The sequence below is a fragment of the Burkholderia ambifaria AMMD genome (assembly GCF_000203915.1).
Classification (GTDB): domain Bacteria; phylum Pseudomonadota; class Gammaproteobacteria; order Burkholderiales; family Burkholderiaceae; genus Burkholderia; species Burkholderia ambifaria.
This window is the reverse complement of the sequence record NC_008390.1, coordinates 970,468-1,026,726: the sequence shown is the minus strand read 5'-3', so window position 1 is coordinate 1,026,726 and position 56,259 is coordinate 970,468. Positions and strand designations below refer to the sequence as shown.

The 56,259-nt window shown below is 65.3% G+C and carries 55 protein-coding genes and 1 other RNA gene (2 of these 56 cut by a window edge); 23 read left to right on the top strand and 33 right to left on the bottom strand.

Annotated elements, in window-relative coordinates:
* Positions 1-909 carry the 5' portion of a histone deacetylase family protein gene (locus tag BAMB_RS04755; protein ID WP_006750743.1) on the bottom strand. Its footprint begins 15 nt before the window's first position, so 909 of the gene's 924 nt are visible here — the first part of the coding sequence; its start codon is at positions 907-909; its stop codon lies off the left edge, out of view.
* 43 nt (positions 910-952) lie between these two features.
* Here BAMB_RS04755 and mltB point away from each other — a divergent pair, with 43 nt between their 5' ends.
* Entirely contained in the window at positions 953-2,299 is a 1,347-nt protein-coding gene (mltB, locus tag BAMB_RS04750) for a lytic murein transglycosylase B (RefSeq protein WP_011656286.1), read from the top strand.
* A 76-nt stretch (positions 2,300-2,375) separates the two neighbouring features.
* Here the strand turns inward: mltB and cysM are convergent, their stop codons facing one another.
* The 16 genes from cysM to gyrA form a co-directional block, all read right to left on the bottom strand.
* Positions 2,376-3,278: a cysteine synthase CysM gene (gene cysM / locus BAMB_RS04745; RefSeq protein WP_011656285.1), complete on the bottom strand. Its 903-nt coding sequence runs from the start codon at positions 3,276-3,278 to the stop codon at positions 2,376-2,378.
* Positions 3,279-3,463: 185 nt separating this feature from the next.
* Positions 3,464-3,808 carry a ComEA family DNA-binding protein gene (locus BAMB_RS04740; RefSeq protein ID WP_011656284.1) on the bottom strand — a complete coding sequence of 115 codons (345 nt, stop codon included), beginning with the start codon at positions 3,806-3,808 and terminating at the stop codon, positions 3,464-3,466.
* A 73-nt stretch (positions 3,809-3,881) separates the two neighbouring features.
* On the bottom strand, positions 3,882-4,874 hold the full coding sequence (rfaD, locus tag BAMB_RS04735) for an ADP-glyceromanno-heptose 6-epimerase (protein ID WP_011656283.1): 993 nt from the start codon (positions 4,872-4,874) through the stop codon (positions 3,882-3,884).
* Between the two features lie 55 nt (positions 4,875-4,929).
* A complete protein-coding gene (gene rfaE1 / locus BAMB_RS04730) occupies positions 4,930-5,880 on the bottom strand; it encodes a D-glycero-beta-D-manno-heptose-7-phosphate kinase (RefSeq protein ID WP_011656282.1) in 951 nt (316 codons plus the stop codon).
* Between the two features lie 7 nt (positions 5,881-5,887).
* A complete protein-coding gene (locus BAMB_RS04725) occupies positions 5,888-7,288 on the bottom strand; it encodes a UDP-glucose dehydrogenase family protein (protein ID WP_011656281.1) in 1,401 nt (466 codons plus the stop codon).
* Between the two features lie 90 nt (positions 7,289-7,378).
* Positions 7,379-8,551, bottom strand: coding sequence for a lipopolysaccharide assembly protein LapB (lapB, locus tag BAMB_RS04720; protein WP_011656280.1), 1,173 nt, complete (start codon positions 8,549-8,551; stop codon positions 7,379-7,381).
* A gap of 53 nt (positions 8,552-8,604) precedes the next feature.
* Entirely contained in the window at positions 8,605-8,898 is a 294-nt protein-coding gene (locus tag BAMB_RS04715) for a lipopolysaccharide assembly protein LapA domain-containing protein (RefSeq protein ID WP_006750751.1), read from the bottom strand.
* A 210-nt stretch (positions 8,899-9,108) separates the two neighbouring features.
* Positions 9,109-9,432 (bottom strand): integration host factor subunit beta, encoded by a 324-nt coding sequence (locus BAMB_RS04710; RefSeq protein WP_006750752.1) that lies wholly within the window; start codon positions 9,430-9,432, stop codon positions 9,109-9,111.
* A 22-nt stretch (positions 9,433-9,454) separates the two neighbouring features.
* The gene (gene rpsA, locus BAMB_RS04705) at positions 9,455-11,167 is read right to left on the bottom strand and encodes a 30S ribosomal protein S1 (protein WP_034176254.1); all 1,713 of its coding nucleotides are present in this window, start codon (positions 11,165-11,167) and stop codon (positions 9,455-9,457) included.
* A gap of 142 nt (positions 11,168-11,309) precedes the next feature.
* Complete coding sequence (gene cmk / locus BAMB_RS04700) at positions 11,310-11,996, bottom strand: (d)CMP kinase (RefSeq protein ID WP_006750754.1); 687 nt, start codon at positions 11,994-11,996, stop codon at positions 11,310-11,312.
* 13 nt (positions 11,997-12,009) lie between these two features.
* A complete protein-coding gene (aroA, locus tag BAMB_RS04695) occupies positions 12,010-13,314 on the bottom strand; it encodes a 3-phosphoshikimate 1-carboxyvinyltransferase (RefSeq protein ID WP_011656279.1) in 1,305 nt (434 codons plus the stop codon).
* A 13-nt stretch (positions 13,315-13,327) separates the two neighbouring features.
* Positions 13,328-14,254 (bottom strand): prephenate dehydrogenase, encoded by a 927-nt coding sequence (locus tag BAMB_RS04690; RefSeq protein ID WP_041491119.1) that lies wholly within the window; start codon positions 14,252-14,254, stop codon positions 13,328-13,330.
* Between the two features lie 186 nt (positions 14,255-14,440).
* Positions 14,441-15,523, bottom strand: coding sequence for a prephenate dehydratase (pheA, locus tag BAMB_RS04685; protein WP_011656277.1), 1,083 nt, complete (start codon positions 15,521-15,523; stop codon positions 14,441-14,443).
* Between the two features lie 34 nt (positions 15,524-15,557).
* Positions 15,558-16,640, bottom strand: coding sequence for a 3-phosphoserine/phosphohydroxythreonine transaminase (gene serC / locus BAMB_RS04680; RefSeq protein ID WP_011656276.1), 1,083 nt, complete (start codon positions 16,638-16,640; stop codon positions 15,558-15,560).
* 161 nt (positions 16,641-16,801) lie between these two features.
* On the bottom strand, positions 16,802-17,401 hold the full coding sequence (locus BAMB_RS04675; RefSeq protein ID WP_006750759.1) for a DUF2059 domain-containing protein: 600 nt from the start codon (positions 17,399-17,401) through the stop codon (positions 16,802-16,804).
* 83 nt (positions 17,402-17,484) lie between these two features.
* Positions 17,485-20,088, bottom strand: coding sequence for a DNA gyrase subunit A (gyrA, locus tag BAMB_RS04670; RefSeq protein WP_011656274.1), 2,604 nt, complete (start codon positions 20,086-20,088; stop codon positions 17,485-17,487).
* 537 nt (positions 20,089-20,625) lie between these two features.
* Between gyrA and ompA the strand changes: the two genes are divergently transcribed.
* The 8 genes from ompA to BAMB_RS04635 all read left to right on the top strand — a co-directional run bounded on the left by ompA (position 20,626) and on the right by BAMB_RS04635 (position 26,720).
* Positions 20,626-21,294, top strand: coding sequence for an outer membrane protein OmpA (gene ompA / locus BAMB_RS04665; RefSeq protein WP_006750761.1), 669 nt, complete (start codon positions 20,626-20,628; stop codon positions 21,292-21,294).
* A 154-nt stretch (positions 21,295-21,448) separates the two neighbouring features.
* The gene (ubiG, locus tag BAMB_RS04660; RefSeq protein WP_011656273.1) at positions 21,449-22,147 is read left to right on the top strand and encodes a bifunctional 2-polyprenyl-6-hydroxyphenol methylase/3-demethylubiquinol 3-O-methyltransferase UbiG; all 699 of its coding nucleotides are present in this window, start codon (positions 21,449-21,451) and stop codon (positions 22,145-22,147) included.
* A 13-nt stretch (positions 22,148-22,160) separates the two neighbouring features.
* Complete coding sequence (gene gph, locus BAMB_RS04655; protein ID WP_011656272.1) at positions 22,161-22,877, top strand: phosphoglycolate phosphatase; 717 nt, start codon at positions 22,161-22,163, stop codon at positions 22,875-22,877.
* A 17-nt stretch (positions 22,878-22,894) separates the two neighbouring features.
* Positions 22,895-23,264: a transfer-messenger RNA gene (gene ssrA / locus BAMB_RS33130) on the top strand.
* Positions 23,265-23,427: 163 nt separating this feature from the next.
* Positions 23,428-24,669 carry a tyrosine-type recombinase/integrase gene (locus tag BAMB_RS04650; RefSeq protein WP_011656271.1) on the top strand — a complete coding sequence of 414 codons (1,242 nt, stop codon included), beginning with the start codon at positions 23,428-23,430 and terminating at the stop codon, positions 24,667-24,669.
* Positions 24,670-24,822: 153 nt separating this feature from the next.
* Positions 24,823-25,947, top strand: coding sequence for an STAS domain-containing protein (locus BAMB_RS33035; RefSeq protein ID WP_127456361.1), 1,125 nt, complete (start codon positions 24,823-24,825; stop codon positions 25,945-25,947).
* On the top strand, positions 25,940-26,263 hold the full coding sequence (locus BAMB_RS04640) for an STAS-like domain-containing protein (RefSeq protein WP_085963122.1): 324 nt from the start codon (positions 25,940-25,942) through the stop codon (positions 26,261-26,263). Before BAMB_RS33035 ends, BAMB_RS04640 begins: the two co-directional genes overlap by 8 nt.
* Positions 26,250-26,720, top strand: coding sequence for a hypothetical protein (locus BAMB_RS04635; RefSeq protein WP_127456363.1), 471 nt, complete (start codon positions 26,250-26,252; stop codon positions 26,718-26,720). Before BAMB_RS04640 ends, BAMB_RS04635 begins: the two co-directional genes overlap by 14 nt.
* A gap of 134 nt (positions 26,721-26,854) precedes the next feature.
* On the opposite strand, the gene BAMB_RS33395 is transcribed toward BAMB_RS04635, so the two are convergent.
* Genes BAMB_RS33395 through BAMB_RS35805 form a run of 3 tightly spaced genes read right to left on the bottom strand, consistent with a single transcriptional unit; the run spans position 26,855 to position 27,971 of the window.
* A complete protein-coding gene (locus tag BAMB_RS33395) occupies positions 26,855-27,064 on the bottom strand; it encodes a helix-turn-helix transcriptional regulator (RefSeq protein ID WP_082089579.1) in 210 nt (69 codons plus the stop codon).
* Complete coding sequence (locus BAMB_RS35810) at positions 27,057-27,557, bottom strand: integrase domain-containing protein (RefSeq protein ID WP_011656267.1); 501 nt, start codon at positions 27,555-27,557, stop codon at positions 27,057-27,059. Before BAMB_RS35810 ends, BAMB_RS33395 begins: the two co-directional genes overlap by 8 nt.
* 57 nt (positions 27,558-27,614) lie before the next feature.
* Positions 27,615-27,971: a phage integrase N-terminal domain-containing protein gene (locus BAMB_RS35805; protein ID WP_227739451.1), complete on the bottom strand. Its 357-nt coding sequence runs from the start codon at positions 27,969-27,971 to the stop codon at positions 27,615-27,617.
* 957 nt (positions 27,972-28,928) lie between these two features.
* On the opposite strand from BAMB_RS35805, the gene BAMB_RS04625 reads away from it, so the two are divergent.
* Positions 28,929-30,269, top strand: coding sequence for a phospholipase D family protein (locus tag BAMB_RS04625; protein ID WP_011656266.1), 1,341 nt, complete (start codon positions 28,929-28,931; stop codon positions 30,267-30,269).
* Positions 30,270-30,410: 141 nt separating this feature from the next.
* Positions 30,411-30,674 (top strand): hypothetical protein, encoded by a 264-nt coding sequence (locus BAMB_RS35165; protein ID WP_127456365.1) that lies wholly within the window; start codon positions 30,411-30,413, stop codon positions 30,672-30,674.
* Positions 30,675-30,939: 265 nt separating this feature from the next.
* Here BAMB_RS35165 and BAMB_RS35160 read toward each other — a convergent pair whose 3' ends face one another.
* The 6 genes from BAMB_RS35160 to BAMB_RS33390 are packed head-to-tail and all read right to left on the bottom strand — an operon-like array spanning position 30,940 to position 33,337.
* On the bottom strand, positions 30,940-31,200 hold the full coding sequence (locus BAMB_RS35160; protein WP_011656265.1) for a hypothetical protein: 261 nt from the start codon (positions 31,198-31,200) through the stop codon (positions 30,940-30,942).
* Positions 31,201-31,207: 7 nt separating this feature from the next.
* Positions 31,208-31,462, bottom strand: a complete 255-nt coding sequence (locus BAMB_RS04615; RefSeq protein ID WP_041491116.1) for a hypothetical protein — start codon at positions 31,460-31,462, stop codon at positions 31,208-31,210.
* Positions 31,455-31,745: a hypothetical protein gene (locus tag BAMB_RS04610; RefSeq protein ID WP_011656264.1), complete on the bottom strand. Its 291-nt coding sequence runs from the start codon at positions 31,743-31,745 to the stop codon at positions 31,455-31,457. The genes BAMB_RS04615 and BAMB_RS04610 overlap by 8 nt, the downstream gene beginning before the upstream one ends.
* 2 nt (positions 31,746-31,747) lie before the next feature.
* Positions 31,748-32,041 carry a hypothetical protein gene (locus tag BAMB_RS04605; protein ID WP_011656263.1) on the bottom strand — a complete coding sequence of 98 codons (294 nt, stop codon included), beginning with the start codon at positions 32,039-32,041 and terminating at the stop codon, positions 31,748-31,750.
* A 41-nt stretch (positions 32,042-32,082) separates the two neighbouring features.
* Positions 32,083-32,658, bottom strand: coding sequence for a hypothetical protein (locus BAMB_RS04600; RefSeq protein WP_041491115.1), 576 nt, complete (start codon positions 32,656-32,658; stop codon positions 32,083-32,085).
* Positions 32,615-33,337, bottom strand: a complete 723-nt coding sequence (locus BAMB_RS33390; protein ID WP_227739452.1) for a hypothetical protein — start codon at positions 33,335-33,337, stop codon at positions 32,615-32,617. The genes BAMB_RS04600 and BAMB_RS33390 overlap by 44 nt, the downstream gene beginning before the upstream one ends.
* Positions 33,338-33,853: 516 nt before the next feature.
* On the opposite strand from BAMB_RS33390, the gene BAMB_RS04590 reads away from it, so the two are divergent.
* Positions 33,854-34,894 (top strand): hypothetical protein, encoded by a 1,041-nt coding sequence (locus tag BAMB_RS04590; RefSeq protein ID WP_127456367.1) that lies wholly within the window; start codon positions 33,854-33,856, stop codon positions 34,892-34,894.
* A 419-nt stretch (positions 34,895-35,313) separates the two neighbouring features.
* Here BAMB_RS04590 and BAMB_RS04585 read toward each other — a convergent pair whose 3' ends face one another.
* The 3 genes from BAMB_RS04585 to BAMB_RS04575 form a co-directional block, all read right to left on the bottom strand.
* The gene (locus BAMB_RS04585) at positions 35,314-35,667 is read right to left on the bottom strand and encodes a DUF4148 domain-containing protein (protein ID WP_011656259.1); all 354 of its coding nucleotides are present in this window, start codon (positions 35,665-35,667) and stop codon (positions 35,314-35,316) included.
* 325 nt (positions 35,668-35,992) lie between these two features.
* Positions 35,993-36,262 carry a hypothetical protein gene (locus tag BAMB_RS04580; protein ID WP_011656258.1) on the bottom strand — a complete coding sequence of 90 codons (270 nt, stop codon included), beginning with the start codon at positions 36,260-36,262 and terminating at the stop codon, positions 35,993-35,995.
* 100 nt (positions 36,263-36,362) lie between these two features.
* Entirely contained in the window at positions 36,363-37,469 is a 1,107-nt protein-coding gene (locus BAMB_RS04575; protein WP_011656257.1) for a substrate-binding domain-containing protein, read from the bottom strand.
* Positions 37,470-37,600: 131 nt separating this feature from the next.
* Between BAMB_RS04575 and BAMB_RS04570 the strand changes: the two genes are divergently transcribed.
* Genes BAMB_RS04570 through BAMB_RS04555 form a run of 4 tightly spaced genes read left to right on the top strand, consistent with a single transcriptional unit; the run spans position 37,601 to position 42,903 of the window.
* Positions 37,601-38,101, top strand: coding sequence for an NAD(P)H-dependent oxidoreductase subunit E (locus tag BAMB_RS04570; RefSeq protein WP_011656256.1), 501 nt, complete (start codon positions 37,601-37,603; stop codon positions 38,099-38,101).
* Complete coding sequence (locus tag BAMB_RS04565) at positions 38,098-39,675, top strand: formate dehydrogenase beta subunit (RefSeq protein WP_011656255.1); 1,578 nt, start codon at positions 38,098-38,100, stop codon at positions 39,673-39,675. The genes BAMB_RS04570 and BAMB_RS04565 overlap by 4 nt, the downstream gene beginning before the upstream one ends.
* Before the next feature lie 17 nt (positions 39,676-39,692).
* The gene (gene fdhF / locus BAMB_RS04560; protein ID WP_011656254.1) at positions 39,693-42,644 is read left to right on the top strand and encodes a formate dehydrogenase subunit alpha; all 2,952 of its coding nucleotides are present in this window, start codon (positions 39,693-39,695) and stop codon (positions 42,642-42,644) included.
* 7 nt (positions 42,645-42,651) lie between these two features.
* Positions 42,652-42,903, top strand: a complete 252-nt coding sequence (locus BAMB_RS04555; protein ID WP_006750770.1) for a formate dehydrogenase subunit delta — start codon at positions 42,652-42,654, stop codon at positions 42,901-42,903.
* Between the two features lie 8 nt (positions 42,904-42,911).
* Here BAMB_RS04555 and BAMB_RS04550 read toward each other — a convergent pair whose 3' ends face one another.
* Entirely contained in the window at positions 42,912-44,564 is a 1,653-nt protein-coding gene (locus tag BAMB_RS04550; RefSeq protein WP_011656253.1) for an FAD-dependent monooxygenase, read from the bottom strand.
* 130 nt (positions 44,565-44,694) lie between these two features.
* On the opposite strand from BAMB_RS04550, the gene BAMB_RS04545 reads away from it, so the two are divergent.
* Positions 44,695-46,533 carry a tetratricopeptide repeat protein gene (locus BAMB_RS04545; RefSeq protein WP_408580314.1) on the top strand — a complete coding sequence of 613 codons (1,839 nt, stop codon included), beginning with the start codon at positions 44,695-44,697 and terminating at the stop codon, positions 46,531-46,533.
* A 74-nt stretch (positions 46,534-46,607) separates the two neighbouring features.
* Here the strand turns inward: BAMB_RS04545 and tcuC are convergent, their stop codons facing one another.
* Positions 46,608-47,903, bottom strand: coding sequence for an MFS transporter (tcuC, locus tag BAMB_RS04540; protein ID WP_011656251.1), 1,296 nt, complete (start codon positions 47,901-47,903; stop codon positions 46,608-46,610).
* Between the two features lie 219 nt (positions 47,904-48,122).
* Here tcuC and BAMB_RS04535 point away from each other — a divergent pair, with 219 nt between their 5' ends.
* Entirely contained in the window at positions 48,123-49,106 is a 984-nt protein-coding gene (locus BAMB_RS04535) for a hypothetical protein (protein WP_011656250.1), read from the top strand.
* 77 nt (positions 49,107-49,183) lie between these two features.
* Here BAMB_RS04535 and BAMB_RS04530 read toward each other — a convergent pair whose 3' ends face one another.
* The gene (locus BAMB_RS04530; protein ID WP_011656249.1) at positions 49,184-49,834 is read right to left on the bottom strand and encodes a DUF2968 domain-containing protein; all 651 of its coding nucleotides are present in this window, start codon (positions 49,832-49,834) and stop codon (positions 49,184-49,186) included.
* A gap of 164 nt (positions 49,835-49,998) precedes the next feature.
* On the bottom strand, positions 49,999-51,231 hold the full coding sequence (locus BAMB_RS04525) for a gamma-glutamyl-gamma-aminobutyrate hydrolase family protein (RefSeq protein WP_041491112.1): 1,233 nt from the start codon (positions 51,229-51,231) through the stop codon (positions 49,999-50,001).
* A 269-nt stretch (positions 51,232-51,500) separates the two neighbouring features.
* Here BAMB_RS04525 and BAMB_RS04520 point away from each other — a divergent pair, with 269 nt between their 5' ends.
* The 5 genes from BAMB_RS04520 to BAMB_RS04500 all read left to right on the top strand — a co-directional run.
* A complete protein-coding gene (locus tag BAMB_RS04520) occupies positions 51,501-52,181 on the top strand; it encodes a GntR family transcriptional regulator (protein WP_041491111.1) in 681 nt (226 codons plus the stop codon).
* Positions 52,182-52,188: 7 nt separating this feature from the next.
* Complete coding sequence (locus tag BAMB_RS04515) at positions 52,189-53,565, top strand: amidase (protein ID WP_011656246.1); 1,377 nt, start codon at positions 52,189-52,191, stop codon at positions 53,563-53,565.
* Between the two features lie 143 nt (positions 53,566-53,708).
* Positions 53,709-54,221, top strand: coding sequence for a disulfide bond formation protein B (locus BAMB_RS04510; protein WP_011656245.1), 513 nt, complete (start codon positions 53,709-53,711; stop codon positions 54,219-54,221).
* A 634-nt stretch (positions 54,222-54,855) separates the two neighbouring features.
* Positions 54,856-55,860, top strand: a complete 1,005-nt coding sequence (xdhC, locus tag BAMB_RS04505; protein WP_011656244.1) for a xanthine dehydrogenase accessory protein XdhC — start codon at positions 54,856-54,858, stop codon at positions 55,858-55,860.
* 18 nt (positions 55,861-55,878) lie between these two features.
* Positions 55,879-56,259 carry the beginning of an adenosine deaminase gene (locus BAMB_RS04500; protein WP_011656243.1) on the top strand. It continues 645 nt past the right edge of the window, so the window shows 381 of its 1,026 coding nt (coding positions 1-381); the start codon lies at positions 55,879-55,881; the stop codon falls past the right edge of the window.

The window sequence follows — 56,259 nt, the reverse complement described above, 5'->3', positions numbered from 1 at the left end:
CACGCGCAGGTGCGCGACGACGCTGCGGCCGAGCGCGGACAGGTTGTAGCCGCCCTCGAGACAGCTCACGATGCGGCCCTGCGCATGCCGGCGCGCGACGTCGACGACCTGCGCGGTCAGCCATTCGAAATCAGCCTCGACGAGGCCGAGGTTGCCGATGTCGTCCTCGCGATGCGCATCGAAACCGGCCGACACGAACAGCATCTGCGGCTTGAACGCGTCGAGACGCGGCAACCAGAACATGTCGACCGCTTCGCGGATCGCCATCCCGTTGCTGCGTGCCGGCATCGGCAGGTTGACCATGTTCGGCGCCTGATGATCGGCGCCCGAGAACGGGTACAGCGGATGCTGGAAGAAGCTGCACATCAGCACGCGCTCGTCGTTCGCGAACGCGGCTTCGGTGCCGTTGCCGTGGTGCACGTCGAAATCGATGATCGCGACGCGCTCGATGCCGTGAACGTCGAGCGCATGCCGCGCGGCGATCGCCACGTTGTTGAAGAAGCAGAAGCCCATCGCACGCGCGGGTTCCGCGTGATGGCCGGGCGGCCGCACGCTGCAGAACGCATTCGCGTAGCGGCCTTCGATCACCGCGTCGGTCGCCGCGATCGCAGCGCCAGCCGCGCGCAGCGCGGCGCGCCACGTGTCGCGGTTCATCAGCGTGTCGGGATCGATCTCGACGTAGCCGTCGACGGGCGTCATGCTGCGGATGTAGTCGATATGAGCCTGCGTATGCACGCGGCCCAGCGCCACCTCGCTCGCGAACGGGGCGGTTTCGTGCACGATCAGGTCGTCGATGCGGCTCGCGATCAGCTGATCCTGGATCGCCGACAGTCGGGCCGGGCATTCCGGATGCCATTCCCCCATCTCGTGCAACATGCAATCGGGGTGCGTATAGAAGGCGGTTGCCATAAGCTGTCATCCGCGACGCAAGGTGCGCCACGAGTCTCCATCAATGATGTCCATCGTCTGCCGCGAATTCGCCGCTAACTTACCACAACGGTGCGCTGCATCGCCCCGGCACGCAGGGTGCGTCGGGTATACTGCGCCGAACCCCATCGCCCTGTCAGCCCGCTTCGACATGAATTCCAGCAAGCCTGCCGCCCTTCTCTCCGCACTGTCGCGCGTTCGCGTTCCGCTCGTTGCCGCTGCCGTCGCCGCTACGCTGGCCGCCGCACCCGCCGTCGCGCAGACGCAGCCTGCGAAGTCCTCCGGCACGCGCGTCGCGCAGGATCAACCGCCGCAGCAGCCGTCGCAAGGCCAGACCTTCGAAGAGGAAATCGTTCCTCAGCGTTACGCGAACAACGCGAAGGTCGACGCGTTCATCGACGAGATGGTGAGCCGCAACGGCTTCGATTCCGCGAGCCTGCATGCGCTGTTCTCGCGCATCAGCTACTCGGCCACCGCCGTGAAGCTCGTGAAGCCGGCGCCGACGCCTTCGGTGAAGAACTGGAGCGTCTATCGTTCGCGCTTCATCGAGCCGATCCGCATCAACGCGGGCGTGAAATTCTGGAAGGCGAACCAGGCGACGCTGCAGCGCGCGTCACGGGAATTCGGCGTGCCGCCCGAAGTGATCGTCGGCATCATCGGTGTCGAAACGATCTATGGCCGCTACATGGGCAACTTCCGCGTGCTCGATACGCTGACGACGCTCACGTTCGACTATCCGGACACGCCGAATCGCGACAGCCGCCAGGCAACGTTCCGCAAGAACCTCGAGGACTTCCTGGTCTGGACGCGCGACAACCAGCTCGACCCGACCACCGTGCTCGGCTCGTACACGGGCGCGATCGGCATCCCGCAGTTCCTGCCGAGCAGCATCCGCCAGTATGCGGTCGACTACGACGGCGGCCACGTCGATCTGCGCAGCAGTCCTGCCGACGCGATCGGCAGCGTCGCGAACTACCTGAAGCAGCATGGCTGGGAGACCGATCGCCCGGTGGTCTGGCGCATCACGCCCGACACGGGCAGCCTCGGCATCGCGCAGGCAGCGGCGGACGGTCAGCCCGAGCCGCACTGGGCGCTGTCGCAACTGCTGCGCGCCGGCCTGACCCTCAACGAGCCGACGGTCAACATCACCACCGAAGGCGGCACGCCGGTCACCGTGGTCGATCTGCCGTCGCCGGGACGCGCGACCGAATACATGCTCGGCCTGAAGAATTTCTACGTGCTGACGCGCTACAACCGCAGCTTCTTCTACGCGCTCACCGTGTACCAGCTCGGCGAAGCCGTGAAGGCGCAGATGGAAGCGAACGGCGCGCTGCCGCTGCCTGCCGCGGATACGGAGACGCCGGCGCAGTAAGCCCGGCCCGCGCAAAGAAAAAACGCCGCTCATGCGGCGTTTTTTTATCGTTCGACGCAGCGGACGCCGATCGGGCTCAGGCAGGAAACACGCCGGTCGACAGATAGCGGTCGCCGCGGTCGCAGACGATGAACACGATCGTCGCGTTCTCGACCTGGCGAGCGATGCGCATCGCGACTTCGCATGCGCCGCCCGACGAAATGCCGGCAAAGATGCCTTCGACGGCCGCGAGCCGGCGCGCCATCGTCTCCGACGCGGCCTGGCTCACGCTCTCGACGCGATCGACGCGGCTGCGATCGAAGATCGTCGGCATGTAGGCTTCCGGCCATTTGCGAATGCCCGGAATGCGCGACCCTTCTTCCGGCTGCGCGCCGACGATCTCGATCGCCGGATTCTGTTCCTTCAGATAGCGCGACGTGCCCATGATCGTGCCCGTCGTGCCCATCGCCGATACGAAGTGCGTGATGCGCCCTTCGGTGTCGCGCCAGATCTCCGGGCCCGTTCCTTCGTAGTGCGCGACCGGATTGTCGGGGTTCCCGAACTGATCGAGGATCACGCCCTTGCCTTCGCGCTGCATTTGCTCCGCGAGGTCGCGCGCCAGTTCCATCCCGCCCTTTACCGGCGTCAGGATGATTTCGGCGCCGTAAGCGGCCATGCTCTGGCGACGCTCGACCGACAGATCCTCGGGCATGACCAGCACCATCTTGTAGCCACGGATTGCCGCGGCCATCGCGAGCGCGATGCCGGTGTTGCCGCTCGTCGCCTCGATCAGCGTATCGCCCGGCTTGATGCGACCGCGCGCCTCGGCCTTGCTGATCATCGACAGCGCCGGGCGATCCTTCACGGACCCTGCCGGATTGTTGCCTTCCAGCTTGGCGAGCACCACGTTGTTGCGTGCGCGAATCTCGTCGTCCGGCAGGCGGACCAGTTGCACGAGCGGCGTGTTGCCGATCGTGTCTTCGATAGTTTTGTAAGCCATGGAGATACCGTGAGTGCGAGGCAGATCAATCAATCGATTGTAAACCAGCGCGGGGGCGCGCGCCGGCAACCCCATCGCGACGATGGAATAGGTCTGCCGCATGCGGCATGACGCAAAAAACCCGCGGCATGCCGCGGGAAGCCGTCGCAAGACGGCGACTGAAGGAGCCTTTCGTCCGGTGTGTGTTACTTCTGCGCGGTGCGGGCGGGCGCCGCGGCAGGTTTCGCCGCAGCGGGCTTGCCGGCGGCCGGGGCCGTCGCGACCGAAGCGGCCGCGCCGATCGTCAATCCTTCCTGCTGCAGGCGCTCGACCGTATGGCCGCCCATGCCTTTCACGCGCGACGCAAGATCTTCTGCATTCCTGAACGGGCCGTGCGCGCCACGCTCGTCGAGAATCGCCTTTGCCCGCGCGGGACCGATGCCCTTGATGCCGACCAGTGCATCTTCATTCGCGGTGTTGACGTCGACGGCCGCCCATGCCGACGCGATCGCGCCGAGCATCGCGGCCGCGGCAAACCATTTTTTGATCATGTGCTGGATCTCCGATGAAAACGATCGGCGGCTGCCGACCGTGAGACCCAGTCTAGCGACGCAGCGCGTGCGTTTAAACCTGGCCGGACAGCCAACGCACGTAGCGGTCGACACCTTCCTGCACCGTCAGGAACGGCGCATCGTAGCCGGCACTGCGCAGCTTCGTCTGGTCGGCCTGCGTGAAGCACTGGTACTTGCCGCGCAGCGCGTCGGGGAACGCCACGTATTCGATCAGCCCTTGCTCGACCTGCTGCGCGAGCGTCAGCGGCGGCAGGTTGTCGAGCGCGCGCAACGTGTTCACGACCGTCGATGCGATGTCGTTGAACGGCTGCGCACGGCCGGTGCCGAGGTTGAAGATGCCCGACTTCTCCGGATGATCGAAGAAGAACAGGTTCACTTTCGCGACGTCCTCGACCGACACGAAATCGCGCGTCTGCTCGCCCGGCGCATAACCGTTGTACTCGCCGAACAGCTTGACCTTGCCTTCCGCGCGGAACTGGTTGAAGTTGTGGAACGCGACCGATGCCATGCGGCCCTTGTGCGTCTCGCGCGGGCCGTACACGTTGAAGTAGCGAAACCCGGCGATCTGGCTCTTCGCGCTCGGCAGCACGCGGCGGATCACCTGGTCGAACAGGAACTTCGAATAGCCGTAGACGTTCAGCGGCGCCTCGACCTCGCGCTCCTCGACGAACCGCGTCGAGCCGCCGTAGATCGCGGCCGACGACGCGTACAGGAACTGCGCGCCCTGCGCGAGGCACGCATCGAGCACCGCGCGGCTGTAGCGGAAGTTGTTGTCCATCATGTAGCGGCCGTCGGTTTCCATCGTGTCCGAACAGGCGCCTTCGTGGAACACCGCGCGTACCTTGCCGAAATCGCCGCGCGTGAAGCGTTCGACGAATTCCGTCTTGTCGAGATAGTCGTCGATCTCGCAATCGACGAGGTTGCGGAACTTGTCCGCGCGCGTCAGATTGTCGACCGCGATGATGCGCGACTCGCCGCGCTCGTTGAGCGCCTTGACGATGTTCGCGCCGATAAAACCGGCTGCGCCGGTGACGATGACGGTCATGATCGTTCTGCCTGAAAAATTGCGAGACATCCGCGCGGCGCGCCGCCGAATGCACTCAGTGAAACAGTTCGTCGTAGTCTACCGTGGCCGTACCGAGCTTGCCGACCACGATGCCCGCCGCACGGTTCGCGAGCACGACGGCATCGACGAGCGGCACGCCGGCGCCGAGCATCGTCGCGACCGTCGCGATCACGGTATCGCCCGCGCCGGACACGTCATACACCTCGCGCGCAAGCGCCGGGGCATGCAGTTCGCCGTTTGCGGAAAAAAGCGTCATCCCCTCTTCGGAACGCGTGAGCAGCAGCGCGTCGAGATCGAGATCCGCACGCAGCCTGGCGACACGCGCGCGCAGGTCGTCTTCCGATTGCCACTGACCGACGACTTCGCGCAACTCGGCGCGGTTCGGCGTGATCAGCGACGCGCCGCGATAGCGCGCCCAGTCGCCGCCCTTCGGATCGACGAGCACCGGCTTGCCGGCCGCACGGGCCTTGTCGATCATCGTCGTCACGTGCGTCAGGCCGCCTTTCGCGTAATCCGACATCAGCACGACGTCGTGCTGCGGCAGCAGTACATCGAAACGCGCGAGCCCCGCGAGCAACACCTCGTGCTTCGGCATCGCCTCGAAGTCGACCCGCAACAACTGCTGCTGACGCGCGAGCACGCGCAGCTTGATCGTCGTCGGCAGCGACGCATCGCGCTCAAGATGAGGCGTCACGCCGCTGCTGTCGAGCAACTCGACAATCCGCTCGCCCGGTTCGTCACAGCCGACCACGCACAGCAGCCCGGCCTGACCGCCGAGCGTCACGGCGTTGCGCGCGACGTTGGCCGCGCCGCCGAGGCGCTCCTCCTGACGCTGCACATGCACGACGGGCACCGGCGCTTCCGGCGAAATGCGGTCGACGTTGCCGAACCAGTAGCGGTCGAGCATCACGTCCCCGACGACGAGCACGCGCGAACCCGCGAGCTGCGCACGCGGTACCGGCACCACTTCTCGAAGGGTAGTCATCGTGCGTTCATCCACGGGAGGCAGACTGGGGAGCGACATGCGGACGCCCGATCGCATGGTAGTCGATGCCGAGTTCGGCCATCGCGTCCGGCTCGTACAGGTTGCGCCCGTCGAAGATCACCGGCGCCTTCAGCTCGGCCTTCAGGCGCGTGAAATCCGGGCTCCTGAATTCCTTCCACTCGGTGACGATCACGAGCGCATCCGCGGCGATCACGGCTGCGTCCTGGGTATCGACGAAATGGAGGCGCGCAAGCGCGTCGGAAGCCTCGCCAAGATCGAGCGCGAACACGCGGCGCGCTTCGTCGATCGCGACCGGATCGTACGCGCGCACGGTCGCGCCACGATCGAGCAGCGCGGCGATCAGCCGGCGGCTCGGCGCCTCGCGCATGTCGTCGGTATTCGGCTTGAACGCGAGGCCCCAGACCGCGAATTCGCGACCGGTCAGGTCCGCGCCGAAGCGCTGTTCGATCTTGCCGATCAGCACATCCTTCTGCGCGGAGTTGGCGGCTTCGACGGCCTCCAGGATGCGCAGCGGCTGGCCGTTTTCGCCCGCGGTGCGGATCAGCGCCTGCACGTCCTTCGGGAAGCATGAGCCGCCGTAACCGACGCCCGCGTACAGGAAGTGATAGCCGATGCGCGGATCGGAGCCGATCCCGCGGCGCACGGCTTCGATGTCGGCGCCGACCTTGTCGGCGAGATTCGACATCTCGTTCATGAACGAGATGCGCGTCGCGAGCATCGCATTCGCCGCATACTTGGCGAATTCCGCCGAACGCACGTCCATGTAGATCGTGCGCTCGTGGTTGCGGTTGAACGGCGCATACAGCTTCTTCATCTTCTCGCGCGCCACCGTGCCCGTCTCGTCGTCGTCGACGCCGATGATGATTCGGTCCGGGCGCATGAAGTCCTCGACTGCCGCGCCTTCCTTCAGGAATTCCGGATTCGATACGACCGAGAACCGGTGCGCGACGCTGCCCGCGAGCCCGCGCGCGCCGAGCGCCTCGTCGACCACGGCATGCACGCGCTGCGCGGTGCCGACCGGCACCGTCGACTTGTCGACGATCACCTTGAAACTCGTCATGTGACGGCCGATGTTGCGCGCGGCCTCGAGCACGTATTGCAGGTCGGCCGACCCGTCCTCGTCGGGCGGCGTGCCGACCGCGATGAACTGGATCTCGCCGTGCGCGACGCTCGCCGCGATGTCGGTCGAGAAGCGCAGACGTCCTGCCGCGCGGTTGCGCGCAATGATGTCCAGCAGGCCCGGTTCGTGAATCGGCATCCCGCCGTTGTTCAGGATGTCGATCTTGCGCTGATCGACATCCAGGCAGAAGACGTCGTGGCCGATCTCGGCGAGACAGGAGCCCGTGACAAGACCGACATAGCCGGCGCCGATGATGGTGATTTTCATAGATGTTCCGGTACGTCCCGGTAATTGACTAACTTGGCCGCCGGGCCGGACCCGGCGGCAACCGCAGCGCGTCGGCGCCGCACGCCGGGATCAGCCCGGCATCGCAGGTTCGACGCGGCGCGGCGCATAGGTTTCCCAGCCGCTGCATCCGGGGCACTGCCAGTAGAAAAGCCGTGCCCGGAAACCGCAATTCTGGCACGTATAGCGTGGCAGATTTTTGGTGCGCTGCTTGATCAGCGCGCGCATCATTTCAAGTTCCTTACGGCGCGGCTCGTCGGCGGCCGCGATCTGCGCGTCGAGCAGGTGCAGCATGCCGGACAGGTTGGGCGACTTCTCCATCTGCGTGCGTGCGAGCGTATGCGCGGCCTCCTGGCCGCGCAACCCGGCGATGTGCTGATACGCGATTTCGAGCAGGTCGTTCGACGGATAACGCTCGACATAACCCATCAGCAGCTCGGCACCCTCGACCGGCTTGCCGAGCGCGACATAGGCCTTCATCAGCTTGTCGGCGACGAGCGGCAGATAAGCCGGATTCTGCGCTTCGACGCGCTTCCAGTGCTCGATCGCGTCCGCGTGATCGGCCGCCGCCGCCGCGGCGTCGCCCGACAATATCGTCGCGCGCACGTTCTGCGGGTTCGCGGCAAGCGCGAGCTTCAGCTGTTCGGCCGCTGCCGCGGCGTTCTTGCGCTGCAGCGCGTCCTGCGCGAGTTCGCAGTGGAACTGCGCGATTTCGATGGCGAGCGGCTTGTCGCTCATCGACTCGATCCGCTTCGCGGTATCGATCGACTTGTTCCAGTCCTTCTCGATCTCGTAGATCGTCAGCAGCGCCCGCTGCGCACCCAGCGCGTAGTCGCCGTCGGCGAGCCGGTGGAAAGCCTCTTCGGCACGATCGAGCAGGCCGGCTTTCAGAAAATCCTGGCCGAGTTCATACAGCGCGTGGTCGCGCTCGTTCACCGGCAGGTCCGTGCGACTCAGCAGATTCTGGTGCACGCGGATCGCCCGGTCCGTTTCACCGCGGCGGCGAAACAGGTTGCCGAGCGCGAAGTGCAGTTCGACCGTCTCCGGGTCGAGCTTCGCGACCTCGATGAACGCGTCGATCGCCTTGTCCGGTTGTTCGTTCAACAGAAAGTTCAGGCCGCGGAAATACGATCGCGGCAGGTTGGCGCTCTCCGACAGGAGGTTCTTCAGGTCATAGCGTGACGCCGCCCAGCCAAGCGCGAACGCCACCGGAATTGCGAGCAACCACCAGAAATCCAGATCCATGCGAAATATCGAAGCAGAGACGAAAACCGCGCGAGATTCGCGCGGCGTCCGTATTAAATGACGGGCGGCATCGGCGGCTGATCGACGACGACCGGAGTTTCGCGCACCGCGCGCAGGTCGCGCTTCAGGCGCCCGTTCTCGAGGCGCAGACGGAAGATCGCCGGCAGTGCGGACAGCAGGCCGGCCAGCAGACCCACGACGAAGAACGCGAGGCCGATCAGGATCAGCGGCGCTTGCCATGCGTAGCCGGCAAGGAAATTCAGCGTCGCGGTTTGCGTATTGGCCAGTGCGAGCACCAGCAGCAGCACGAACACCAATACCCGGATCAGCCAGACGATAAACTTCATGTAGCCCTCTCTTTGTTGAGGTTTGCCGTGACGCGCGACTCCCCTTCGCGACGCCGAATCGACCCGTATTGTAAAGGAAGCGTTTCCGCGTCACCGCACATCCTGCGGATGCGCGTTGCCACGCGGCCGCCGAAAACGAAAAAAGCGCCCGCTAGGGGCGCTTTTTTCTTCAGCCTTCGCCGGACAGGTTCCGGGCAAGCCGAACGACGCTCAACGCTCGTCGTCCGGATCATCAGCTTTCAGCGGCTCACCGGCGCGGCCGTCGACGCGTTCGCGCAATTCCTTGCCGGGCTTGAAGTGAGGCACGAACTTCTCGGGCACCTGCACTTTCTCCCCCGACTTCGGGTTGCGTCCGACGCGCGCCGGGCGACGGTTGAGGCCGAAGCTGCCGAAACCCCGAATTTCGATGCGATGCCCTTTCGACAGGGCGTCGGACATCGCATCGAGCATCGTTTTCACCGCGAAATCCGCATCCTTGAGGACAAGTTGCGGAAATCGCAGTGCCAGCTGCGCGACCAACTCGGATTTGGTCATACTTCAGCAGACCTCGTGAGGCTTACTGGTTCTGGCCGTCGAGCTTCGCCTTCAGCAGCGCGCCGAGGTTGGTCGTACCGGTCGCGGCAGCGCTCGAGTCGGACTGCAGGCCGCGGATCGCTTCCTGTTGTTCAGCCGAATCCTTCGCCTTGATCGACAGGTTGATGCCACGCGACTTGCGATCGATGTTGATCACCATCGCGTTGACCTTGTCGCCTTCCTTCAGCACGTTGCGTGCGTCTTCGACGCGATCCTGCGAGATTTCCGATGCGCGCAGGTAGCCTTCGATGTCGCCCGTCAGCGTGATGACAGCGCCCTTCGCATCGACCGACTTCACCACGCCGTCGACGATCGAGCCCTTGTCGTTCATTGCAACGTAGTTGCTGAACGGGTCGCCTTCGAGCTGCTTGATGCCGAGCGAAATACGCTCCTTCTCGACGTCGATACCGAGCACGATTGCTTCGACTTCGTCGCCCTTCTTGTACTTGCGAACGGCTTCTTCGCCGGCTTCGCTCCACGACAGGTCCGACAGGTGGACCAGGCCGTCGATGCCGCCCGGCAGACCGATGAACACGCCGAAGTCGGTGATCGACTTGATTGCGCCCGTGATCTTGTCGCCCTTCTTGAAGTTGCGGCTGAAGTCATCCCACGGATTCGGCTTGCACTGCTTCATGCCGAGGCTGATACGACGACGGTCTTCGTCGATCTCGAGGACCATGACTTCGACTTCGTCGCCCAGCTGGACAACCTTCGACGGCGCAACGTTCTTGTTGGTCCAGTCCATTTCCGACACGTGGACGAGGCCTTCGATGCCCGATTCCACTTCGACGAATGCGCCGTAGTCGGTGATGTTCGTGACCTTGCCGAACAGGCGCGTGCCCGACGGGTAACGGCGCGAGATGCCTTCCCACGGATCGTCGCCCAGTTGCTTGATGCCCAGCGAGACGCGGTTCTTCTCTTGGTCGAACTTGAGGATCTTCGCGGTGACTTCCTGGCCAACCGACAGGACTTCGCTCGGGTGACGCACACGACGCCATGCGATGTCGGTGATGTGCAGCAGGCCGTCGATGCCGCCGAGGTCGACGAACGCGCCGTAGTCGGTGATGTTCTTGACCACGCCGTTGACGATCGCGCCTTCCTTCAGCGTCTCGAGCAGCTTCGCGCGCTCTTCGCCTTGGGTTGCTTCGATTACTGCACGACGCGACAGCACGACGTTGTTACGCTTGCGATCGAGCTTGATCACGCGGAACTCGAGCGTCTTGCCTTCGTACGGGGTCGTGTCCTTGACCGGACGCGTGTCGACCAGCGAACCCGGCAGGAACGCGCGGATGCCGTTGACCATCACGGTCATGCCGCCCTTCACCTTGCCGGTGATCGTGCCGGTGACGAGTTCGTTGTTGTCGAGGGCCTTTTCCAGCGACAGCCACGATGCAAGGCGCTTCGCCTTGTCGCGCGACAGGATCGTGTCGCCGTAGCCGTTTTCGAGTGCGTCGATCGCGACGGACACGAAATCGCCCGACTGCACCTCAACCTCGCCCTGATCGTTCAGGAATTCCTCGATCGGAATGTAAGCCTCGGACTTCAGGCCTGCATTGACGACCACGAAGTTGTGGTCGACGCGCACGACTTCGGCGGAAATCACTTCGCCGGCGCGCATGTCTTGACGGGTCAGCGACTCTTCGAACAGAGCCGCAAAGGATTCGGTATTCGGGGTGGAGGTTTGCAGGTCGGACATAAAAATCTGATTGTGCATGGATCGCTGTGCGCCACGCCGGCCGAAATGGCAGGCTGAAAGGGCCAGATCGAATTCCACACGGGGTTAAGGGTTCGAAACACGCTTCGCGCTCCAGCGCGAAGCACCTACAACACCCGCCTTTTCAGGCGGGCTGGCCAAGCGCCCGGTACCACTGCAGCACCTGGTCGACAGCTTCATCGACCGAAAGCGCCGACGTATCGAGCAGCTCGGCATCTGCCGCGGGCTTCAGTGGCGCCGCTGCGCGATTGCTGTCGCGCGCGTCACGTTCACGAAGATCCCGGAGCAAGTCATCTATATTAGCAGAAAAACCTTTTTGCATCAATTGCTTATGCCGTCTGGCCGCGCGTGCCTCGGCGCTGGCCGTCAGGAACACCTTCAGCACGGCGTCCGGGAAGATCACGGTGCCCATGTCGCGCCCGTCGGCGACGAGGCCCGGCGTCTTGCGGAACGCGCGCTGGCGCGCGACGAGCGCGGAACGCACCGGCCCGTGCACGGCAATCGCCGACGCGCGGTTGCCGACCGCTTCGGCGCGAATGTCGTTCGACACGTCGACGCCGTCGAGCTGCGCGCAGCCCTCGCGGAACGTGATGTGAAGATCGTCGATCAGCTTCACAAGGGCATCGATGTCCTCCGCCGCGATGCCGTAGCGCACGCTCGCGAGCGCCGCGAGACGGTACAGCGCGCCGCTGTCGAGCAGGTGGAAACCAAGATGCGCGGCGACGAGCGCCGCGACGGTCCCCTTGCCGGAAGCGGTCGGGCCGTCGATCGTGATGACGGGGGTCGGGTGAAAGGGTCGGGTCGATTTCATCGGGTGAGTCGGGTCAGGCTTTGGCGAGCGCGGCGAAGCGGTTGAAATAGTCGGGGAACGTCTTGCCGACGCACTTCGGATCGTTGATCCGCACGGGCACGCCGCCCAGGCTGACGAGCGAGAAGCACATCGCCATGCGGTGATCGTCGTACGTATCGATCGCGGCATTCGGCGTGAGCCGTTGCGGCGGCGTGACGACCAGATAGTCGGCACCTTCCTCGACGATCGCGCCGACCTTGCGCAGCTCGGTCGCCATCGCCGCGATGCGGTCGGTTTCCTTCACGCGCCAGCTCGCGATATTGCGCAGCGTGCTCGTGCCGCTCGCGAACAGCGCCGCGACCGCGATGGTCATCGCCGCGTCGGGAATGAGGTTGAAGTCCATGTCGATCGGGTCGAGCTTGCCGTGGTCGTGGCCGATGCCGCGCACCTCGATCCAGTCGTCGCCCATCGACACGTTCGCCCCCATCTGCATCAGCGCGTTGGCGAAGCCGACGTCGCCCTGGATGCTTGCGCGCCCCACGCCCTCGACACGCAGCGGACCACCGCCGAGCGCGCCGGCCGCGAGGAAGTACGAGGCCGACGACGCATCGCCCTCGACCATGATGCGTCCCGGCGACCGGTAGCGGACGCCGGCCGGCACGACGAAGCGCTGCCAGCCGTCGCGCTCGACGGTCACGCCGAAGCGCTCCATCAGCCGGATCGTGATGTCGATGTACGGCTTCGAGATCAGCTCGCCGTCGATTTCGACGACGGTCCTGCCATCCTTCGCCTTCACGAGCGGCAGCGTCATCAGCAGCGCGGTGAGGAACTGGCTCGACACGTCGCCGCGCACGCGGATCGGCGCGTCGACCGAGATCGTCCCGGGCTTGATCCGCAGCGGCGGAAAGCCTTCGTTCTGCTCGTAGTCGATCTGCGCGCCGATCTGGCGCAGGCCGTCGACGAGGTCGCCGATCGGCCGCTCGTGCATGCGCGGCACGCCGTGCACGCGATAGTCGCCGCCGTTGATCGCGAGCGCCGCGGTCAACGGCCGCACTGCCGTGCCCGCATTGCCGAGGAACAGGTCGGCAGTCTTCGCGGTGAACGCGCCGCGCGTGCCGGTGACGACACAGGTGTCGCCGTCGCGCGCGAGCTTCACGCCGAGCTTGCCGAGCGCATCGAGCATTACGCGCGTGTCGTCGGAATCCAGCAGGTTGGTGATCGTCGTGTCGCCTTCGGCAAGCGCCGCGAGCAGCAGCACGCGGTTCGAGATGCTCTTCGAGCCGGGCAGCCGCACGGTGCCCGAAGCGCTGGAATACGGGCCGAGATCGAGATAGTCCATGGGAATCGTCCTGTTATTTCTTGACCGGTTCGGCAGCGGGCGGCGCGCCGCGCTCCTGCCATGCCTTGCGTGCGGCGCGCGAGCGCGTGAACACGGCTTCGAGCGCCGCGCCGTCGCCGGCGTCGATCGCCGCACGCAGCCGTGCGAGCACGCGCGTGTAGCCGTCGAGCTCGTCGAGCAGCGCCGCGCGATTCGCGACGCACACGTCGCGCCACATTTCCGGGCTCGACGCCGCGATCCGCGTGAAATCGCGAAAGCCGCCCGCCGCATACGAGAATTTCAGTTCGGCATCCGCCTCGCCGAGAATCTGCTCGACGAGCGCGAACGACAGCACGTGCGGCAGATGACTGATCGACGCGAACACGCGATCGTGCTGCTCGGTACTCATCGTGCGCACGTCGGCGCCGGTCGCCCGCCACATCGCGTCGATCCGCGCAACCGAGGCGGGCGCGTTCTCCGGCAGCGGGCACAGCACGACGTTGCGGCCGACGTACAGATCGGGCAGCGCGGCTTCGACGCCGCTCGACTCGCGCCCGGCGATCGGATGCCCCGGCACGAACTGCGCGATCCGCGCACCGAGCGCTGCGCGCGCGGCCGCGACGACATCGGACTTCGTGCTGCCCGCGTCGGTGACGATCGTCGCGGCGTCGAGCCACGGCGCGATGCGCGCGAGCAGCGGACCCGTTTGCGCGACCGGGGCGGCCAGCAGCACGAGATCGGCGCCGGCCAGTGCGTCGCGCAGTTGCGCGTCGTCGTCGAGCGCCGCCGCGCGGTCGATCACGCCGAGTGCCAGCGCGCGCTCGACCGATACACGCGAACGGCCGACGCCGATGACTTCACCCGCGCCGCCCGGCGCGCGCTCGCGCAGTGCGCGCGCCAGCGATCCGCCGATCAGGCCGACGCCGAAAATGACCAGTTTGTTGAATGCAAAGCCTGACACGACAAGAGCCAAGTGACGCGCGCGGAACGACGCCCCGCGCACGGAAGTCCAGATCCCGGGCAACGGGCCCGCACCCGGCGCGCCCTGCACCGGATACCGCCCGAGCCCGCCTTCGGCAGTGCCACCCGGCCTGCCCTGCCCGCTGCACCCGCCGCCCGCGCGGTGCGGGTGACGGGCCGCCGCGCGTCAGCGCGCGCGCGGATACGAACCGAGTATCTTCAGGAACGCGGCCTTCTGGCCGAGCTCCGCGAGTGCGGCGGCCACGGCTGCCTCGTCCCGGTGCCCTTCGATGTCGATGTAGAAGTAATACTCCCACGTGCCGACGCGCGCCGGACGCGACTCGAAGCGCGTCATCGACACGCCGTGCCGCGCGAGCGGTTCGAGCAGCTTGAACACCGCGCCCGGCTCGTTCTTCACCGACACGATCAGCGACGTCTGGTCGTGACCGCTCTGTCCGGCCGGCTCCTTGCCGATGATCACGAAGCGCGTGCGGTTGTGCGGATCGTCCTGGATCAGCGAGAACGCGATCTGCAGCCCGTAGTGCGCGGCCGCGCGATCGCCGGCGATGGCCGCGACGCTCGGGTCGGCCGCCGCGAGGCGCGCGGCCTCCGCGTTGCTCGACACCGCTTGCCGCTCGAGCTGCGGCGCGTTCGCGGCAAGCCACTGCTGGCATTGCGCGAGCGCCTGCGCATGTGCGCAGACGCGCGTCACGCCGTCGAGCGTGCCGCTCTGCGTGAGCAGGTTGTGATGGATCGGCAGCGCGAGCTCGCCGCTGATCAGCAACTGGGTTTGCAGCAGCAGATCGAGCGTGCGCGACACCGCGCCTTCGGTCGAATTCTCGACGGGCGCGATGCCGAATGCGGCCGCGCCTGCCTCGACCGAGCGGAACACCTCGTCGATCGACGGACACGGCAGCCCTTCGATCGACTGGCCGAAATACTCGAACATCGCCTGTTCGCTGTACGTGCCGACCGGCCCGAGGAATGCGACGTGGATCGTCTGCTCGAGCGCGCGGCTCGCGGCCATGATCTCGCGCCAGATGGCGCTGATGTGCTCGCCCGCGAGCGGCCCCGCGCTCATGTCCTGCAGGCGCGCGATCACTTGCAGCTCGCGCTCCGGCCGAAACACCGGCGCGTTGAAATGCTTCTTGACCTCGCCTACCTCGAGCGCCACCGCGGCGCGCTGGTTGAGGAGCGCGATCAGCTGCGCGTCGATCGCATCGATGCGGTCGCGCAGCGGTTTCAGGCGGGAATTCAGTTCGTCGTCCATGCGTAGTTGCCGTGCTGTTTGAACAGCGTCGCGCTCAGGCGCCGCGCTGTTCGAAGTCCTTCATGTACTCGACGAGCGCCTTCACGCCCTCGAGCGGCACCGCGTTGTAGATCGACGCCCGCATGCCGCCGACGGACTTGTGGCCCTTCAGCTGCAGCAGCCCGCGCGCCTTTGCGCCGGCAAGGAAGTCTTCATTGCGCGTTTCGTCGGCCAGGAAAAAGGGTACGTTCATGCGCGAACGCACCGCCGGCTCGACCTTGTTCAGGTAGAAGCCGCTCGCATCGATCGTGTCGTAGAGCAGCTTCGCCTTCTCGATATTGCGGGCCTCGATCGCCTCGAGGCCGCCCTGCCGCTTCAGCCACTGGAACACGAGGCCCGCGATGTAGATCGCATAGGTGGGCGGCGTGTTGTACAGCGAGTTGTTCGCGGCGACGGTCTTCCATTCGAATGCGGACGGGCAGATCGACAGCGCGCGATCGAGCAGATCCTCGCGAACGATCACGACCGTCACGCCGGCCATCCCGATGTTCTTCTGCGCGCCGCCGAACAGCACGCCGTACTTCGCGACGTCCATCGGGCGCGACAGGATGTGCGACGACACGTCCGCGACGAGCGGGATGTCGCCGAGGTCGGGGATCTCGAACGTCTCGACGCCGTCGATCGTCTCGTTCGTGCACAGATGCACGTAAGCCGGATCGTCCGACAGCTGCCACTCGGCGCGGGCCGGCGCGCGCGTGAAACCGTCGGCCGTCTTGCCGGATGCGGCCAGATGCGGCGTGCCGTATTTCTTCGCTTCGTTGAACGACTTCTGCGACCACGAGCCCGTCACGACGAAGTCGGCGGTCTGGCGCGAACCGAGCAGGTTCATCGGCACGATCGCGTTCTCGGCAATGCCGCCGCCCTGCAGGAACAGGATCCGGTGGCTGGCCGGCACGTCGAGCAGCTCGCGCAGGTCGGCCAGCGCCGCCTCGTGGATCGACATGAACTCCTTGCCGCGATGGCTCATCTCCATCACGCTCATGCCGCTGCCGTGCCAGTCGAGCATTTCGTCGGCGGCCTGCCGCAGCACTTCCTCGGGCAGCGCCGCAGGACCGGCGGAGAAATTAAAGACGCGCATCGTGAAAACCTCGGGAGGGACGCGACCGGCTTGCCGCCGGCAGTAAGAACCGCGCCAGAAAAGGAATGGCCGCTTGCGCTCGCGCGCAAACGGCCATTATCGCACTGTCATCAGGCTCCCGCCAAACCCGGCCGAATGGCCGGGCGGCGTGCCCGGACGGCTTACTTGCCCGGCTTGACTGCCGCGACTTCCTTGTCAGCCTGCGCGCGCGTCGCCTGGATCGCTTGCGGCATGTACTTCTGCATCAGGCCGTTGACCACGTCGCGACCGACCTGATCCTGAACCTGGATGAACTTGCGACCCGTCGGGCTCTTGTAGAACGTCGTCAGATCCTTGATCTCCGACGTGCTGTAGTACTTCGCGTAAGCGTCGTACTGAGCCGACATCGCGTCGCTCTGGAACTGCTGCGTGCCGAACACCTTGCCTGCGCCGTCAACCAGCTTCGGCACCGCGTTCTTCTGCAGCGACGGCACGGCCGCCTGCTTCTGCTTGTCGTTCAGCGACTTGTTTTCCGACAGCGCGTCCGACAGGATCGCCGGCACGAGCTGCTTTGCCTGCATCTCGGCGCTGTTGCCGATAGCCGACACGAGCTTCGGCGCGTCGATCGCGTCGAGCAGATCCTTGATCGCAGCCTTCTTGTCGGCGTCGATCGGCGCAGCTGCCGCGGTCGCAGCCGGTGCGGAATTCGACAGCGCTTGCGCCATCGCGAACGTCGGCACCAGTGCAGCCAGCAGAACCAGTTGCTTGAATTGCTTTTGCATCATCACTCCCTTTTGGAAATATGAATGGTTGCTCGCCGACCGCGGCGCATGGCGCCCGCGGCGGCTCGAGTCTCATCCGTTATTCAGGCTTCGCCGTCCGACGCCTCGTCGGCCTCGCCTTCGCCCTCTTCGGCTTCCGCGACCTGCTGCAGGCCGGAGAGCTTGGTACCCTCATCGAGACTGATGAGTGTAACACCTTGCGTAGCGCGCCCCATCTCGCGTATCTCGGAAACGCGGGTACGAATCAACACGCCGGCGGTCGTGATCAGCATGATCTGATCCTCGGCGTCGACGAGCGTCGCGGCCACGACCTTGCCGTTGCGCTCGGACGTCTGGATCGCGATCATCCCCTTCGTGCCGCGGCCGTGACGCGTGTACTCGGCGATCGGCGTGCGCTTGCCATAGCCGTTCTCGGTCGCGGTGAGCACGGTCTGCTCCTCGCTGCCGGCGACCAGCAGCGCGATGACCTGCTGGCCGTCCTCCAGCTGCATGCCGCGCACGCCGCGCGCCTCGCGCCCCATCGGGCGCACGTCGTTCTCGTCGAAGCGCACGGCCTTGCCGGAGTCGGAGAACAGCATCACGTCGTGCGCGCCGTCGGTGATCGACGCGCCGATCAGATAGTCGCCCTCGTCGAGGCCGACCGCGATGATGCCCTTCTTCATCGGGCGGCTGAATGCCTCGAGCGGCGTCTTCTTCACGGTGCCGAGCGACGTCGCCATGAACACGAACTTGTCGGCCGAGAATTCCTTGACCGGCAGCACGACGTTGATCTTCTCGCCTTCCTGCAGCGGGAACATGTTGACGATCGGGCGGCCGCGCGAGTTGCGCGAGCCCTGCGGCACTTCATAGACCTTGACCCAGTACACGCGGCCGCGGTTCGAGAAGCACAGGATGTAATCGTGCGTGTTCGCGATGAACAGCGTCTCGATCCAGTCGTCTTCCTTCATCTGCGTCGCCTGCTTGCCGCGACCGCCGCGCTTCTGCGCGCGATACTCGGACAGCGGCTGCGACTTCACGTAGCCCGCGTGCGACATCGTGACGACCATGTCCTGCGGCGTGATCAGGTCTTCCGTATTCAGTTCGGTCGCGTTCAGCTCGATGCGCGAGCGGCGTGCGTCGCCGAATTCGGCCTTCACCGACGTCAGCTCGTCGCCGATCATCGTCGTGATCCGCTCCGGGCGCGCGAGGATGTCCAGCAGGTCGGCGATCTGTGCCATCACTTCGCGGTACTCGCCGATGATCTTGTCCTGCTCGAGACCGGTCAGGCGTTGCAGACGCATCTGCAGGATTTCCTGCGCCTGCGTGTCGGACAGACGGTACAGCCCGTCGGTCTGCATCCCGAACGCGGGGTTCAGGCCTTCCGGACGATACGCGGAGCGGCCGCCCGCCGATGCGTTCTCGGTCTCGGCGCGCGTGAGCATCTCGCGCACGAGCGACGAATCCCACGGCTTCGCCATCAGCTCCTGCTTCGCGATCGGCGGCGTCGGCGCGGCCTTGATGATCGCGATGAACTCGTCGATGTTCGCGAGCGCGACCGCGAGACCTTCGAGCACGTGGCCGCGTTCGCGGGCCTTGCGCAGTTCGTAGATCGTGCGGCGCGTCAGCACTTCGCGTCGGTGCGACAGGAAGCACTGCAGGATTTCCTTCAGGTTCAGCAGCTTCGGCTGGCCGTCGACCAGCGCGACCATGTTCATGCCGAACGTGTCCTGCAGCTGCGTCGCCTTGTACAGGTTGTTCAGCACCACTTCCGGCACTTCGCCGCGCTTGAGCTCGATCACGACACGCATGCCGCTCTTGTCGGACTCGTCGCGGATGTCGGAGATGCCCTCGAGCTTCTTCTCGTTGACGAGCTCGGCGATCCGCTCGAGCAGCGAGCGCTTGTTCACCTGGTACGGCAGCTCGTCGACGATGATCGCCATCCGCTGGCCGCGGTCGATCTCCTCGAAGTGCGTGGTGGCGCGCATCACGACGCGGCCACGGCCGGTGCGATAGCCGTCGCGCACGCCGGCGACGCCGTAGATGATGCCGGCCGTCGGGAAGTCCGGGGCCGGGATGATCTCGATCAGCTCGTCGATCGTCGCTTCGGAGTTGTTCAGCAGGTGCTGACAAGCGTCGACGACTTCGTTCAGGTTGTGCGGCGGGATGTTGGTCGCCATGCCGACCGCGATGCCCGACGAGCCGTTGATCAGCAGGTTCGGAATGCGCGACGGCAGGACCGCCGGCTGCATTTCGTTGCCGTCGTAGTTCGGCTCGAAGTCGACCGTTTCCTTGTCGATGTCGGCGAGCAGCTCGTGACCGATCTTCGCCATGCGAATTTCGGTGTAACGCATCGCCGCGGCATTGTCGCCGTCGATCGAGCCGAAGTTGCCCTGCCCGTCGATCAGCATGTAGCGCAGCGAGAAGTCCTGCGCCATCCGGACGATCGTGTCGTACACCGCGGTATCGCCGTGCGGGTGATACTTACCGATCACGTCACCGACGATACGCGCCGATTTCTTGTACGCGCGGTTCCAGTCGTTGTTCAGTTCGTGCATCGCGAACAGTACGCGCCGGTGCACGGGCTTCAGGCCATCGCGGACATCCGGAAGGGCACGTCCGACGATCACGCTCATCGCGTAATCGAGATACGAACGGCGCATTTCCTCCTCAAGGGAGGTGGGCAGGGTCTCTTTGGCGAATTGATCCATGTATCCGTATCGTTTCGGAGCGAAGACGGCGACCGCCTTTCGCGTGGGCGCTGCATGCGCAACGCAACGCGAGATTCTAACATGCGCCCATCGGCGGCCAGTTCGCCACCCCCTCTATATGTAAACAGCAAGAAACGTCGTCACGCGCGGGCCGCCCCGTCCCTAACCCTGATCGCGCCCCTTCACTGCGCTGCGGGGTCCGCGAATGGGCGTCACGCACGCGAGTAAACATATGCAGCCTTTCACGCAATTTCGCCGACCCGCTCTTGACAATCCCTAAAAGTTACGGCAGGTCGGTGTTGCGCATGCACCACAAACGTGGAGGCGATCTTGGGGTGGGGAGGATTTTTTTTCGTAGGAAGGGAACGATATGGCAAAATGCCAACGCACTGGAAGTTAGACGCTGCTCGAAGTCTACACAGAGCGGTGCCGCGTTTTTTGTACCGCACCAATGTTATACTTCGAGCAATGTATGACTTGTCACCGTCAACAGGCTCGCAGTAAACCTGCGGTAATCTCAATTTCGAGAGGAGAAATATGAATAAACTTTCAAAGCTCGCGTTCATTGCAGCTACCGCAGTTATGGCTGCATCCGCTTCGGCACAGTCGGTGCCGGCGTCGCGTCAAGCCGTCAACGACAACTGGGTGAACGGCACGGGCGAATGGGTGTGGATGAACGGCACGAACGAGCTCTGCTGGCGTGACGCGTTCTGGACGCCGGCCACCGCCAACGCAAAGTGCGATGGCGCACTGGTCGCCCAGGCACCGCAGCCGCCGGTCGCTCCGGTCGCTCCGGCCATCTCGAGCCAGAAGATCACGTACCAAGCCGACGCACTGTTCGACTTCGACAAGGCAACGCTCAAGCCGCTGGGCAAGCAGAAGCTGGACGAACTGGCTTCGAAGATCCAGGGCATGAACACGGAAGTGGTCGTCGCAACGGGCTACACGGACCGCATCGGTTCGGACAAGTACAACGACCGTCTGTCGCTGCGCCGTGCGCAAGCAGTCAAGTCGTACCTGGTCAGCAAGGGTGTCCCGGCCAACAAGATCTACACGGAAGGCAAGGGCAAGCGCAACCCGGTCACGACGGGCTGCAACCAGAAGAACCGCAAGCAACTGATCGCCTGCCTCGCACCGGATCGCCGCGTGGAAGTGGAAGTGGTCGGTACGCAAGAAGTCCAGAAGACGACCGTTCCGGCGCAGTAAGCCACGGTTTTCGACTGCTTCAAAGCCCCGCTCCGGCGGGGCTTTTTCGTTGCCGCCCGTCCACGCGCTCGTCGCTTCGCCGCTCGCCCGCATCTTATATACTCGGGGCTGACGCACCGTTGCACCGCCCTCCTCCCGTAGCCCGTTTGCCGACATGACCAACGCCGATCCGCACGAACTCCAGAAATTCAGCGACCTCGCCCATCGGTGGTGGGATCCGAATGCCGAATTCAAGCCCTTGCACGAGCTGAACCCGGTCCGGCTCGGCTGGATCGATGCGCATGCGCACCTGGCCGGCAAGCGCGCGCTCGATATCGGTTGCGGCGGCGGCATCCTGTCCGAATCGATGGCCGGGCTCGGCGCGCAGGTCAAAGGCATCGACCTGTCGACCGAGGCGCTCGGCGTCGCGGATCTGCACAGCCTGGAGAGCGGCGTCACGGTCGACTACGAGGCGATCGCCGCCGAAGCGCTCGCCGAACGCGAGCCGGGCACCTACGACGTCGTCACGTGCATGGAGATGCTCGAGCACGTACCGTCGCCGGCCGGCATCGTCTCCGCGTGCGCCACGCTCGTCAAACCGGGCGGCTGGGTGTTCTTCTCGACGCTGAACCGCAACCTGAAGTCGTACCTGTTCGCGGTGATCGGCGCGGAATACATCGCACGAATGCTGCCGAAGGGTACCCACGACTACGCGCGCTTCATCCGGCCGTCGGAACTGGCGAGCTTCGTGCGCGGCACCGATCTGCACATCGTGGAGATCAAGGGCATTACCTATCATCCGATCGGCAAGCGCTTCGCGCTGTCGAACGACACCGACATCAACTACCTCGTCGCGTGCCGCCGCGGCGCGTGACCTTCCAACCGGCATGACAACTCCCCTTTCGACCGGGCGGGCCGCGCTCGACGAGCCGCGCCTGCTGCACTGCGCTGCGGTGCTGTTCGACCTCGATGGCACGCTCGCGGATACGGCGCCCGATCTCGCCGCAGCCGTCAACAAGATGCAGCGCGTGCGCGGCCTGCCCGAAACACCGCTCGACGTGCTGCGCCCGCTGGCATCGGCCGGTGCGCGCGGCCTGCTCGGCGGCGCGTTCGGCATCGACCCGCAATCGCCCGGCTACGACGCGATGCGCGACGAGTTCCTGGCCAATTACGCGACGGACATCTGCGTGCACACGACGCTGTTCCCAGGGATCGGCGACGTGCTCGACGAACTCGATACACGCGGCGTGCGCTGGGGCATCGTCACGAACAAGGTGATGCGCCTCACCGCCCCGCTCGCCGACCTGCTTGGGCTGGCGCCGCGCGCGGCCTGCATCGTCGGGGGCGACACAACGCCGCACTCGAAACCGCATCCGGCCCCGCTGCTGCATGCGGCCGAACAAATGACGCTCGCGCCGGAACGCATCGTCTACGTGGGCGACGATCTTCGTGACATCCAGGCCGGCAGCGCGGCAGGCATGGCGACGGTCGCGGCCGCCTATGGTTACTGCGGCGACGGCGCCGCGCCGGGCGACTGGCAGGCGCAGCATCTCGTCGGCTCGACGCAGGAACTCCGCGAACTGCTGCGCGATGTTGGGCTATAATGATCGATCTGATCCGCGGGGGCGACCTGGTTTCGACAGGGGTTGTGAAGCGGCTAGGGCATGTCGAGGACCCGTCACCTCGTTAATCAATGGGAAAATCGTAACTGCAAACGACGATACGTTCGCACTGGCAGCCTAACGGCCGCCGTCCTCTGCCTAGTTCACTGACGGGCTAGTGTCGCAAGACCGGTAGCAATACCGACAGAGGTCATTTACGTCAGTTAAGCCCTGTCGGCGTCGCGACGCCAGGGTCGAAAATCTAGCGAATCGCCGTAGTGCAGCGTGTTCGTCCGCGTCGCTGCGGTTAAATCAAACGACTGAACTAAACATGTAGAACTAGTCGTGGAGCGCTTCTGGACGCGGGTTCGATTCCCGCCGCCTCCACCAAATTCCCGCCAAACGTCTCCAACGTTTGACCAGAGAACCCCGCCAAGCCTTAGCTTTGCGGGGTTTTTTACTTCCAGCGTTTCCAAAGTTTGCCCATCGACAGCTAGGTGTACTTGGGGGTATTTTCGGGGGTATCGGACATACCCCCAGCGCAGATACCCCCATGCCGCTTACCGACACGACCATCCGCAATACGAAGCCTGTCGAAAAGCCCATCAAGCTATTCGACGGCGGCGGCCTTTTTCTGCTCGTCACGCCGGCCGGGCAGCGCTACTGGCGGCTCAAGTACCGCGCCGCCGGCAAAGAGAAGTTGCTGGCGCTTGGCGTCTACCCCGAGGTTACGCTCGCAACTGCGCGCCGGAAGCGAGATGAGGCTCGGGAAAGGCTGGCTGCTGGCATCGATCCGGGTGAGGCGAAGAAGGCAGAGAAGCGGACAGTCCGCCTGAACGCGGAAAACTCGTTCGAGGCAGTGGCGCGCGAATGGCACGCCAAGTACGCTCCCACTTGGTCGGAAAACCACGCCGGCCGTATCCTGCGCCGCCTAGAGGTCGACGCTTTCCCATGGATCAGCGGCAAGCCCATCGCAGACCTCGCGCCGCCAGATGTGCTTGATGCGCTGCGCCGAGTTGAAAAGCGCGGCGCGCTCGAGACTGCCCATCGCCTCCATGCCAACATCAGCCAGGTGTGCCGGTATGCCGTGGCGACCGGACGCGCGCAGCGTGACGTAACTGCCGACCTCCGCGGCGCGCTGCCGCCGGTTCAGCAGGAGCATATGGCAGCGCTCACTGATCCGAAGCAGGTCGCCGAGCTGCTGCGCGCGATCGACGGCTATCAAGGCACCTTCCCGGTAATGTGCGCTCTCCGCCTCGCCCCGCTACTCTTTCAGCGGCCCGGTGAACTGCGCGCCGCCGAGTGGGCCGAGCTCGATCTCGACGCCGGCACCTGGGAGATTCCAAGCGACCGAATGAAGCGGACCAAACAGGGCAAGGCGTCTGGAGGCGCCCACATCGTGCCACTCTCGTCTCAAGCAGTCGCGGTTCTGGGCGAGTTGCACGCGCTAACGGGAAACGGCCGTTTCCTGTTCCCGAGCGTCCGGACAAAAGATCGCCCCATGTCGGACAACACGATCAACGGCGCGCTGCTCCGGCTGGGGTATAACGGCGACACGATGACCGGTCACGGCTTCCGCGCGATGGCCCGCACGATCTTGGATGAGGTGCTGGGCCTACCGGCGGCAATCATCGAGGCGCAGCTCGCACACGCCGTGAAAGACCCGCTCGGGCGCGCGTACAACCGCACCGCCCACCTACCCCAGCGTCGCGAAATGATGCAGCGGTGGGCCGACTACCTTGATGGGCTCAAAGCAGGAGCGCAGATCATCCCAATTTCAAGGGACACTGCCTGACGTTCACCCACGCCGGCATCACGCGAGAATCGACAGGTAAGCATCAGTGGTGTCCGTATCACGAGCCACGAGACTGTAAAATGCTCGATCACCCAATTCTGGGGCTAGAGCGAGCATCTCGCCGACGTCGAGATAGCAGTCACCCATCTAAAAATGAAAAGACCACAGTTTGCACGTCAGGCCATCGTGCAGCGAATCGGGGCTCGTCGAACGCAGCAGGAACGCGTCCGACGGATCAACTATCTCGCGCGCAAGCGGGCGCAGTCGTACGCCGCCCCAATTCGTGGACCTTTCGACACAAAATTGCGCCGTGAAGTCGTTCCGGTACCAGAAGTTCTAGACCTTGGTCAGAATCGGCAGGCAACGCTTGCTATCGCCCGAACCTGTCGCGAGAACTGCTTTATCTATCGTCGAAGCACCGTTCTCGATTTCACTCATACGAAGAAGATCAGCTCGGCTGCCGTACTGCTTCTTGTTGCGGAAATCGACCGCTGCCGCAGGCTCGCCGGTGAAAGCATGTTGACCGGTACGTACCCCAAAGACAAAAAACTTCACGGACAGATGCGAGACTCGGGATTCTTCGAGGCTCTGCACGTCAAAGCCAAGCTCGACGGGGTCGAGAAAAAGTATCCGATGGAGTACATCAAAGTCGTTTCGGGCGATGAGGCAGACGGCAGGCTTGCTCGAGCACTACGCCTCAAGCTGCTTGGCCCGTTCGATGTGAGAGTCGCGCAAGAGGCGAAGAGTTCGTTCTTCCGCAGCTTGTCGGAAGCAATGACAAACGTGTCGCAACATGCCTATCCGGAAGACACGTTACAGCGCAAAATCCGGGTCGTGCCGAAGGGGTGGTGGATGCTCGGCCACATCAACAAACTGCGTTCTGAACTCAAGGTTATGATAGTTGACCAAGGGATTGGGATCCCACGCAGTTTGCCGCGAAAACACACGCTGGAAGTGATCAATGATGCCCTATCCCAGCTCGGCGTGTTCAAGCCGACGGACGGACAGATGATCAAGGCCGCAATGGAGGTCGGCCGCTCCAGAATGCGCCAAGACAACCGCGGCAAGGGGCTGAACGATCTGAAGAAACTCATTCAAGCCTGCGGAAGCGGCCGACTGCGTATCTTGAGTAATCGCGGCGAGTACATATATACAGAGGGCGGCAAGGAGCGGCTGCAGGCCTATGATGACAGCATCTATGGAACGTTTATCGAATGGACGGTCCCGCTTCAGGCGATCCTGCCATTCCTCGAGGATGATCGAGATGAGAATGATTAATGTCGCAACAGAATTTTCTGAGGTGCCGGTCGGCCGCTTTTATAGCGATGGCCCCGACAGCGGCGAGCGCTTTAGAGACACGTTACTGGAGCCTGCCCTCCGCGAGGATGACGTAGTTGAAGTGAACCTCGATGGTACGGACGGCTACGGATCTTCCTTTTTGGAGGAGGCGTTCGGCGGCGTCGTGAGGAAGCTCGGGCTTACGGAGGCCGAAGCCCACCGTCGCATCCGCCTCAAGTCAAGCGACCCTTCCTACGTACTTGAAATTAACGACTACATCAGAGATGCCGCAAAGCGCACCGTTGGACAACATTGAATGGTGGAAATTGGGGGTGCAGGCTGGTGCCTACGCAATCACGTGGGTGATCGTATTTGTGGGCTGGCGCGTAAACAGCGCTCAAAACGACCGGCGAGATGCCCGTAAAGAGGTTCGAGAGTACGTCGACGCTACCGCAGCGCTCATTCGCGAAGCCGAATCGCACGGGATGAGTTTCCTCAGCAAGGACGAAGCGGACCTGTCTCTCTACTGGGCGACCTACTTCGCTGTTCAGCGGATCGACATTAGTACGCTTCCTCTTCCCAATATCTCTGACGTCACACGGCAACTTGTCTCGTTCCGGAAGCTCATGACCAACAAGGTCACGATCGGACCCGAGAGTCCGCTTCCGCCTGCGGCAGATCGTCGCCATCTAATGTTCGAAGTGAGCCGGGGGGCCAACAAATTCATCGCGGTCCTCGAAGACGGATACAGAAAGCGGTACCCACTTCGTTAGGTTAGAGCACGCGCCGACCTGCGGGCATACGACACCGCCGGTCGTCAAAACGTATCGCATGCTCGCCTAGATCGATACCGCTCTGCGGCAACATTGGTCGGCTCGCTGGCATTGAGGAGGTCTGGTTCGCGCGTTCAGGCTTGATAGCTGACTGGATCCGCCAACCAGCGATGCACCTCCTCATTCCGCCAGACGGTGCAGCGTTGGGTCAGCTGAATCGGCTGCGGCGCGCGGCCCTCGAGGTAGCGCTTCCTCCATGTCTCCCGTGATACCCCAACGAACGGGGCAATCTGATTCCATCGGGAGATGCCGGCGAGCGGCAGCGTGGCCACATGCTTATGCATGGCGCGCCTCCGCTTCGACCAATGCCGCACGCCCGTAGACTCGCTTTACCCATGTTCCACGTCCGTCACCGTGGCCAAGCCATGTCGACACGCCGGCGGCCGCCTCTCGACGCGATACGCCGGCAGCCTTCTGCCGCTCCAGGTGCTCGGTCGCGTACGCGTATCGAAGGCTATGCGGTGCTCGCTCGTCGGTCATACCGACCTTACGCACGACGTAGTGGTAACGCTCCATCGCCCGTTTCAGATCCGGCTTGCGAACCAGCTTCCCGCCGTACTCGTTCGACAGTCCAATCGCCCGCTCTACCAGCTCAGCAGCGCGCCGCCGATCCCACGGTGGACTCCGACGCGTCTTGCCTCCCTTCGTCCCGTGGATGATGGTTACGAAGCCATCCCCGATCGAGCTCGACAGCGCGCGCCGCCAGTCAGCCAGCGATTTGATGCTTTCTACCGCCTCCCGAGCGCGAAGTCCGAACTCCAGCTGCAGCTCGAGCACAACTGCGTTGCCGGGGTCGATCGCAGCAACGGCGGCGCGGTACGGCTCCAGTTCGTCTCACATCATCGGCCGCTTCGTGCCGGCCCGGCTTGCTCCCGACAGCCCGAGCGCCGCATTGCTCATCTTGTCGGCAAACGGCCGCCGACCGATCCCTTCGAGTGCCGTTCGGATGTGCGTCATGTTGTTGATGACCGTCCGCTTCGAACGCCCGCGCGCCAACATGTCGCCCGACCATGCGAACAGGTGCTTCTCTTTGAGCTGACCGGTCGTGTGAACCTGAAAGCCCCTGTCCCACAGAAACCGAGCGAAACGCGCGAGAGACTTCTCCCGACCTTTGGAGGTCGAGTTTGCCTGTTTGCCACGCGCCCCGCGCGCCGCACGGCACAGGTCGGCCGTGAGAGATTTGTGCGACATGCGTACCCCGCATCCATGACGTGAGGCTCGCCCCCAGTTGCCTCCCTGTCCGCTGGACGGAGCCGCGAAACCGCAGCTGGGAGACAACAAACGGGGGCACGAGCCTCGGCCTGGTGAGATTGGGAGCGTTCTACGCCAGCCAGCTGGCGCAGCCCGGCACGCATGAACCCAATGAGGTTCGACGCGTGGCGGGAAGACGCTTCCCCCGTTTGATCCGTGTTTTGGCTTTGCGGCCGATCGGGGGCGCCAATGCCCCGACCGCGCGAATTGATGCGTGCCGAGCGAGTCGACACGAGATTCCAGACGCCGAGGCCGAGCGCGCCGCCAGTCGCCACGAGGACGATTGAAACGGACGCAGCAAGACACGGCGTTAGCGCTGGGGAGCGCACGTCACGGATTGATTGCCGCGGGAGCGGCATACGGGGATTGCACATCGCGCCTTTCGCAGGAAGCAAAAGGCGATGGAGGGCTTCACCTAACGGCGAAGCAGTCACAAGCCCATCAGGAAACGATGGACGGATTTTGGGTGTGGGCCCTACTCAGTTCATTCGGTGATCGAGTCACCGTGCCCGCAGAGCGGGCTTACATATGGCTGTTCAACAGCTAGGTCTTGCAGTCGATGCCCTTTAACCCGGGCTAGGTGTGAAGCAAGATTAGCGACGCCTGCACCGCTTGGCAACAGTTTTTCGATGATCCCCGTCTCGCGCTGGAGAATGGCTGTCACGTCTACAGAGTGACGCACGCAACGTTTTCGGATGGGAGTCGCTTTACCCGCCGATTCGCAAAGTGACGCCACCGTCGACGACAAGACAGCACGTTGTAGTTTCGACACAAGCGGTAGTAACGTATCGCGTCGGTCGCATTGGCCACGGCACGCCGGCAGCCCGTCATCGTGACGATCGACGACAGGTCCATCTAGGCCACTACAACAATTCGAGCCATACGGGGTTACTCATCATGAAGTTCATTCACGGCAGCGACATTCAGCGTGGGCTGCGCGAGATTTCGCCAAGTCATATCGCAGTCGCCTATGTCGGCATCGACTGGAAAACCTATATCGCTCCCGAGAACCTCAAGGACATCGTGCTGTCGCCGACGGTCGGTACGAACCCTGCCGCGATCGTCGAGATCGCCGAGGTGGTTGGCTGGGAGCAAGTCCATTTTCTCGACAACCTGCACGCCAAGATTTACCTCGGCGAGCGCGGCGCAGCAGTCGGCAGCTTCAACCTGACGGCCAACGGCCTCAGTGCTGAAGGATTGCAAGAAGCGGGGTTCATTGTCGACGATGCGCTGGCGCTGGCCGAATTGCGCGCGCGACTGGACGACTACCGGCAACAGGCCGACATGGCCTATCCGACCACCGCGGCCAAACTCGCACGCCTAGCCGAGCTACGTGCGAAGTGGGATCGCGCGATCAAGCAGGGCGTGATTCGCAATGATGCGAAAGTCACGACGTTGGGCGCCTACCGACCTGTGTCCACCGATGAAATCTATGTGTGCTGGGTATCCGGCAAAATCACCTATACCGATCAGATCGTCTCGCACGGAACGGTCAACGACACGGTGTCGTTCCTTGAATCCGATACCGTATTACCCGACCGCTGGATTCTCTGTTGGATGCCGCGCGTCGACGGGCGTCCTGACGAACGTTGCCGCCCCTACTGGGTGCATATCGATGAGGTAATTGAGGCTGGCGCGCACGAGGCACCCTACACGAAGGTCGCTGTCGAGCGCACAGGTCGGGCCGAGCTACCACCACCATTCGAATTGACCGACGCGGCAATACACGCGTTGTATGCCGTACTGAACTCGGGCGACTTCCCCGAATTCCTCGATGATCACGAAACCTGGTCGGTTGATCGTACGCTACCGCGCTTACCCGAGTTCCTGCGTGCGCTGGGCGACGCCGCGCGGAATATAACCGACGCCGCAACCCTACCTGCCAAAGCGTCCGAGGAGTCGGACACGACCGCCATCTCACTCGACGCACTGGCCCGCGACTTCGGTGCACGCATCCGCGAAGCGATGGACATTTCTCTCCGAGAAAAATACGTGACGGCGACGATCGAAGGCATGATGGCGACGAAGCCGCCCGTCATCTTGGCCAAGCACCTCGTCACGCAGGGCTCCATCAAGAGTGGGCTCAAAAATCTAGCAAAGCACAATGCGCTACACCTATCGTTCGAACGCATCATGCTTGAGCCCCAATTCGCGCCGCTGTTCAGCAAGGATGATCTTGACTGCGCGCACTTCAACCTGTCCCGTGTCGACCCGTCCTACCCGTGGCCGTTGCCGTAACACGGCCAGGAGCCGGCTCACAACGCCGGTTCCAACCGCTACTAGTTCTTGTGTTCGCCCTCGCTCTTGGGGGCAACCACTGGGCATTACCTTTCCGGGAAGCGTGTACCCTTTAAGAGCCCCTTTTCTTGGAGCACGGCCATGTTCTACCGGAACATCAACGGTTACGACGTATATCTCTATGTCGAAGTAAAGAACCACAGGGGCGCCGGCATAAATGGCCGACCAGAGATCTTCGGCTTTCGGATCACGGCTGTTCCGACAGGGATGCCAGAAAACTCACTTGAGGCGCAGCGGAAAACGTGTGAGCCAGAGGAAGGTTACCGGCGAAACGATCTAGCCTTTGCCATTGCCGAGGAGGTTGCCGGTCAGTTCGTGTTGTCGTTACCGCAGGTCCGACGATAGCCACCGCTAGATCAGTGCCCCTCCAACTGGATCGAGGAAGACATCTTGACAATGGGTGCGGCTGTATCAGGGGATGCTCCTGACGTACCCATATCCGGCGCCGCGCGGTTACGGCACGCGCGGGCTGTTCGTCGGCATCTACACGATAAACACGCACCTCGACATCACGCGAAGGGGCATGGGCACGGACGCTCATGACAAGATCCCCGTGGTGCGGGGAATGTGGTGTTCACCGGACCTCATGCGGTTCGCTAGAATGCGTCAGTCAGCGCGGCTGCCCCGCACTAAGAATGCTGGATGCGGCATCCGGTCCTTCCTGTGCAAGATCCGCGAGCGCCGCGAGATCCAATGCGAATTGCTGATGCTCTGCCGTTTCTGCGTCTTCGTTTACTCGGGTTGCTTGATCGCGTAACTCACCGGCAATTCGGAGCCTTTGATCGTCTGGTAAGGCGCGGCAAATCGCATGCAAGACAGCAGCCACAAGATTGAACGGGCCGTCGTTGATCGAATAGGATTTTGCGTTCATCGCAACCTCACATCAGAATTGTTTTGGGGGCGTACCGCCCCATCAGGGTGAGTAGGAATTGGTCGAGTTCCGAAAGCGGCACTGTGGTGTGCACCGGAACGTCGGTTGCCGGCTCGATAAAGCAGATCCATACCGCAGCGCGGTCCCACTTTTCCAGGAATATGCTCGCGACAACACCGGGGCCAATCGGGAGATTGCAGACAAACAGGTCCATCGCCTCCTGTGCCTCGGCTGGCAACTCGGGGCCCACGAAATCAGCCATGGACGTCCGATCCATTCAGTACCAGTTGCACCGGTGCGTTCGGGTCACCCTGAAGTGTCAACGGCAATACCTTACCGACCAGCGAAAGAAAGGCTGATGCCGTTCGAGGGTCCTTCGCGCGCTCGACAAGGTAGTCCACGCCGCCAGCCTCATCGAGCGCCTGCCGGATCATTTCCTTGACCTCGACCGTCATCTTGTTCGGTACGCCCTTCTTGCGTCCGGGCCCAGGCGTACCGTCACCGACGACGCGTTTCTTGCCAGTTTGTTTAACAGGAGACGTCATTCTTAACGCGCCCTCGGATCGTGCGATTCCCGGGAGTACCAGCGACTAACGAAGCCCTGACACAGCCCGAGATTCGTGAAGTGCAGAGCGCGCTCCGGCCGCCTCTCATCGAACTCTTCCGGATAGAGCGTGACGACGTAGGCGTCTCCGCGGTTGCGCACGTTCAGCAAAGCCCCCTTGGACCAATAGGCGGGCGGCTGGATGCTTTCCTCCGCCGCCTCGTCTGTATTGTCGCTGACGTCAGCCCGAAACATGCTTCCGCGTGGCGCTTTCGGCTTCTCGCTACGTTCCGTCATGTCTTCTCCTAAAGACTGCGGCGAGGTAAGTAGATCGTCCATTACTGGAGCACCCCCGTATTGCTCAATTTTTGAAGGTTCGCGGCCTTTTGCATCAGCGCCTTGAACTGCGCGGAGTTCTTACCGCCGAGTGAACTGACGATCGAGTTGACCTCGGCCGCGTCCCCGGACTTCGCCGCGTTGTACATCTGGTAGATGCGCGGATCGAAGTTCGCGCCCCACGCCTGATCGAATGAACGTTTTGCGAAGACGCCGGCCGAGGGATTCGCGGCGATCGCGCGCTCGAGGCCCGGCTGATATGACTGCGCACCAGTCGTGATTGCATCGTTGAGCTTCGTGATTTCCTTGATCGCGGCCGGCGTGTAATGCGTCGAACCGTTGGCGGCAACCTGAGCAGCAAGACCAGCATTCGTCTGCGGGCCCATCGACTGAGCCGCCTGCAACGCGGAGCGTTCGAGGCCCTTCCCGACCATGTCATAGGCCGTCGCGGGATCTTTCGCATCGCCAGGGTTGAAGCCGAATGCGCTGGCGATATTACGGAACGCTTGACCAGATACGCCAGTCGCGCCGACGTTATCGATGTTCTGCAGGACGATTTGGTTGTTGGTGTGCTGCAACCCTGCATTCGCGTAGGCCTGGCCAGGCGATGGCACAAGCACCTCGGTATCGTTGGATGCCAGGCCGCACTTTCCATCGTCCTGGCTGCGGCATGAAGTCCACCGGGATCTGCTCGACTCCATCGAACATTGATGGCTGCGTCCATTCGACATGTGATGCTCGAGAGACGCGGCGGTCAAGCGCCCGCGGGCCAATCGCGAGATGCCGTGCCACACCGATCTTGTCGCCGTCAAATCGCTCGAATGTCCGCAGATACGCGACCGCTTCGGAAAACCGCTCTCCGATTATGCGCGCCGCCGCAGCGGCCTCCTCGCGCATCTCGATCGACGCCAATGGCTCATATTTCTCGGGCGCCGAGAGTCGGGCGGCAATGGCGTTTGGCATGAAGTCGCCGTCGTCGTCGACATCATCTCGGTCGATCCGTGTGGCGAAGCGCTCCTGACGGTTGACGAACCTGCCGAACTCTCGCTGCAGGCGCGTGACGATCAGATCACGCACGCCTTCGTCTTCTGGGTCCGGGTTCGCATCCGGCTCGACGTGCAGTTCGTCGACGATCAGCCAAGCCTCGTTCGTCAGATCCTCCACGGAATGATCGCCCTGAGACGATCCGGCGATCCGCTCGAGTTGCCTGCGAATCAGGCCGATGACATGCTGGAAGAAGGCGAAGGCCCTGTTCAACGGCTCTCCCAGTCAGCCGGGGACGCCTTATCCGCTACCGTATCGGCAGCGCAGCAATTCCTCGGCAGCGATAGCCGGGCGCGGCGCCCCGGTATTCGATCTGGAGTGCATTGCGCGATGCTAAATCATTCGTATGACAGATCAAGGCATCGCGACAACTATCGTAGGAGCAGTGCTTCTCAATATGATGGAAGTCTGGGCTCGACGTAGCTTTCCGCCCAAGCGATCACATCCTTCACGCATCACAGCGGTCCGGCGCGCTCCGTGCTGCTCACCATGCAGATATGCGCCCCATCTGGCCAGATCCAAGCGCGCGCGGTGTGAAATGCGAAGCAATCTTGGAGGCTAACTCGTCAATGACTGGCTTTCCTCTTTCGCCAGCCCGCCCCGCGACTCCCCTTGCCCGAAACGACGTGTGCTGGGATTAGCGAGACTTGCCAATCTGATACGATCTATCCCAATATTCAGTGCCTCTCAAAAGAGAGGCGTCCAAAAATGAACGTTTCGGGGTCGACGATGACGTCGCGCACGCTAAAAATTACAGACGAAAAATCCGCGTTTGCTGCACTGGAAAAAGCCCTCCAGAATGAACTGGGAGACAGTACGTACAACATCGAGTTCGTAGGCTGGCCCAAACTTGTGATCAAGCTAGAGGGGCCCGGATACAATAGCACCATCACTTCCGATGTCGCAGAAGCTCTCGTCGATCTCCAAACCGCAATCAATCGATCATACGCGCGCCTCGTCCACCACTCGGCCGATTCACGAACTCTAACGGGTGCAGAACGAAGTAAGCTCCAATTTAAGGCCGAAGTTAAGAAAGGATCTTCGCTAATCAATGTTGACCTCGGCGACTACCTTAAGACTTTGACGCAGGAACTGGTTTCCAAAATGACCCCCGAATCACTCGTCATATCAATCATCGGCGTTGCGGCAGTCGCGGGTAGCGTGGTGGCATACAAGAGTTACCTCAAAGCCAGATCTGACGACAAAAAGGTGGATGCCGACGCAAGTAAGGCCATCGCATTGAGCCAAGAGGAAACGAAACGCCTCGAGACGCTAGCTAAGGCACTGAAGGTCGAACCTGCAGTAGCTGCGGCAAAATCCGACTTTGACGATACCCGAAACACTCTCTTGAAAAGCGTCGGGGACGCCAAGCATTTGGCTGTCAATGATGTGACAATCACCCAAGAAACAGCACGGGTACTGGCCTCCTCCAAAAGAACACCGTCTCAGGAAGCGCAGCTCAACGGAACTTACATGATTCTGAGCACTGATCTGCGGCAGCAGGACTACATCAAGCTCAGGGTACAAAGAGTACAGGACGGCCTAGAATTTTCCGCTACGTTCCAAGACAACAGCCTTGACAGAGCACAGATTGGATTGCTGCAACAGGCAGAATGGGGACGTACTCCGGTTTATTTGAGCATAAACGCGACCCTTCTCCGCGGCGAAGTTACGACCGCCGGCATTATTTCGGTCACACCTCAGCCACTGAGCGCCAAGAAAGCGCCCCGCGTCGTGCGGAAACGCGTCAGCCGTGGTACGAAGCAGTAATTGGTAACGCCAATTCGCAGGTAGCTCCGGTATGCAAGCGAGTCCGTTCATATATTGGACGGAGTGCATTCCAGCCCTGTGAAGACGGGGTATTTTTGGGGGTACATTTTGGCGAAATAGCCCGCCGACTCGGTACCATAGCGGCTTCTACACGTCAATTCGAGTGACGCCGCCCCACCAAATTCCGCGCTTGACGCACAAACCCCGCACGACGCAAGTCTGCGGGGTTTTTTGTCGCCGGCGAAACCGTACGTCCCGCGCCTTTTCGAAAAAGCGCCCAGCCCCGGGCGGGCCGGGCGGAATGCCGCCGGTATGCCGGCGGCCGGAGGTAACGGATGTTCGGTACCGCCGGGCATCGCGACGGGGCGCAACGTGTCGTCGTTGCGCCGCCCGCGCAGCGTCATCCGGTGATGCGCCGCTTAGCTGCCGCGATACAGCGACTTCATTTCTTCGGCACTGGCCGGGCGCACGCCGATCGCACGCGAGCCCGATGCCGATGCGCCTTGCGCTTGTGCGCCATAGCCGCTGGCATCGGCGCCTTGCGCCTGGGCAAGCGCGCTGCGTTGCTGCTCGGCGACGCGCGCAGTGGCTGCCTGGATGGCTTCCGGATAGTGCGGATCTTCGCCGCGGGCGGTGTTGTAACCGGCCTGCTGGAGCTGAACGAGTTCGGCGCGAACCTGTGCGCGGGTGAGTGCCGAGCCGGGCTGCGCGAACGACACGACCGGGGCGACGAGAGCGGCAGCAACGACAACGGCTTGAACGAGCGACTTCATGATGACCTACCTCCAGATTTGTCTGATTTCGCGGTGAACACCCGTTCATCGCTGACAGATCGAAGTTTATGTAGGCGCGTGCTTAAGAATAAGGCAGGTTTCAGGAAGACATCCTTCCTGGATTAAGGGTTAACCCTAGATCCATGGATTCGACATTCGGCCGCTCTGGCGCCGGATGCTCAGGCTCGAACACAACGTACGTGCCGCAAAAAACACGGCCCCGCGAAGCAGCAAGCTTCGCGGGGCCCCGGAGACAACCGCCCGACCTCGTGCGGTTATCGGCAACGCGCTCGCGGCGGCAGCGATGCCGCACGCCGGCGCGAGCTTAGTGGGGGTCGAGCGGGCACTTCAGGTTGCAGCCGTTCGGGTCACCCAGATCGCCCTTGCGGCGCAACGCCGACTTCTTGCCGTTCTGGTATTTCTGCGACGGCGCTGACGCCGCGAACGGCATCTGCGGATGCTCGGCCAGGCGGAACTGTTCGCTCAGGATCCCGCCGGGCACGCCGGGAGAATTCTGCGCGAACGCAAACGGCGAAACAGCGACCAGAAGCCCCGCGGTCAACGCTGCCGCGGCAAGGGGAACGGAAAATTTCATGGCGGGATGACGCCTGAACGGCGTGCTTGTTGGAACGTTGATCAAGCGGCAAGCGTAGCGCAAATCCCCCGCTGTTGCAGCGCGCTTCGCACGCTTGCCGTTACCGTGCGTTGCCGTCCGGCCCACCCGCGTCGGCCGTGCCCGCGAGCCCGGCCGCGATGCCGGTCAGCGTCCCGCATGCGGCCGGGTCGTAGCCGTCGAGATGCGCGACGCGCTCGACGAAGCGCGCATCGCGCAGCAAGGCCAGCACGCCGGCGAGCGGATGCGAATCGAGCCGCGCGCGTTCGCACGCAAAGTAGTAGTCCTCGTCGACGACCGGGATGAAATCGAGCCCGAAATGATGGGCGGCCGGCTCGACGCCGAAGCCCAGATCGGCCATCCCGCTCGCGACGAACGCGGCGATCGCCGAGTGCGTGAGTTCGGCCGACGCATAGCCGTCGATACGCTCGGGATCGATGCCGATCGCGCGCAACGCGAGATCGAGCAGCATGCGCGTGCCGGACCCCGGCTGCCGGTTCACGAAGCGGATGTCGTTGCGCGCGAGATCGGCGAGCCCGCGGATCTGCTTCGGGTTGCCGCGCGGCACGAACAGCCCCTGCTGGCGACGGGTCAGATGAATCAGCACGTGGCGCGTGTCGTCGAGCCACGGCCGGTAGATCTGCGCGCACTGCTCGCGAAACGCGCCGCGCGGCAGATGGAACCCGGCCAGCTCGCATTCGCCGCGCGCAAGCGCCTGCACGGCCTCGACGCTCTCGCGATACTTGATGTCGACGGCTGCCTGCGCATCGACGAGCGCGGAAACGAGCGCCGCGACCGCGTAGCCGTGCGATGCATGGATGCGCACGGCGCCGTCGCGTTGCGCGAGCCGCCGGTTCAGGTCGCTCGCCACCTCGGCCGCCAGCGTGCGCAGGTTCCCGTCGAGCCGGCTGCGCGCGAGGCGCTGGGCGTCGACGACCGCCTGCCCCAGCTCCGACAGTGTCGATCCCTTGCCGCGCGCGGTTTCGATCAGCTCGCCGCCGACGCACGACTCCAGCGCGCGCAGCAGCCCCCACGCGTGCCGATACGACAGCCCTTTCGCCTGCGCGGCCTGCGCGATGCTGCCCGTCTCGGCCACGAGCTCGAGCAAAGGCGCGACGTCCGACAGGCTCGCGGTGCGGCCCTCCGTGTCGCGTACGGTCAGATACGCGTCGCATTCAATTCGAATCAATTATGCACTCCGATTTCCTATTGCGACTGCGAAATCTTCCGCTTATCGTTGGGGAAAATCAATCAGTACGAAGTCCTGCTGCGCACTATATGCATTCCTAGCGCATATGAGACTTTGGAGGAGCATAAGCGATGTCCCCGAATTCCCCTGCGCCCGACGTGCTCGTCGAGCGCCATGCGCGCGCCGGCCGCTCGCTCGTCGCGATCCTGCACGCGATCCAGGACGACGCCGGCTACGTGCCGGCCGGCTGCGTCGCGCCGCTCGCGAAGGCACTGAACCTGTCGCGCGCGGAAGTGCACGGCGTGCTCACCTACTATCACCACTTCCGCACCGCGCCGCCCGCGCGCGTGACGATACAGATGTGCCGCGCCGAGGCGTGCCGCAGCATGGGCTGCGAAACGCTGGCGGCGCACGCGGAAGCGCGCACGGGCTGCCGGTTCGATGCCGCGCACGGCGATGGCGCCGCTGCGCACGCGCCGGGCGACGTCGCGCTCGAATCGGTCTACTGCCTCGGGTTGTGCGCACAATCGCCGTCGATGACGGTCAACGGCGTGCTGCACGCGAAGGTCACGCCCGAGAAGTTCGACGCGCTGCTCGCCGACGCGGCCACCCACGCCCCGGAGGCCGCATGACGACCCGCATCTACGTTCCGCGCGATTCGTCCGCACTGGCGCTCGGCGCCGACGCCCTTGCCGCCGCGATCGTCGCTGAAGCCGAGCGACGCGGCGTCGCGATCGAACTGGTCCGCAACGGTACGCGCGGCTTGCTGTGGCTCGAGCCGCTCGTCGAGGTCGGCACGGCCGCCGGGCGCGTCGGCTACGCGAATCTGTCGGCCGCCGACGTGCCCGCGCTGTTCGACGCGAACTGGCTCGACGGCGGCACGCATCCGAGCGGCGTCGGCCTCGTCGATGCGCTGCCCTATCTCGCGCGCCAGCAGCGCCTCACGTTCGCGCGCATCGGCCTGACCGATCCGCTGTCGATCGACGACTACCTGAAGCACGACGGCCTCGCCGGCCTGAAGAACGCACTCGCGCTCGACGGCGACGTCGCGTGCGAGACGCTGATCGAATCGGGGCTGCGCGGCCGCGGCGGCGCGGCCTTCCCGGCCGGCATCAAGTGGCGCACGGTCCGGCAGGCCAGCGCGACGCAGAAGTACATCGTCTGCAACGCGGACGAAGGCGATTCGGGCACGTTCTCCGATCGCCTGATCATGGAAAGCGATCCGTACTGCCTGATCGAAGGGATGATCATCGCGGGCATCGCGACGGGCGCGACGCTCGGCTACATCTACGTGCGCAGCGAATATCCGCACGCCATCGCAGCACTCGAAACCGCGATCGTGCGCGCCCGTGAAGCCGGCTGGCTCGGCGAGCACGTGCTCGGCTCCGCGCATGCGTTCGACCTGCACGTCGCGAAGGGGGCCGGTTCGTACGTGTGCGGCGAGGAAACGGCGCTGCTCGAATCGCTCGAAGGCAAGCGCGGCGTCGTGCGCGCGAAGCCGCCGCTGCCGGCGCTCTCCGGCCTGTTCGGCCAGCCGACCGTGATCAACAACGTGATCACGCTCGCCACCGCGCCGGTGATCTTCGCGCGCGGCGCCGCGTTCTATCGCGACTACGGGATGGGCCGCTCGCGCGGCACGCTGCCGTTCCAGCTCGCGGGCAACATCCGCCACGGCGGGCTCGTCGAGCTCGCGTTCGGCGTCACGCTGCGCGAGCTGCTGTTCGACTACGGCGGCGGCACGGCGAGCGGCCGGCCCGCGCGCGCCGCCCAGGTCGGCGGCCCGCTCGGCACCTATCTGCCCGAACACCAATGGGACGTGCCGCTCGACTACGAGGCCTATACGGCCATCGGCGCGGTCGTCGGCCACGGCGGCATCGTGCTGCACGACGACACGTCGAATCTCGCGGAGCTCGCCGAATACGCGATGAAGTTCTGCGCGATCGAATCGTGCGGCAAGTGCACGCCGTGCCGGATCGGATCGACGCGCGGCGTCGAGACGATCGCACGCATTCGCAAAGGCGACACGTCGGAGCGACAGGTCACGCTGCTGCGCGACCTGTGCGACACGATGCTCGCCGGCTCGCTGTGCGCGATGGGCGGGATGACACCGTACCCGGTGCTGTCCGCGCTCGATCATTTCCCCGAAGATTTCGGGCTCGCCGCCGGCAAGCAAGCCGCGTCGGGTCCGGTCAAGGCTGCGGCCTGACCCAGAAGGAGCCCTGCATGTCCCTCGACACGAACAACGTCCGCCAAGGCGGCTGCGGCTCAGGCCAATGCGCGTGCAAGAGCGCCGCCCAGGCGCGCGCCTTCGATCCGTTCGACGACACCGACTACGGCACGCCGCAACGGCATGCCGATACCGACGTCACGCTCGAAATCGACGGCCAGCCGGTGACGGTGCCGGCAGGCACGTCGGTGATGCGCGCCGCGATCGAAGCCGGCGTCAATGTGCCCAAGCTCTGCGCGACCGATTCGCTCGAGCCGTTCGGCTCGTGCCGTCTGTGCCTCGTCGAAATCGAAGGCCGGCGCGGCTATCCGGCATCGTGCACGACGCCCGCCGAAGCCGGGATGAAGGTGCGTACGCAGTCGGACCGGCTGCAGTCGCTGCGCCGCAACGTGATGGAGCTGTACATCTCCGATCACCCGCTCGACTGCCTCACCTGCCCTGCCAACGGCGACTGCGAGCTGCAGGACATGGCGGGTGTCGTCGGCTTGCGCGAAGTGCGCTACGGCTTCGACGGCGCAAATCACCTGCGCGAGCAGAAGGACGAGTCGAATCCGTACTTCACGTACGATCCGTCGAAGTGCATCGTCTGCAACCGCTGCGTGCGCGCGTGCGAGGAAACCCAAGGCACGTTCGCGCTGACGATCGCCGCGCGCGGCTTCGAATCGCGCGTCGCCGCCGGCGAAAGCGAATCGTTCATGGACTCGGAATGCGTATCGTGCGGCGCGTGCGTCGCCGCCTGCCCGACCGCCACGCTGCAGGAAAAATCCGTTGTCCGGCTCGGCCAGGCCGAGCACTCGGTCGTCACGACCTGCGCGTACTGCGGCGTCGGCTGCTCGTTCAAGGCCGAGATGAAGGGCACGCAGGTCGTGCGCATGACGCCGCACAAGAACGGCCTCGCGAACGAAGGCCACGCGTGCGTGAAGGGACGCTTCGCGTGGGGCTACGCGACCCACAAGGATCGCATCACGAAGCCGATGATCCGCGAGAAGATCACCGACCCGTGGCGCGAAGTCAGCTGGGAAGAGGCGCTCACCTACGCGGCGACGCAATTCCGCAAGCTGCAGCAGAAGTACGGCCGCGATTCGATCGGCGGCATCACGTCGTCGCGCTGCACGAACGAGGAAACCTACCTCGTGCAGAAGCTCGTGCGCGCCGCATTCGGCAACAACAACGTCGACACCTGTGCGCGCGTGTGCCATTCGCCGACCGGCTATGGCCTGAAGACGACGCTCGGCGAATCGGCCGGCACGCAGACCTTCGCGTCGGTCGACCACGCCGACGTGATCGTCGTGATGGGTGCGAACCCGACCGACGGCCATCCGGTGTTCGGCTCGCGCCTGAAGCGGCGCATCCGCGAAGGCGCGAAGCTGATCGTGATCGATCCGCGCCGCATCGACGTGGTCGACGGCCCGCACGTGAAGGCCGCGCACCACCTGCAGCTGCGCCCTGGCACCAACGTCGCGATCGTCAACGCGCTCGCGCACGTGATCGTCACCGAAGGGCTCGTCGCCGACGCGTTCGTCGCCGAGCGCTGCGAAGCGCGCGCATTCGAGCAATGGCGCGACTTCGTGTCGCGTGCCGAGAACTCGCCCGAAGCGACCGCCGATGTGACGGGCGTGCCGGCCGAGGTGGTGCGCGAAGCCGCGCGCCTCTATGCGACCGGCGGCAACGCCGCGATCTACTACGGCCTCGGCGTGACCGAACACGCGCAAGGCTCGACGACGGTGATGGGCATCGCGAACCTCGCGATGGCGACCGGCAACATCGGCCGCGAAGGCGTCGGCGTCAATCCGCTGCGCGGCCAGAACAACGTGCAGGGCTCGTGCGACATGGGCTCGTTCCCGCATGAGCTGCCCGGCTACCGCCACATCGGCGACGACAGCGTGCGCGCGCTGTTCGAACACGCATGGTCGGCCACGCTGCAACCGGAACCGGGGCTGCGCATCCCGAACATGTTCGACGCGGCGCTCGACGGCAGCTTCAAGGGGCTTTACTGCCAGGGCGAGGACATCGTCCAGTCGGACCCGAACACGCAGCACGTCGCCGCCGCGCTGTCGTCGATGGAATGCGTCGTCGTGCAGGACATCTTCCTGAACGAGACCGCGAAATACGCGCACGTGCTGCTGCCGGGCTCGACGTTCCTCGAGAAGGACGGCACGTTCACGAACGCGGAGCGCCGCATCTCGCGCGTGCGCAAGGTGATGCCGCCGCTCGCGGGCTACGCGGACTGGGAAGTGACGCTGCTGCTGTCGCAGGCGCTCGGCTACGACATGCACTACACGCATCCGTCGGAAATCATGGACGAGATCGCACGGCTCACGCCGACCTTCTCGGGCGTGTCGTACGCGAAGCTCGACGCGCTCGGCAGTATCCAGTGGCCTTGCAACGAACAGGCACCGGACGGCACGCCGACGATGCACATCGACGCGTTCGTGCGCGGCAAGGGCCGCTTCGTGATCACGCAGTTCATTCCGACGCCGGAAAAGGTCACGCAGCGCTATCCGCTGATCCTGACCACGGGCCGCATCCTGTCGCAATACAACGTCGGTGCGCAGACGCGCCGGACCGAGAACGTCCAGTGGCATGAAGAGGACCGCCTCGAGATCCACCCGCATGACGCGGAGGATCGCGGGATCCGGACCGGCGACTGGGTCGGCATCGAATCGCGTGCGGGCCAGACGGTGTTGCGCGCGCTCGTGTCCGATCGCATGCAGCCGGGTGTGGTGTACACGACGTTCCACTTCCCCGAATCGGGCGCGAACGTGATCACGACGGACAGCTCCGACTGGGCGACGAACTGCCCGGAATACAAGGTCACGGCCGTGCAGGTGATGCCGGTCGCGCAGCCGTCCGACTGGCAGCGTGCGTACGCGCGCTTCAACTCGGAGCAGCTCGACCTGCTCGAGCGCCGCGCGGCCGCGCCGGCCGCCGTGACGACGGGCAAGTGAGGACGCGATGGACAACGGACACCTGATCGACATGGCCAACCAGATCGGCGCTTTCTTCGAATCGATGCCCGATCGCGAAGAAGCGCTGACCGGAATCGCCGAGCATATCCGGCGCTTCTGGGAACCGCGGATGCGTCGTGCGTTGCTCGCCGCGCTTGACGACCCGTCGAGCGAAGCCGCCCAACGCGCGGCGCCGATCGTGCTCGCCGCGATCGCCGCGCACCGCGCGTCGCTCGTGCCGGCCGCAGTCTCCGCCTGAGCGCCCCGCTACGCGGGCAGCGACATGCCCGCGAACCAGCTTTCGCAGTGGCGCAGCAGCGCGTTCGCGTCGGTGGCCGTACGGCCGCGCGCCGCGATGTAACCATCGGGCCGCAGCAGGTAGAACGACGGCCGCGAGCGGCCGTATGCCTGCGCCAGCCCGTCCTCGCCGTCGCTTTCGGCATCGGCGACGCGCCAAATCCGCACCGCGCCCGGCATGATCCGCTCCAGCCCCTGCGCGAGCGCCCGCGCATCCGCGGGCATCGGCGGCACGTCGTTCGCATCGCCCGCTTCGACGCCTGCCGGCTCCTCGAGCAACAGCAGCGTGAAGCTCGCCGGGTCGTGCAGGTCGTATAGCCGCGCGGTGCCGGGTGCCCGCCCGAGCGGCCCGTCGACCACATGTACGAGCGCGTCCGGCGCACGCTCGCCGGCGCGCGGCCCGCCGTCGAGCACGCGCTCGAGCGTGAGCGGGCTTTTCCGGTATTGCACGCCAAGCTCGCTGACGGTGCGCCGCACCGCGTCGCGCACGGGCCCGAACGTCGCCAGCAGCGGCACGACGTGATCGCGCAGCAGCTTCATCGCGCCATGATCGGCTTCGACGATCTGCGTGACGAGGCCGGTCTGCCGCAATACGTCACGCTCGATCGGATGGCGCTCCGCGTGATAGGTGTCGAGCAGCCGCTCCGGCGTGCCGCCGCCAAGCACGCGCGCGAGCTTCCAGCCGAGATTGAACGCTTCCTGCATGCCCGTGTTCATGCCCTGCGCGCCTGCCGGGCTGTGAACGTGCGCGGCGTCGCCCGCGAAGAACACGCGCCCGTGACGCAGCCGGGCGACCATCCGGCTGTGCAGCCGGAAATACGACGACCACGCGAGGTCGCTCGGCGCGATCGACGCGCCGACACGGGCGCGCACGATCGCCTCGCATTGCGCGAGCGACGGTGGCGGCGCATCGGGAGATGCATCGCCCGGCGGCCGGTCGGCGACGAGCCGGTAGCGGCCGCCGCCCATCGGGAACAGCCCCGCGATGCCGTCGGGCGTCGTGAACAGGTGGATCTCCTCTTCCGGCCAGTCGGGTATCGCCGAGAAATCGGCGAGCAGGAAGGTCTGCTCGAACGCTTGCCCGGCGAAGCCGAGGCCAAGCAGATGGCGCACCGTGCTGTGCGCGCCGTCGGCGGCGATCAGGTAGGACGGCGCGAACGATCGTTCACGCCCGTCGGCGCCGCGGATCGTCACGTCGAGCGACGTGCCGCCCGCGTCGCACGCCGTGAGCGTGACGCCGCGTTCGACCGTCACGCCGAGGCCGGCCAGATGCTCGGCGAGCAGCTGCTCGGTGATGCTCTGGTCGAGAAACAGCAGGTACGGATAGCGCGTTTGCAGCGGATCGAAATCGAGCCGCGCGATCACGCGGCCGCCCGCATGCAGCGCGGCCGCGTGCGCGCGATGCCCCAGCACGAGAAACGGTTCGACCGCGCGATGCTGCTCCAGCATTTCGAGCGTGCGCGCCTGGATGCCGATCGCACGCGAATACGGCGCGGGCGTGGTGAGCCGGTCGATGATGCGTACCGGCACGCGGGCACGCGCGAGACTCATCGCGGCGGCAAGGCCGGTCGGGCCTGCGCCGACGATCAGCACGGGCGGGATGTCGAGCAGTGTGTCAGCCATGAGCGCCTCGATGACACGCGATCCTGCAAGTCTACGCCGCTCCGCGTGACGGGGCCATATGCCGACCGGCCAATCTGGGGCGCCCGCGCGCAGTGTGGGAAAATACGCGCTTTCCGCCAGTTTTCGCGTCATGGATTCCGCATTCGACCGAGCGTACGCCGCGCACCGCGCGGGCCGCCTCGCCGAGGCCGAGCACGGCTATCGTGCCGCGCTCGGCACCAATCCCGCCGACGCCGACGCGCTGCATCTGTTCGGTGTGCTGCGGCATCAGCAGGGCCAGCATGCGGAGGCAGCCGATCTCGTCGGGCGTGCGGTCGAATTGCGCCCGGGCGACGCCGCGCTGCAGCTCAATCTCGGCAACGCGCTGAAGGCGCTTGGCCGGCTCGACGAAGCGATCGAGCGGTTTCGCAACGCGCTGACGCTCGCGCCCGAATTCCCGCTCGCGCACTACAACCTCGGTAACGCGTACGCGGCGCTGCAGCGCCACGAAGATGCCGTCGACGCGTTCGGCCGCGCACTTCGGCTCACGCCCGACGACGCATCGATCCACAACAATCTCGGCAACGCGCTGAACGCGCTCGGCCGTCACGACGATGCGCTCGCCGCGTTCCATCGCGCACTCGAGCTGCGGCCTGGACATGCCGGCGCGCACAACAATCTCGCGATGGCGCTAAACGCGATGGGCCGGGCCGACGACGCGATCGCGCACTTCCAGGCGGCGATCGCCGCGCAGCCGCGCTTCGTCGCCGCGCACTTCAATCTCGGCAACACGTTCGAGGCGCTCGGCCGTCACGGCGAAGCCGCTGCGGCGTTCGAAGCCGCACTCGCGCTGCACCCGCCGTTCCCGCTCGCCCTGTTCGGGCTCGCGAACGCGCTGTGCGCGCTCGGGCGCCAGCGCGAAGCGCTGCCCTACTACGAACGCGCGGTCGGCCTCGATCCGTCGTTCAGTCTCGCGTGGCTGAACCTCGGCAATGCGCATCACGCACTCGGCGCGCACGAAATGGCGCTGCGCGCGTTCGACCAGGCGCTGCGCGTCGCGCCCGACCTGAAGCTCGCACAACTGCACCGCGCGGTCACGCTGCTGACGCTGGGCGACTTCACGCGCGGCCTGCCCGCGTACGAAACGCGTCACGACACGCCGGGCGCGACACCGCGCGGCACGCTGCCGCGCTGGCAAGGCGAGCCGATTGCGTCGCGCACGCTGCTGATCCGCGCGGAACAGGGCTTCGGCGACACGCTGCAGTTCGTCCGCTTCGTGCCGCTGGCCCGCGCGCGCTGCGCACGCGTCGTGCTCGAAGTGCAGCCGGAACTCGTCGCGCTACTCGCGCCGGCGGCGACGCGCTGGCGCGTGACGCTTGTCGCCCAGGGCGCGGCGAAGCCGCCGGCCGCGGACATCGCATGCACGCTGATGAGCCTGCCTTTCCTGCTCGGTCTGCAGCCGTCCGACATCGTCGCGGGCAAGCGTTACCTCGACGCGCCGGACAGCGCGCGCCGGCGCTTTCGCGGCTCGCTCGGCGGCCAGTCGAAGCGCAAGTTCGGCCTCGCGTGGTCGGGGCGCCGCCAGGCACAGGAAAACCGCTCGATGCCGTTCGACGCGCTCGCACCGCTGCTCGCGCTGCCGGACATCGACTGGGTCGTGCTGCAGCCCGCGCTCGACGAAGACGAACGGGCGCGCGTCGACGCGCATCCGCGCGTGCATCACCTCGACGGGGGGCTGAACGACTTCGCCGACACGGCCGCGCTGATCGAACGGCTCGACGGCGTCGTCACGATCGATACGGCCGTCGCGCATCTGGCGGGCGCGCTCGGCAAGCCGCTGTGGATCATGCTGCCGTTCGCGCCCGACTGGCGCTGGTTCACCGGCGACGACTGTCCGTGGTATCCGCACGCCAGGCTGGCCCGCCAGTCCGCACCGGGACAATGGCTCGACGTGGCGGCGACGGTCGCCGACGCGCTGCGCGCCGCGTGAATTCCGAAAGCCGATGAGAAAAGGGAGCGCCGCGCGCTCCTTGTTTCACCCGACGTGGCGCGGTGCAGGCGGCGTCAGGCCGCCTTGTACTGGTTGCGCGCCTCGCGCGTGCGATACAGCACGAGCGTCGCGATCAGCCCGCAAAGCGCCGCGACGCTCAGCCACAGCCCCGGTGCGGCCTTGTTGCCCGTCTGGTGGATCAGCAACGTCGAGATCGCGGGCGTGAAGCCGCCGATCGTCGTCGCCAGGCTGTATGCGAGCGAGAAGCCGGCGGTGCGCACGTCGACCGGCATCACTTCGGTCAGCGCGACGACCATCGCGCCGTTGTAGGAACCGTACAGGAACGACAGCCACAGCTCGACCGCCAGCAGCCGCAGGAACGACGGTTCGGCCACGAGCCACAGCACGGCCGGATAGGCCGACAGCAGCGTGAGCACCGTGAACGCGATCAGCACCGGCCGGCGGCCGATGCGATCCGACAGCGCGCCGGACAGCGGCAGCCACACGAGGTTGGACAGGCCGACGCAGACGGTCACGACGAGTGCGTCGAGCGACGACAGGTGCAGCACTTCCTTGCCGAACGTCGGCGTGTATGCGGTGATCATGTAGAACGACACCGTCGTCATGATCACCATCCCCATGCCGGCGATCACGACACCCCAGTTCTCGAGCATCGAACGCATGATCTCGCCCATCGTCGGACGATGACGCTTCGCGAGGAACTCGTCGGTTTCCTTCAGCGAACGACGGATCAGGAACAGGAACGGTACGATCAGGCAGCCGATCAGGAACGGAATGCGCCAGCCCCACGCGCTCATGTCCTCGGCCGGCAGCACGCGGTTCAGCAGCACGCCGACAAACGCGGCGAACACGACGGCCACCTGCTGGCTGCCCGATTGCCACGACGTATAGAACCCCTTGTGGCCCTTCGTCGCGATCTCCGACAGGTAGACCGACACGCCGCCCAGCTCGACGCCCGCGGAAAAGCCCTGCAGCAACCGGCCGAGCAGCACGAGCGCCGGCGCGAGCACGCCGATCGTCGCGTAGCCGGGGACCCCGGCCACCGTCAGCGTGCCGAGCGCCATCAGCCCGAGCGTCAGGATCAGCCCCTTGCGGCGGCCGTGATGGTCGATGTACGCGCCGAGCACGATCGCGCCGACCGGGCGCATCAGGAAGCCCGCGCCGAACACCGACAGCGACAGCATCAGCGACGCGAACGCGTTGCCGCTCGGAAAGTAGGTTTTCGCGATCGCGGACGCGTAATACCCATAGACCATGAAGTCGTACATTTCCAGGAAGTTGCCGCTGACGACCCGGAACACGGTGCGGACTTTCGATTCCTGCGCGATGGCTTGTGTTGCTGTGGACATGTTGCTCTCTCGATTCGGATGACGCGACATCGGCGCGCCGCACGGATCGGATGACGCGCGACGCACCGGCATGGTTCGCGGATGATGCCACGCCAAGCCGACATTTGCCTTGTGCCGCCCCTGCGATGGTCGTCGCGACATGCGCCTCGTACGAGTCGCCCCAAAACGGCAGCCAAAATCAGATCGATCTGATCGACCGCCGTTCGCCGGCTGACCACAATGTCTGATTTGCGACGACGACATTTCCGCGCCGCGGCCGGCACGGTTGCCTGTGTCGCACGGCGTACCGCCCTCATGACCCCATCGCCCCTCGTTCCCGTCCAAGGCGCGCTGGCTCGCCCTCGCGTCGCACCGCTCGATCACATGCCGTCGTTCGGCCACGAATGGAGATTTAGGCCCGGCACATACTGCCTCGCCACACTGACCACGTCGTGCATCAGCGTCGACCGACCGCACCGCGCGTGCCACTGGCAGCCTCTGACTGCACCGGCATCGACCGCCGCCTCGATGCCCGCTTCGGCCCGGTCAGCGGTCGTATCAGCCACCGTTATCGGGCGGCGTTGCCGCGCTATCGCGGGCAGCCGTCGCGATCGGCGTGCGATGTTCGCAATCAGCTGGAGCATCGGCGCGCTCGGCATCATCGGCTGGCTGATCGCCGCGCACGAGTCGCCTGCCGATTTCACACCGGTGCCCGCGATCCGGATAAGCGACGGTGCGCCGGGTCACGCCACCTCATCGACCGGAAGCGCGCAAGTCGCCCAGGTCCGGCCGGGTGCGTCGACGAACGCTTCGCTTCAGCGCACGGAGTCGGCGCCTGTCGCGAAAGCGACGGCGTTACCACCGGCCACGAGGCATGCCGCCGTTCGACCGGCATCGCTTCGCCCGAAGGCAACGTCCGGCGTGCGGCGCACCGGCATCGTATTGCCGACGTCGCCCCATCACGCAAACGGCCCGCGCAAGACGGCGGCACGCCCTCCGGTCCTGAGCGATACCGCCGGCACCCGCGATCGGCTCGCCCCGGCGCCACGTGCAACGGACGCACGCGACACGTTCGACGATCCGCTCACGCTGATCGCAATGGCCAACGCGCTGCGCGGCACGCCGCCTGCCCGTTCGGCACATGCGCCCGCCGCCGGTTTCGACTGGACGTCGCAACTGTCGCATCGCCGCCTGACCGACGCACCTGACGCGTTCGCGCGCTGACACTCACCCAACAAAAAACCCGGCGAAGATCGCTTCGCCGGGTTTCGCTCGTCTCTCTCGGTCCGTCCTTCGCATCGTCACTTGTGCGCGGTGAGCCCCGTCTCGGTCTGCTTCTCGAGTTGCCGCACCTGCTCCTGCAGATCGCGCAGCTGCACTTGCGCGGCCCGCTTCTCGACCTGCAGCGCCTGCGTCTGCTCCCGCGCCGACTGCTGCCGCTGCGCGACCTCGGCCTGCTGACTGCGCGCGACGCTCAGATCGGCTTGCAGTTGCTGCGCGCGATTCGCCTGCAGCGCGATCACGCGTTCGAGGAACGTCTTCTGCGCCTGCAGTTCGGTGCGACGGATCTCGACGTCCGCGAGCTGCACCGTCTGCTGGACGAAGTTCGTGTACACCATCTCCGCGCGGCTCTTCTCCTGCGACTTGATCACGCGCCACAGATGCTTGTCCTGGAACAGCGCGACGTAATACGTCATCTCGCGCTGATCGAACATCAGGCTCGCGCCATAGCTGCCGTTGTAGGTGGTGCGCATCTCGACGATCCGCCCGTCTTGCAGCATCTGCGTGAGTTCGGCCACGTTGCCTTGCGCGGCGGCATCCGTCGCGGACGCGGGGGACGCCGTCGCCGGCGCGCCATCGCCGCTCAGGCTCGTCACCGCGGGGCGCGTACCGGCAGCGGGCGCGCTCGCATCGGCCGACCATGCTGCGCCCGCGTGCACGCAGGCGGCCATCGCAACGATCCACGTTGCGCATCGTGCGGGGGAAAATTTTCGGAAGACCAACGTCAGACTCCGGCGAACGAATCGGGAGTCGCGATTATCGTTCAAAACGAAACGGCCGCATCTCGAATTTACGGGATGCGGCCGGCCTGCCTGCGACGCGATGCGAGCGCCGGCTACAGGCGCGTTTCGCGTGCCGCGCGCAGGAATGCGTCGAGCAGCGGCGTGCAGTCGAGCAGCTCGGAGCCGCCCGCGCGATGGAACTCGGGGTGCCATTGCACGCCGACGACGAATGGCGCGCGCCGGTAGCGGATGCCTTCGATGATCCCGTCGCCGGCCGACACGGCCTCGATGTTCAGATCGCGGCCGAGATCGCGGATCGCCTGATGGTGGATCGAGTTCACGATCGCTTCGCTGCGCCCGGGAAACATGCTCGCGAGCGTCGACGAGTCGGGAAAGCGGATCGAATGGCGATGCTGGTCGTAATGCTCGCTCACGTGCGGATGCGCGGTCGGCACGTCGGTCGCGATGTCCTGGTACAGCGAGCCGCCGAACGCGACGTTGATCAGCTGGCAGCCGCGGCACACGCCGAGCACCGGCTTGCCGGACTCGACGAACTCGTGAAACAGCTCGAGCTCGTACATGTCGCGCACGCGGTCACCCGGCCATTCGGGGCGCGCATCGGATGCCGCGTAGGTTTGCGGCGACACGTCGGCGCCGCCTTGCAGCAGCAGGCCGTCGAGATGCTTCGCGTAGTCGCGCAGGCGGATGTTGCTCGGGTGCAGCATCCCCTGGTGGCCGACGGTCGGAATCATGAACACGAGCACGTCACGCGACATCACCCAGTGCGCGATCGATTCCTCGAGATACTGCAGCGTCTTGCCGCGCAACCCCTTCGCACCCGGCTCCGGATGGAAGATCCGCGCCGACACGCCGATACGCAACGTGCGCTGCGTGATCCGCTGGCCGGCGCGGTCGAACAGCCGGCGCGCACGTGCCGCGACGATCCGGCCGAACACCGACCATGGCGTGTCGCTGTTCTTCAGGTAAGCCGGCGGCGCATTCTGCGCGCTCGCGGGCGGCGGGCGCGGCGTGTCGAAATCGGGCTGCGCGCCAAAACCGGGCGGCGCGGCACCGGCTTTTGGCGCGGCAGTGGGTTCAGCAGCGGGTTCGGAAGCGGGTTCGGAAGCGGATTCGGCAGCGGGCGTCGTGCCCGCGGCGCCCGGCTCCGACGCCGCCGTGACCGGCGATGCGCCGTCCGCCGCGACATCCTCGGCCGCGGCAGCCTGCGCGACGGAGGACTGCGTGGCGGGTACCTCCGGCGCGTGTGCCGGATCGGAACGGGGGGAACGGGAAGACGCGGAAGGGGTGCCGGTCAGACCGGCCGGGGAAGGCGTGGTTTCGCTCATGACGATGGTCTGGTGCGTCGCTCGCGCGTATTTGGATTGACGAGGATTCATTATGCTTCAGTGCACGATCGCGCGGTAAACCTGCAACATCCTGTCGATATTGTTGCAAGTCGTCGCACGCGGCGCCGGACGCGTCAGAGTAAGTCGTCTGGCGGCCTCGAAGGGTCGCCCCGGTGAACTGGACATCAGTGATATATCACAATAATATTCACGGATTGCCTATCTTCCCTGATCACTCGCGCCATGATCGTGCTCCAGCCGGCCTCCGCATGAACGCCCTGCCCGATGCCCTGCCCGACCGCCCCGCCGCCTCGACGCTCAGCCTCGCCGAGCGCGCGTACGCGCTGATCCAGCGCGACATCATCACGATGCGCCTGAAGCCCGGCGCCGCGCTCAACGAAGCCGACCTCGTCGCACGCACCGGCATCGGCCGCACGCCGGTCCATCAGGCCGTGCACCGGCTGGTGCTCGAAGGGCTGCTGTCGGTGATGCCGCGCAAGGGGCTGCTGGTGCAACCGCTGTCGCTCGACGAGATCGTCGCGGTGATCGACGTGCGGCGCATCAACGAAGCGCACTGCGTCGAGCTCGCCGCCCGCCATGCGACGCCCGACGATCTCGCCCGCATCGCCGCGCTGCTCGACGACGGGCAGTCGTGCGTCGACACGCACGACGTCGAGGGCATGATGGAGCTCGACCGCGCGTTTCATCAGGCGATCGCCGCGGCGGCACGCAATACGGTGCTCGCGGAGATCCTGCGCGCGCTGCACGAACGCTCGCTGCGCTTCTGGTTCGTGACGCTGTCCGAACCGCACCACCTGTCCGACGTCCAGCGCGAACACCGCGAGCTGTTCGAGCGGCTGTCCGCGCGCGACGCCGCCGGCGCACGCGCGGCCGTCGAACGCCATATCGATTCGTTTCGCGCCACCCTTGTCCAACATCTTCGCCCCTGAGCCGCCCATGACCACTTTCACGCCCTTCCCCCCGCTCGCCCGGCTCGCCGCCGACCTCGCCGCCGGCCGGACCACGAGTCGCGCGCTCGTCGACGTCGCGCTCGAACGGATCGCCGATCCGTCGGGCCAGGGCGCGGCCGTCTTCACCGAAGTCGACGCCGACAACGCGCGCGCGGCGGCCGACGCGCACGATCGCCTGCGTGCCGCCGGCACCGTGCTGTCGCCGCTCGCGGGCATCCCCGTGTCGGTGAAGGACTTGTTCGACGTCGCGGGCCAGGTGACGCGCGCCGGCTCGCGCGTGCTCGACGGCGCGCCGCCCGCGCAGGCCGATGCGGTCGCCGTCGCGCGGCTCAAGCGTGCGGGCGCGGTGCTGGTCGGCCGCACCAACATGAGCGAGTTCGCGTTCTCCGGGCTCGGCCTGAATCCCCACTTCGGCACGCCGCGCTCGCCGTACCACCGCGACGTACCGGGCGACGCACGCATTGCCGGCGGTTCGTCGTCCGGCGCGGCGGCGTCCGTCGCCGACGGGATGGCGGCCGTCGCGCTCGGCACCGACACCGGCGGCTCGATCCGGATTCCGGCCGCGCTGTGCGGGCTCACCGGCTTCAAGCCGACCGCGAGCCGGATTCCGACGCAAGGCGGCGTGCCGTTGTCGACGACGCTCGACTCGTTCGGCCCGATCGGCCTGACGGTTGCCTGCTGCGCGCTCGTCGACCGGATGCTCGCGGGCCTCGAGCCGCACGTGCCGGCCGCGCGGCCGCTCGAAGGCGTGCGGCTCGGCGTGCTGACCAACTATGTGACGGACGGCGTCGACGCCGACGTCGCCACCGCGCTCGACGCATCGCTGAAGCATCTCGAGGCCGCCGGCGCGATCGTCACGGAAGTGCGCTTTTCCGCGCTCGACCGGCTGCCGGACATCAACCGCTTCGGCTTCTCGCCGATCGAGGCGTACGCGTGGCATCGCCCGCTGCTCGCGCAGCACCGCGACCGATACGACCCGCGCGTGCTGTCGCGCATCCTGAAGGGCGAGCCGGCGAGCGCGGCCGACTATCTCGACCTGCTCGCCGCCCGCCAGGCGATGCTGGACGAAGCGGCACACACGGTCTGGTCGCGCTTCGACGCACTCGTCGCCCCGACGGTGCCGGTCGTGCCGCCGCGCATCGCCGAACTCGAAGCGGACGACGCCGCGTTCACGCGCACCAATGCGCTGATCCTGCGCAACCCGAGCGCCTTCAACTTCCTCGATGCATGCGCGCTGTCGCTGCCGTGCCATCCGCGCGACGCGGCGCCGGTCGGCCTCATGCTCGCGGCCGCGCCGCATCGCGACGATGCGCTGCTCGCGATCGGCCAGGCGGTCGAGGCCGTGCTGAACACGATCCGATGACTGCGCAAGCGCAATGACGACGGACCATGATGAAGCGGGTGCGGCGGGGTGCCGCACGCGCGCTGTCAGTTTCGTGCCAGATCGTTCGCGCTAAAATCGCGCGATTGTTTATCGGACCGACCAACGACAGGAATCCCGCCGACATGAATGACTCCACGCTCGCACTCCGCCGTGAACGCCGCCTGCTGATGCTGCTCGGCTGGGTGTGCATCGCCTTGCTGGCCGGCGCGCTGTACCTGCAATATGTGAAGAACGAGGATCCGTGCCCGCTGTGCATCATCCAGCGCTACTTCTTCGCGGCGATCGGGATCTTCGCGTTCCTGGCGGCCGGTATCCGCAACTGGCGCGTCATCTGGGTGTTCGAGCTGCTGATCGCGATCGCCGCGGCCGGCGGCGTCGGCACCGCCGCGCGACACCTGTCGATCCAGATGAATCCGGGCTTCAGCTGCGGCTTCGACACGCTGCAGCCGATCGTCGACAGCCTGCCGCCCGCCCAGTGGTTCCCCGGCATGTTCAAGGTCGCCGGCCTGTGCGAGACGGTCTATCCGCCGATTTTCGGCATCCTGCTGCCCGGCTGGGCGCTGATCGGCTTCGCCGTGATCCTGGTCGCGGTCGCGTCGAGCCTCTGGCGCCATCGCCGCAAGCTGGCAGGCTGACCGGTCGGGGCCGCGTAGCCGGCCCGCGTTCGTCCGGCGCCGCCGGCGACGTCCCGCGCGGCCGCACCCTGCCGGCCACGCCTTGCCGGCCCGGCCTTGCCGGCCGCGCGTAAACACCTAACCCCGCCGCAGCCCGGATTTCCGGGCGAACGCACATCGCACGACATCCGCGCGACATCCACGCGCATGCCCCGCCACGCAAGCGTTTCGGCCCGATACGCGCGCACCGACGCCCCCGATCCCGCGCGGCGGGCCTATGATCGACATGATCGCTGCCTGATAGCCCGGATCACCGCCCGGTGATGTTCCCGCCGCGTTGCGGTGCTATCTTCGCGACTGGATGGCGATCTACGTGCGCGAGGCCAGGCGGTCTCACCTCCTGCGTAACGCGCGCCCGATCCGCAATGTCGACTGGATTTCTCATGACAACGCACACCATCCGCATCCGTCACCCTCATGGCGTCCGCCCGTCCCGCGGCGTCGTTCGCGCGCGCCCGCGGCGCACCACCGCCGCACCGCATCGACCGTGCGGCCCGCCTGCGTCGCTCCCGTCAGTCCTCGTGACCGCCACACCCGCCGCACCCGCCAGCGCGCGCCGCGCGTCGTGCCGCGTCGTCGTGAACGGAGCGTGCTGATGGAAGCGTGGATCGGCGATCTGCAGCAATTGCTCGCGCACGGCGAAGCGGCCGTGCTCGTGACGGTCGCGCATACCGACGGCTCCGCGCCGCGCGAGGCCGGCACCAAGATGCTCGTCACGCGCGACATGGCCCGCCATACGATCGGCGGCGGTCATCTGGAATGGAAGGCGATCGAAATCGCGCGGCATCTGCTGAAGGACGGCGCGCACGTGCCCCACGCGCGCAGGCTCGAACGGCTCGCGCTCGGCCCGAGCCTCGGCCAGTGCTGCGGCGGCGCGGTCGTGCTCGCGTTCGAGCGGCTCGATGTCGGCGACCTCGGCTGGATCATGTCGCTCGCGAAGCGCGTCGCGGCCGGCGCCGCGACCGTGCGTAGCGTATCATTCGGCCCCTCGCCGGGCGCGCCCCTGCTGAGCGAGCCCGAATCGCCCGCCGCGCGTGCCGATTGCCTGCTGTGGGAAACCGGCGGCGTGTCGCTGATGACCGAAACGATCGCGCCGTATGCGTTCCCCGTCATGCTGTTCGGCGCCGGACACATCGGCACCGCGCTCGTGAAGGTGCTGGCGACGCTGCCGTGCCACGTGCGCTGGATCGACGGGCCCGCTGCGGCGTTCCCGCCGGCCGAGGCGCTCGCCGGGATCGGCAATCTCGCGATCGACGCGGTGGCCAGCCCGGCCGACGCCGTCGACACGGCGCCGCCGCACGCGTACTTCGTCGTGATGACGCACGACCACGCACTCGATTTCGTGCTGGCCGAGCGCATCCTGCGGCGCGGCGACTACGCGTACTTCGGGATGACCGGCTCGCGCACCAAGCGCGTGCAGTTCGATCATCGGCTGGCAGCGATCGGCATCGACCCGGCCCAGGTCGCGCGGATGCGCTGCCCGATCGGCGTCGAAGGCATCATCGACAAGGCGCCCGAAGTGATCGCGATCTCGGTGGCCGCGCAGTTGCTGCAGGCCGTCGAGGCGAACGCACCCGTGCAGGCTTCCCCTACCTTCTGACCGACCAAGAACAACGCCATGACCCCGACATTCAAGGACAAGATTGCCCGCGCACCGAAAGCGGAACTGCACATCCATATCGAAGGCTCGCTCGAGCCGGAGCTGATCTTCGCGCTCGCACAACGCAACGGCGTGAAGCTCGCGTACGAGTCGATCGACGCGCTGCGCGCCGCTTACGCGTTCACCGACCTGCAGTCGTTCCTCGACATTTATTACGCAGGCGCGAGCGTGCTGCTGACCGAGCAGGATTTCTACGACATGACGGCCGCGTACTGCGAACGCGCGCTCGCCGACAACGTCGTTCACACCGAACTGTTCTTCGACCCGCAGACGCACACCGAACGCGGCGTGCCGATCGAAACGGTGGTGGCCGGCATCGACCGCGCGCTCGCCGATGCC

What these genes read in the sequence shown, in the direction of transcription:
- rpsA (WP_034176254.1), bottom strand. Translation starts at nt 11,167, where the DNA reads ATGTCCGACCTGCAAACCTCCACCCCGAATACCGAATCCTTTGCGGCT.
- BAMB_RS04605 (WP_011656263.1), bottom strand. Translation starts at nt 32,041, where the DNA reads ATGACGGAACGTAGCGAGAAGCCGAAAGCGCCACGCGGAAGCATGTTT.
- tcuC (WP_011656251.1), bottom strand. Translation starts at nt 47,903, where the DNA reads ATGTCCACAGCAACACAAGCCATCGCGCAGGAATCGAAAGTCCGCACC.
- fdhF (WP_011656254.1), top strand. Translation starts at nt 39,693, where the DNA reads ATGTCCCTCGACACGAACAACGTCCGCCAAGGCGGCTGCGGCTCAGGC.
- gph (WP_011656272.1), top strand. Translation starts at nt 22,161, where the DNA reads ATGACAACTCCCCTTTCGACCGGGCGGGCCGCGCTCGACGAGCCGCGC.
- serC (WP_011656276.1), bottom strand. Translation starts at nt 16,640, where the DNA reads ATGCGCGTCTTTAATTTCTCCGCCGGTCCTGCGGCGCTGCCCGAGGAA.
- BAMB_RS04520 (WP_041491111.1), top strand. Translation starts at nt 51,501, where the DNA reads ATGAACGCCCTGCCCGATGCCCTGCCCGACCGCCCCGCCGCCTCGACG.
- pheA (WP_011656277.1), bottom strand. Translation starts at nt 15,523, where the DNA reads ATGGACGACGAACTGAATTCCCGCCTGAAACCGCTGCGCGACCGCATC.
- gyrA (WP_011656274.1), bottom strand. Translation starts at nt 20,088, where the DNA reads ATGGATCAATTCGCCAAAGAGACCCTGCCCACCTCCCTTGAGGAGGAA.
- BAMB_RS04740 (WP_011656284.1), bottom strand. Translation starts at nt 3,808, where the DNA reads ATGATCAAAAAATGGTTTGCCGCGGCCGCGATGCTCGGCGCGATCGCG.
- ompA (WP_006750761.1), top strand. Translation starts at nt 20,626, where the DNA reads ATGAATAAACTTTCAAAGCTCGCGTTCATTGCAGCTACCGCAGTTATG.
- BAMB_RS33035 (WP_127456361.1), top strand. Translation starts at nt 24,823, where the DNA reads ATGAAAAGACCACAGTTTGCACGTCAGGCCATCGTGCAGCGAATCGGG.
- BAMB_RS04570 (WP_011656256.1), top strand. Translation starts at nt 37,601, where the DNA reads ATGTCCCCGAATTCCCCTGCGCCCGACGTGCTCGTCGAGCGCCATGCG.
- BAMB_RS04725 (WP_011656281.1), bottom strand. Translation starts at nt 7,288, where the DNA reads ATGAAAATCACCATCATCGGCGCCGGCTATGTCGGTCTTGTCACGGGC.
- mltB (WP_011656286.1), top strand. Translation starts at nt 953, where the DNA reads ATGATGTCCATCGTCTGCCGCGAATTCGCCGCTAACTTACCACAACGG.
- BAMB_RS04625 (WP_011656266.1), top strand. Translation starts at nt 28,929, where the DNA reads ATGAAGTTCATTCACGGCAGCGACATTCAGCGTGGGCTGCGCGAGATT.
- BAMB_RS35160 (WP_011656265.1), bottom strand. Translation starts at nt 31,200, where the DNA reads ATGAACGCAAAATCCTATTCGATCAACGACGGCCCGTTCAATCTTGTG.
- BAMB_RS04545 (WP_408580314.1), top strand. Translation starts at nt 44,695, where the DNA reads ATGGATTCCGCATTCGACCGAGCGTACGCCGCGCACCGCGCGGGCCGC.
- BAMB_RS04610 (WP_011656264.1), bottom strand. Translation starts at nt 31,745, where the DNA reads ATGACGTCTCCTGTTAAACAAACTGGCAAGAAACGCGTCGTCGGTGAC.
- BAMB_RS04550 (WP_011656253.1), bottom strand. Translation starts at nt 44,564, where the DNA reads ATGGCTGACACACTGCTCGACATCCCGCCCGTGCTGATCGTCGGCGCA.
- BAMB_RS04510 (WP_011656245.1), top strand. Translation starts at nt 53,709, where the DNA reads ATGAATGACTCCACGCTCGCACTCCGCCGTGAACGCCGCCTGCTGATG.
- BAMB_RS35805 (WP_227739451.1), bottom strand. Translation starts at nt 27,971, where the DNA reads ATGTCGCACAAATCTCTCACGGCCGACCTGTGCCGTGCGGCGCGCGGG.
- BAMB_RS04565 (WP_011656255.1), top strand. Translation starts at nt 38,098, where the DNA reads ATGACGACCCGCATCTACGTTCCGCGCGATTCGTCCGCACTGGCGCTC.
- BAMB_RS04530 (WP_011656249.1), bottom strand. Translation starts at nt 49,834, where the DNA reads ATGGCCGCCTGCGTGCACGCGGGCGCAGCATGGTCGGCCGATGCGAGC.
- BAMB_RS04640 (WP_085963122.1), top strand. Translation starts at nt 25,940, where the DNA reads ATGATTAATGTCGCAACAGAATTTTCTGAGGTGCCGGTCGGCCGCTTT.
- cmk (WP_006750754.1), bottom strand. Translation starts at nt 11,996, where the DNA reads ATGAAATCGACCCGACCCTTTCACCCGACCCCCGTCATCACGATCGAC.
- BAMB_RS35165 (WP_127456365.1), top strand. Translation starts at nt 30,411, where the DNA reads ATGTTCTACCGGAACATCAACGGTTACGACGTATATCTCTATGTCGAA.
- BAMB_RS04710 (WP_006750752.1), bottom strand. Translation starts at nt 9,432, where the DNA reads ATGACCAAATCCGAGTTGGTCGCGCAGCTGGCACTGCGATTTCCGCAA.
- BAMB_RS04675 (WP_006750759.1), bottom strand. Translation starts at nt 17,401, where the DNA reads ATGCAAAAGCAATTCAAGCAACTGGTTCTGCTGGCTGCACTGGTGCCG.
- cysM (WP_011656285.1), bottom strand. Translation starts at nt 3,278, where the DNA reads ATGGCTTACAAAACTATCGAAGACACGATCGGCAACACGCCGCTCGTG.
- rfaD (WP_011656283.1), bottom strand. Translation starts at nt 4,874, where the DNA reads ATGACCGTCATCGTCACCGGCGCAGCCGGTTTTATCGGCGCGAACATC.
- BAMB_RS04555 (WP_006750770.1), top strand. Translation starts at nt 42,652, where the DNA reads ATGGACAACGGACACCTGATCGACATGGCCAACCAGATCGGCGCTTTC.
- BAMB_RS04585 (WP_011656259.1), bottom strand. Translation starts at nt 35,667, where the DNA reads ATGAAGTCGCTCGTTCAAGCCGTTGTCGTTGCTGCCGCTCTCGTCGCC.
- rfaE1 (WP_011656282.1), bottom strand. Translation starts at nt 5,880, where the DNA reads ATGACTACCCTTCGAGAAGTGGTGCCGGTACCGCGTGCGCAGCTCGCG.
- ubiG (WP_011656273.1), top strand. Translation starts at nt 21,449, where the DNA reads ATGACCAACGCCGATCCGCACGAACTCCAGAAATTCAGCGACCTCGCC.
- BAMB_RS04535 (WP_011656250.1), top strand. Translation starts at nt 48,123, where the DNA reads ATGTCTGATTTGCGACGACGACATTTCCGCGCCGCGGCCGGCACGGTT.
- BAMB_RS04590 (WP_127456367.1), top strand. Translation starts at nt 33,854, where the DNA reads ATGACGTCGCGCACGCTAAAAATTACAGACGAAAAATCCGCGTTTGCT.
- BAMB_RS33395 (WP_082089579.1), bottom strand. Translation starts at nt 27,064, where the DNA reads ATGCATAAGCATGTGGCCACGCTGCCGCTCGCCGGCATCTCCCGATGG.
- aroA (WP_011656279.1), bottom strand. Translation starts at nt 13,314, where the DNA reads ATGGACTATCTCGATCTCGGCCCGTATTCCAGCGCTTCGGGCACCGTG.
- BAMB_RS04580 (WP_011656258.1), bottom strand. Translation starts at nt 36,262, where the DNA reads ATGAAATTTTCCGTTCCCCTTGCCGCGGCAGCGTTGACCGCGGGGCTT.
- BAMB_RS04515 (WP_011656246.1), top strand. Translation starts at nt 52,189, where the DNA reads ATGACCACTTTCACGCCCTTCCCCCCGCTCGCCCGGCTCGCCGCCGAC.
- BAMB_RS04650 (WP_011656271.1), top strand. Translation starts at nt 23,428, where the DNA reads ATGCCGCTTACCGACACGACCATCCGCAATACGAAGCCTGTCGAAAAG.
- lapB (WP_011656280.1), bottom strand. Translation starts at nt 8,551, where the DNA reads ATGGATCTGGATTTCTGGTGGTTGCTCGCAATTCCGGTGGCGTTCGCG.
- BAMB_RS04715 (WP_006750751.1), bottom strand. Translation starts at nt 8,898, where the DNA reads ATGAAGTTTATCGTCTGGCTGATCCGGGTATTGGTGTTCGTGCTGCTG.
- BAMB_RS04615 (WP_041491116.1), bottom strand. Translation starts at nt 31,462, where the DNA reads ATGGCTGATTTCGTGGGCCCCGAGTTGCCAGCCGAGGCACAGGAGGCG.
- BAMB_RS04525 (WP_041491112.1), bottom strand. Translation starts at nt 51,231, where the DNA reads ATGAGCGAAACCACGCCTTCCCCGGCCGGTCTGACCGGCACCCCTTCC.
- xdhC (WP_011656244.1), top strand. Translation starts at nt 54,856, where the DNA reads ATGGAAGCGTGGATCGGCGATCTGCAGCAATTGCTCGCGCACGGCGAA.